Raw genomic sequence first — 55947 nt, 5'->3', positions numbered from 1 at the left:
CGCCCTGGAGACGGTCACCGCGCAGCGCGCGGCCGGCCGGTTCGTCCCGGGCCTGGGCCACCACGTGCACAAGGACGGCGACCCGCGCACGCCGCGGCTGTTCGAGATCGCCGGCGAGGAGGGCCTGGTCGGCCCGCACCTGGCGCTGTTCGCTGCGATCGGCCGGGTGCACCCGCAGGTGCTCGGGAGGACGCTGCCGCTCAACGGCGCCGGCGTCTGCGGCGCCGCGCTGGCCGACCTCGGCCTGCCGCTGGAGCTGCTGCGCGGCTTCGCGCTGCTGGCCCGCACCGCGGGGCTGATCGGCCAGCTCGCCGAGGAGCTGCGCCACCCCGTGGCCAACCGGGTCTTCCTGTCGGTCGACCTGGACAACCGCTCCGTCCCGCCGGACCCCTACGAGCCCGAGACCCTGGGAGGCAGTCATGGCTGAGGTGGCCGCGGTCATCGCGTCGACCCACCACCCCTTCTACTACCGCGCGAGCACCTCGACCGGCGCGGACCGGCCGCCGTTCGCCGACGAGTGGGTGGCCAAGATCGAGCGGTTCCGCGAGACGCTCACCCGGGCCGAGCCCGACGTGCTGGTGATGGTCGGCAGCGACCACTTCCACCAGCTGTGGCTGGACAACATGCCCCAGTTCCTCGTCGGCAAGGCGCCCTTCTTCGACGCCAACTGGTACAACGAGGAACGCGAGTTCGGCCTGCCGCGGATGACGCTGCGCGGCGAGGAGGACCTGGCCGCGCACCTGCTGCGCGACGGCCTCGACCGCGACTTCGACCTGGCCTTCTCCAACGAGCTGCGGATCGACCACAGCATCACGTGCCCGATCATCACGCTGCGCCCGCAGGCCGACCTGCCGATCGTGCCGGTCTACACGAACATCTTCGCCCCGCCGCTGCCCCAGCCCCGGCGCTTCGTGCAGCTGGGGAAGGCGATCCGGGAGATGGTCGAGTCCTGGGAGTCGGACGAGCGGGTGGCGATCATCGGCACCGGCCACCTGTCGCTGGAGCTCGGCGGCCCGCGCCAGTTCGGCGAGCACGGGCCCGACCCGGAGTTCGACCGCAAGGCCGTCGAGTGGATCGCCTCCGGCGACATCGAGGGCTGCCTGGCCGAGGTGTCGCTGGACTCGCTGCACGCCCCGGGCAACGCCACCCACGGCTTCATGGACTTCATGCTGATGATGGGCGCCGCCGGCGAGGGGCAGAAGGCCGACCACGTCGACACCCTCGACCTGTTCCACACCATGGAGGCCTACTTCACCTGGTACCCGAACGGCGTCCCCGGAGAGGTGGCCCCGGCATGAGTCGCTACCTGCTGGACAAGTTCCTCTTCACCGTCGACCGCGACCCCGCCCTCGTCGAGCGCTACCGCGAGGACCCGGCCGGCACGGTCGAGTGGTGGGAGGCCGAGATGGCCAACAAGATCCTCAACTGCACCGACGACGAGCGGTCGACCTGGCTGGAGTTCACCGAGGACGAGCGGCGCGCGCTGCGCGAGCACGACCACGTGACGCTGTTCCAGATGGGCGCCCACCCGTTCCTCACGCTCACGCTGTTCATCGCGATGTTCGAGCGCGACCACGGGCCGCTGGAGTACCAGAAGGCCTACGGCAGGGCGATGGAGCACATCACGCTGCCCTATCCCGACATCAGCACCTGACGTGCGGGCCACCTGACGTGCGCGCCGCCGTCGTCCGCGCGCCCGGGACGCCGCCCGAGCACGCCGAGCACCCCGACCCCACCGCCGGGCCGGGGCACACGCTGGTGCGGGTCACCGCCGCGCCGATCGTGCCGCTGGACCTGCTGTGCGCGTCCGGCACGTCCTACTTCGGCGCGCCGGCGGTGCCGTACGTGCCGGGGGTGCAGGGCGTCGGCGTCGTCGAGGAGTCCGGCCGGCTGCCGGCCGGCACCCGGGTCTGGTTCGCCACGTCGGCCGGCATGGCGCCCGGCGACGGGAGCCTCGCGCAGCGGTGCGCCGTCGACGACGAGGACCTCGTGCCGCTGACCGCCGACCTGCCCGACGCGGCGGTCGCGGCGATCGGCCTGTCCGGCGTGGCCGCGTGGATGTGCCTGGCCTGGCGCGGGCGGCTGCAGCCGGAGGAGACCGTCGTCGTCCTCGGGGCCGGCGGCGCGGTGGGGCAGGTGGCGGTCGGCGCGGCGCGGGTGCTCGGCGCCGGGCGGGTGGTGGCGGTCTGCCGCTCGACCACGGCGCGGGAGCGGGCCCGCGCCGCCGGCGCCGACGCCGTCGTGCCGCTGACCGGCGACGTCGACGCGCTCGCCGCCGCGCTGGCGCAGGCGTGCCCGGGCGGCGCGCACGTCGTCGTCGATCCGGTGTTCGGCGTCGCGGCGACCGCGGCGTCGCGGGCGCTGGCGCCGGGCGGGCGGCTGGTCAACCTGGGCGGGGCGTCCGGCGACGAGGCGGTGTTCTCCTCGGCGGTGCTGCGCGGCCGCTCGGCGGAGGTGCTCGGCTACACCAACAACGCGCTGACCCCGCAGCAGCGCCGCGACGCGCTCGGCGCCGTCCTCGCCGCGGCCGCCACCGGCCGGGTCGCCGTCGCGCACGAGACGGTGCCGCTGGCCGACGTCGGCGGCGCCTGGGCGCGGCAGGCCGCGGGCGACGCGGGCGTCCGGCTGGTCGTCGTCCCCTAGCCGCGGCCCCGGGGGGCGGCGCGCACGTGGATGCGCTCGCCCTGCGGGCCGAAGAGGGCGAGCACCTCGGTGGGCCGGCCGTCGGGGTTGCCCAGCCAGTGCGGGGTGCGGGTGTCGAACTCGGCCACCTCGCCGGGGGTCAGGGCGACGTCGGCGTCGCCGAGCAGCAGCCGCAGCCGACCGGACAGCACGTAGAGCCACTCCCAGCCCTCGTGCGAGCGCTGCTCGCCCGGCTCCCCGCCCCAGCGCGGCGGGAGCACCATCTTGTAGGCCTGCAGCCCGCCCGGGCGGCGGGTGAGCGGGATGAACGTGGCGCCGTGCCGGGTGATCGGCCGGAGCCGCACCCGGGGGTCGCCGGTCTCCGGGGCGTCGACCAGCTCGTCGAGCGGCACCTGGTGGGCGCGGGCCAGCGGCAGCAGCAGCTCGAGCGTGGGCCGGCGCTGCCCGGACTCCAGCCGGGACAGCGTGGACACCGAGATGCCGGTGTCCTCGGACAGCTGGGTCAGCGTCGCGCCGCGCTGCCGGCGCAGCTCGCGCAGCCGCGGGCCCACCGCGTCGAGGACGGCGTCGAGGTCCGCGTCGGGATCGGTCACGTTGCCAGTATGGCAAAGGTGTTTGCCTTTTTCGCGACGGCGGGTGCACCGTGGACGGCATGGACGAGACGTACGACGTGGTGGTCGTCGGCGGGGGAGCGGCGGGCCTGTCCGGCGCCCTCGCCCTGGGGCGGGCGCGGCGCTCGGTCGCCGTCGTCGACGAGGGGACGCCGCGCAACGCGCCGGCGCACGAGATGCACAACTACCTGGGCCGCGACGGCACGCCCCCGGCCGACCTGCTCGCCGCCGGGCGGGCCGAGGTCGCCGGCTACGGCGGGGTGCTGGTGGACGGCACGGTCACCGCGGTCGGCGGGGCGGCCGGCGCCTTCACCGTGGAGCTCGCCTCCGGGCGGGTGCTCGGCGCGCGGCGGCTGCTGGTCACCACCGGCCTGACCGACGAGCTGCCCGACGTCCCGGGCGTGCGGGAGCTGTGGGGCACCGACGTCCTGCACTGCCCGTACTGCCACGGCTGGGAGGTGCGCGACCGGGCGATCGGCGTGGTCGCCACCGGCCCGATGTCGCTGCACCAGGCCCAGCTGTGGCGGCAGTGGAGCGCCGACGTCGTGTTCTTCCTGCACACCGCGCCGGAGCCGGACGACGCCACCGCCGAGGCGCTGGCCGCGCGCGGGATCCGGGTGGTGCGCGGCGAGGTGGCGGCGCTGGAGACCGACGGCGGCCGGCTGACCGGCGTCCGGCTGGCCGACGGTGAGGTGGTGCCGCGCGCCGCCGTCGTCGTGGCCCCGCGGTTCACCGCCCGCTCGGCGGTGCTGACCGGTCTCGGCCTGGAGGCCCAGCCGTTCCGCATGGGCGAGGCGGTCGTCGGGTCGCACGTGCCGGTCGACGCCCGCGGCGCCACCGCGGTGCCCGGCGTGTGGGCGGCCGGCAACGTCGCGGACCCGAGCGCGCAGGTGATCGGCGCCGCGGCCGCCGGGCTGATGGCCGGCGCGCAGGTCAACGCCGACCTGGTCGCCGAGGACACCCGGGCCGCCGTCGACGTGATCCGCGCGATGAGCGACCCGGAGTACGGCGAGCAGTGGTGGGAGGAGCGCTACCGCACGCACGGCTCCGGCGTGTGGAGCGGCCGGGTCAACGACGTCCTGGCCACCGAGGCCGCCGCCCTGCCGCCGGGCCGCGCGCTGGACGCCGGCGCCGGCGAGGGCGGCGACGCCGTCTGGCTGGCCCGCCGCGGCTGGGCGGTGACCGCGCTCGACCTCTCCCGCACCGCGCTCGACCGGGCGGCCGCGGCGGCCGAGGCGGCCGGGGTGCCGCTCGAGACCCGCAAGGCCGACGTCTCCTCGTGGCGGCCCGGTGACGAGCGGTGGGACCTGGTGACCGCGTCGTTCCTGCACTTCCCGCCCGGCACCCGCGACGCCGTGCTGCGGACGCTGGCGTCGGCGGTCGCGCCCGGCGGCACGCTGCTGGTGACCCTGCACGACGGCAGCGACGCCGCCCACGGCATCCAGCGGCCGGGGTCGCCCGACTGGTACGCCACCGGGGAGCAGATGGCCGCGGTGCTGGACCCCGGCGACTGGGAGGTCCAGGTGGCGGAGGCACGGCCGCGGGAGGCGCGCGAGCACGAGCACGGCTCGGCGCACGCCGCCGACGCGGTGCTGCGCGCGCGGCGCCGTCAGCCGGTGACGTCGTCCTCGCTGGTGTAGAGCAGCCGCAGCCGCGCCGGCGGGGTGAACGGCCGCCAGCCGTCGCGGGTCTGGGCCAGGCGGTCGGCCACCAGCCACAGCACCGCCGGGTCGTGGCCCATCCCGAGGTGACTGGCGTGCACGCCGACGTTCTCCGCGCGCGGGCCGGGCGTCTGCCGGCAGGCCCGCCAGTCGACGACGCCGTCCCAGCGCGAGTACACCGCGGTGCTCGGCACCGGCAGCCCGCCGAGGCCGCCCCGCCCGCGCGGCACCGCGTGCAGGTGGCGGTAGCGGGCGTAGGCGCGGGCGCCGGGGCTGTCGTCGGGCGGGCCGCCGGCCAGCCCGAACGGCGAGCCGAGGCTGATCACCTGGCGGACCAGGCGCGGCACCCGCAGCGCCAGCCGCCGGGCGTAGATGCCGCCCAGGCTCTGCCCGACGATGCTCACCGGCCCGGCGTGCTGGTCGGCCAGCCGCTGCACCAGGCGGGGCAGCTCGTCGGTGATCTCCTTGGTGGGGCCCCGGTTGCGGCCGAGCTCCCAGCCGACCACCGGGTAGCCCAGGCCGCGCAGCCAGCGGCGCAGGGTCGCGGTGGAGGCGTCGGAGGCCATCAGGCCGGGCAGCACGAGCACGCCGTGCGGCTCGCCGCGGGGGGCGCCGCGCAGCAGGGGGTAGGTCAGCGCGAGCGCGCCGGCGCTGGCCGCGGCCCGCACGGGCTCGGTGGCGGCGAGCAGGCGGCGGCGGGCTTCCGGGCTGTTCGGGGCGTCGGTCACGGTCTTCCCTCCGACGGCGGTGACGGGTCTGCGACACCGCTACCCGGCCGGGCGCCCGGGACTCGTCTTCCGCGCGCGAAAGGCGGGTCCCGGGCGCCGGTCTCAGCGCTCCTGCAGGTACGCCGCCGCGGTGGCGCGCAGCCGCTCGTGCACGCCGTCGGCGGCGACCGCGCCGGGCAGGTACCGCTTCGCCAGCTTGGCCACCATCGTGTAGTTGGTGTCGACGACGTTGCCCGCCGGCGCCAGCCCCGCCTGGCTGACCAGCTGCAGCGCGTCGAGCCGGTCCCAGCCGGCCAGCTCGGCCGCCCAGGTCACCAGGTCGTGCTGGCTGATCCGGTAGGCGTCCTCCAGCGGCCGGACCGAGCCGGTCGACATGAGGAAGTCGTCGCTCTCCAGCCGCGGCCAGGCGGGCCCGCCGCCCTTGACCAGGTCGACGACGACGACCGTGCGCATCGCCGACTCGACCGCGGTGCCGCAGACCTCGCCCTCGCCCTGCCGGCAGTGCCCGTCGCCGAGGGAGAGCATCCCGCCGGGCACGTTGACGCCGAAGTAGACGGTCGTGCCGGCCCGCACCTCCGGGGTGTCCATGTTCCCGCCGTGCGCGCCGGGCGTGATGCTGGCGAACACCTCGCCCGCGGCCGGCGCGACGCCGATCGTGCCGTGCATCGGGTCGAGCGGGAGCTCCACCTCCGGGCCGCCGCGGCGTGGGCGGAACAGGCAGGTGCCCCGCTCGCGGTCGATCTCGTAGAGCCAGACCAGCTCCTCGAGCGGCTCGTGCAGCATCGCCGTCGAGTGGGTGGTGGTCAGCGCGCCGAAGTGCGGGAAGGTGCTGGACACCGCCCAGTCCCGCGCCGGCGCGACGTCGACCAGGTGCACCGCCAGGGTGTCCCCGGGCTCGGCACCCTCGACGGCGATCGGCCCGCTCACCGGGTTGAGGAACGGGAAGTCGCACACCTGGCTCGGCAGGTCCTCGACGCCGCGCACCTTGCCGCCGTAGCAGTCCTCGGTGGTCAGCTCGACCACCGTGCCCGGCGCCACGGTGAGCAGCGGCTCGCCGCCGCCGAACGAGTAGCGCAGCTGGTCGGGGGTCGGCTCCAGCGAGACGACCTCGAGGGACGCGGTCACAGCTTCTCCTCCGCGCGGATCTCGGGCCGCCGGCCCGTGGCGATCAGGACGATCATCAGCACCACGCCGATGGCCAGCCACACGAAGCCGAGCTCCTGGGCGGCCACCTGGGCGTTGTAGACGACGTAGGCCAGGATGCCGAACCCGACGACCGGCACCACCAGGTGCAGCCACCAGTTGCGGCTCCCCAGCCGGCCGATGAAGTGCCACACGACGGCGACGTGCAGCAGCAGGAACGCCGACAGCGCGCCGAAGTTGACCAGGGTGGACAGCAGCGTGATGCCGTCCTCGCGCTGCTCCATGTAGAGGCCGAGCACGAGGGAGACGACCGCGACGAGGAAGGTGGCGTTGACCGGCACGCGGCGGGTCGGGTGCACCTTGCGGAGGAACCCGGGCAGCTGGCGGTCGCGCGCCATGGCGAACAGCAGCCGCGAGGTCGCCGCCTGGGCGACCAGGGAGTTGGCGAAGCCCCAGGCGACCGCCGTCGCGATCGCCGTCAGCGTGCCCAGCCACGCCCCGCCGGCGACCTCGGCCGCGTCGTAGAACGCCGTCCCGGCCGCGTCGCCCTCGCTGATGAGGGTGTCGGGGTCGGGCACGAGCAGCGCGGCGACCCAGGTCTGGACGATGAACAGCGTCCCGGCCAGCGCGAGCGCCGCGATCATCGCCTTGCCGATGGAGCGGGCCGACTCCCGGTTCTCCTCGGCGAGGGTGGAGATGCCGTCGAAGCCGAGGAAGCTCAGCACCGCGACCGACACCGCGCCGAAGACCAGCTCGAGGGAGAACGTGTCGCTGTTGTAGATCGGCGAGAAGTCGAAGCCGCGGCCCTCGCCGGAGGCCAGCGCGACGACGCCGATGACCAGGAAGATCGCGAGCACGATCAGCTCGGCGACCAGCATGATCTTGTTGACCCGGGCCGTGAACTCGATGCCGAAGTAGTTGACGACGGTGTTGAGGACGACGAAGCCGATCAGCCAGACCCACACCGGGATCGAGGTCACGATCGAGTTCATCGCCACCGCGGCGATGAGGTAGAGCAGCGCCGGGACCAGCACGTAGTCGAGCAGGATCATCCAGCCGGCGATGAAGCCGACCGGCTGGGCGATGCCGCGGCCGGCGTAGGTGTAGACCGAGCCGGCCATCGGGAACGCCCGGGACATCTGCGAGTACGACGCCGCGGTGAACGCCATCGCCAGGCCGCCGATGGCGTAGGCGAGGGCGATCATGCCCCCGCTGGCCTGGAAGACGCTGCCGAAGATGCCGAACGGCGCGATCGGCACCATGAAGACCAGGCCGTAGACGAGCAGGTCGGTGAACGTCAGCGAGCGCTTGAGCTCCTGGCGGTAGCCGAACTCCTCGACGCCGGCGGCTCCGGCTGCCGGGGCCGCGCCGGCACCGGTGGTCCCGGTGGCGTGCGCGGACGGGGTGGTGCGGGGGTCGGTCACGACTCCTCCTCTCGGCCGGCTCGGAGCCGGACGCGGGGAGGGTAGGCCCCATTGCTTCCGATCGGAACCATCGGGGGTCAGCCGCGCGGACCGACCTCGCGGAACACCAGCCCGTCGGCGCGCGCCAGCCGCGGCCGGGGGATCCGCGGCGGCCCCGGGGTGCCGGTCTCCAGCAGCCGCGCGGCGGTGCGGACGCCGGCGTGCACGCCGCGGGCGTAGGCGCAGACCACCGGCGCGCTCGGCCCCACCCGGGCCGCCAGTCGCTCCTGCAGGGCGAGCTGCCCCTCGTCGCCGGCGCCGTCGGCCGCCGCGAACGAGGGCATGCAGGCGTAGAGCTCGCCGGTGCCGTCGCCGCCGACGGCGTACAGGCCGTTCTCCTCGAGCGCGCCGGACAGCCGCACCACGCGGCGGTCGAGCCCGGCGCGGGCGAAGGCGCGGTTGAAGGCGACCAGGTCGCGGCCGACCAGGCTGAGCAGCACGGCGTCGGCGCGGGTGCGGCGGACCAGGTCCAGCGCCGGGCCGGGGTCGGCCGGGCCGAACGGGACGAGCAGCTCGCCGGCGACCTCGGCGCCGAGGTCGTGCAGCACCGACCGAGCGGCGCGGTGCACCGCCTGCGGCCACACGTAGTCGGTGCCCAGCAGCACCCAGCGCCGCGCCCGGCGGTGGCGCACCAGCCAGGTCAGCGCGGCGGCGTGCTGGGCCAGCGGGGAGGCGCCGATCCGCAGCGCCCCGCGGGACCCGCGCCCGCCCTCGTGCGGCGGGGTGAAGACGTAGCCCGCGCGCCCGGCCAGCGCGGCGGCGACCGCGCGGGAGACGTCGCTGGTGGAGAAGCCGACGAGGACGTCGACCGCGCCGGCGGCGTGCAGGGCGGCGACGTCGGCGGCGACCTCGGCGGGCCGGCGCCCGGCGTCGACGGTGACCAGCTCCACCGCGCGGCCGCGGACCCCGCCGGCCTCGGTGACCTCGTCGGCGGCCAGCGCGGCCAGGTCCAGCGCGGACGGCGCGGTCATCGCCAGCGGCCCGGTCAGCGGGACGGCCAGCCCGATCCGGACGACGTCGGGGGAGCGGCCGACGACGGCCGCCTCCCACGCCTCCATCGGAGCGGTCGGTCCGGGCACCTCCTGAGTATGGTGCGGCCATGGCGGTCGAGCAGCAGGCCACGGGCACCGCGGTGCCCGCCGCGCGCCCCACGCCCGCCGCCTCGCTGGTCGAGCTGCTGGCCGTCGTCTCGCGGCGGGTCGCCCGCGGCGTCGGGACGGTGCTCGCCGAGGACGGCGCGACGCTGGAGACCTACCGGCTGATGCGCGCGCTCGCCTCGGGTCCGGGCCGCACGATGAGCGAGCTGTGCGCGGCGCTGTGCGTCCCGGCGCCCACCGCCACCCGGATGGTCGACGGGCTGGTCGACGCCGCGCTGGCCTACCGGCTGCCCGACCCCGAGGACGGCCGCCGCGTGCGGGTGCACCTGTCCGCCCGCGGCCGCACCCGGCTGGACCGGCTCGAGGCACTGGTGTCCGCGCACGAGGCGGCGCTGACCACCGAGCTCGGCCCGGCCCGGGTCGCCGCGCTGGTCGCCGCGCTCTCGGACCTCGCCGACCCGCCCGCCTGAGGAAGGACCTCCCTGCCCCCCACCGTGGAAGGACCCCGTCCTCCCCACCCTTCGCAGGCTCAGGGTGGGACCCGGGACGGGGCCGGCGGCGGGCTTCTGCAGGGAGGCCGCCCGAGGGGCAGCGGGGGCCGTCGTCAGTCGGACGGCGGGAGGATGCGGGGGACGAAGACCTCGTCGATCGGGCGCGGGCCGACGTACTGCCGGCAGGTGCACGGCACCCAGGTGTGACCGGCGAACCGGCCGCGTCGGTCGAAGGTGTCCCGGCGCAGCTCGGCGTAGCAGGTGTTGGTCCCGGTGTCGTGCTGGCTCAGCGTGTGCCCGCAGCCGCACACCGGCGTCGGGTTCGGCGGCGGGCCCGCGGGACGACGGCGCCCGAGCCGGCCGGCCACGAAGCCCGCGGCCAGCAGTGCCGCACCGATGACCAGGCTGACAGGTTCCACCGTCGTCGCTCCTCCGCTCCGCAGACCTCCCGACGGTAACGCCGCGGGCGCGCTCGGGGTGCCGGGTGCGGGCGCGTTCCCGTTTCACCCGGACGGGCGGTTCGATACGAGACCGTCCCGGGCACGTCCAGCTCGTGGACTCACTCGCGGTCGGATTCGCCCGTCCTGACCGCTGGATCCAGGGCACTGCGGCCGCCCAGCGCACCCCGTGGCACGCCGTCCCGTCGGTACGGCCGGCGGCGGAGCGCGACGGCGAGGTGGAGCTGGCCCTCTGCGGGTCGATCGTGCAGATCTGGGGCCACCAGCGGTGGGAGCGCGTCGGTGCGGGGCGCACCGGCTGCCCGGACTGCCGCCGGCTGTCCGGGCTGGCCTGGGAGCAGGCCCTGCTCAGCCGCGCCGGCTGACCGCGGCGGTCAGCGCCGCCGGCCGCTGATCGCCGACAGGCCGGTGATCTCCCGGCCCACGATCAGCGCCTGCACGTGGTCGGTGCCCTCGAAGGTGTAGATCGCTTCGATGTCGGCGTGGTGCCGGGCGATGTGGTGCTCGAGCAGGATCCCGTCGCCGCCGAAGAGGTCCCGCGCGTCGGCCACGATCCGCCGGGCGGTGGCGCAGCAGTGCCGCTTGGCCAGCGACGCCATCGCCGCGGTCATCCGGCCGGCGTCGGCGAGGCTGGACAGCCGCCAGCACATGAGCTGCATGGTGGTGATCTCGGCGAGCATCGTCGCGAGCTTCTCCTGCACCAGCTGGTAGCCCGCGATCGGCTGCCCGAACTGCTCGCGGTGCAGGCAGTGCGCCAGCGCCAGCTCGTAGGCCGCCGTCGCCACGCCCAGCGCGCGCCACGCGACGGTGTACCGGGTGCGGTCGAGGACCGTGGAGACGTCCTTGAACGAGCGGCAGTTGGCCAGCTTGTTCTCGGCCGGCACGCGGACGCCGTCGAGGGTGATCTCGGCCTGCCACACCGCCCGCAGCGCCGTCTTGCCGGTCATCACCCGCGTGCTGAAGCCGGGCGTGCCCTTCTCGACGACGTACCCGCCGACCGCGCCCTCCTCGTCGCGGGCCCAGATGAGCACGTAGTCGGCGATGGTGCCGTTGCCGATCCACTTCTTCTGCCCGTCGAGGACGAAGACGTCGCCGTCGCGGCGGGCGCTGGTCTCCAGGGCGACGGCGTCCGACCCGTGCTGCGGCTCGGTCAGGCCGAAGGCGCCGATCTTCTCCATCCGCGCCATCTCGGGGAGGAAGCGCTCCTTCTGCTCCTCGGAGCCGAGCATCGCGATCGACTGCATCGCGAGGAAGCTGTGCACGCCGTTGAAGGTGCCGACGCTGCCGTCGGCGCGGGCGAGCTCGGCGGCCACCAGGCCGGCGGCGACGGCGCTCATCCCCGGCGAGCCGTAGCCCTGCACCGTACCCCCGGCGATGCCGAGCTCGGCGAACCCGGGGACCAGCTCGAACGGGAACTCCGCGCGTTCCCAGTAGTCGTTGATCCGCGGCGTCACCTCCTTGTCGCACCAGGCGCGCACGCGGTCGCGGATCCCGACCTCCTCGGGGGTGAGCAGCTCCTCGAGGGCGTAGAAGTCGGTGCTCGCGGTCTCAGGCACGGCCCGACGCTACGCGCGGGCAGGGCATGCTGCCGGGCGTGCGGATCGTCGTCGCCCCGGACTCCTTCAAGGGCACGCTGACCGCGGAGGACGCCGCTGACGCCGTCGCCCGCGGCCTGGCCCGGGTGCGCCCGGACGCCGAGGTGCTCGCCCGCCCGGTGGCCGACGGCGGGGAGGGCACGGTGGCCGCCGCCGTGCGCGCCGGGTACCGCCCGGTGACGACGACGGTCGGCGGCCCCGACGGCCGGCCGGTGCGCGCCACCTTCGCCGTCGACGGGACGACGGCGGTGGTCGAGCTCGCCGCCGCGGCCGGGCTCGGGCTGCTGGACCGACCGGCGCCCACGACCGCGACCACCCGCGGCGTGGGCGAGCTGCTGCTCGCCGCGCTCGACGCCGGCGCCCGGCGGGTGGTGCTGGGCCTGGGCGGCAGCGCCACCACCGACGCCGGCGCGGGGCTGCTGCAGGCGCTCGGCGTGCGGCTGCTCGCCGCCGACGGCCGCGACGTCCCGCCCGGTGGCGCGGGGCTCGCGCACCTCGCGCGGATCGACCCCGGCGCCCGCGACCCGCGGCTGCACGGCCTGGAGGTCCGGGTGGCCACCGACGTCGACAACCCGCTCACCGGCCCGTCCGGCGCGGCCGCGGTGTACGGGCCGCAGAAGGGCGCCACGCCGGCGCAGGTGGCGGAGCTCGACGCGGCGCTCGCGCGGTTCGCCGCGGTGGTCCGCCGCGACCTCGGGATCGACCTGGAGGGGCGGCCGGCGATGGGCGCGGCGGGGGGCGCCGCGGCCGGGGTGGCCGCCGTCCTGACCTGCTCGGTCGGGTCGGGCGCGGAGCTGGTCGCCGACCTGGTCGGGCTGGACGAGGCGCTGGCGGGCGCGGACCTCGCGATCACCGGTGAGGGGTCGCTGGACGCGCAGTCGCTGCGCGGCAAGGCGCCCGCGGTGGTCGCCGCCCGGGCCCGGCGGGCCGGGGTCCGGTGCGTGGCGCTGGCCGGGCGGGTGGCGCTGAGCGACGACGAGCTGCGCGGGGCCGGGTTCGCCGCCGCGCACGCGCTCACCGACGTCGAGCCCGACCTCGCCCGGTGCCTCGCGGAGCCCGCGGCCGTCCTCGGGGAGCTCGCCGCCCGGGTCCTGGCTCAGGCGCCGAGCAGCCCCCGCACGTAGGCCGCCTGGCCCACGTGCTGCAGGTCGTCGGACAGCACGCTGACCAGCCGGACGCCGAGGGTGACCGGCGGGTCCCACCGCCGGTCGACGACGCGGTCGAGGTCGTCGTCGGACAGGCCGCCGAGGAACTCCGCGCTGCGGGCGGCGACCGCGTCGGCGTACTCGAGCAGCAGCTCCGCCGAGGGCACCCGGACCGACGCCACCTCCTCGGCGCTCATCCCGTAACCGGTGGCGGCGTCGTCGACGGGCAGGCCGAACCGGCCCGCGAACCCCTGCGCGGTCCACACCTGCTCGGTGCCGGCGACCTCGGCGAGGTGGTCGTCCTGCACCCGCAGCAGGTGCCAGGCCAGCCAGCCGACCGGGTTGGCACGGGGGCCGACGCGCTCGGCCAGCTGGTCGGGGGACAGGCCCTCGACGGCGGCGTGCAGGGTCTCGCCGATCTGCGCGTAGGCGTAGGTGAGCAGGTCACGGGTCCGCATGACCGGCCGCTACCCGTCCCGCTCGCGGGGGACGCCTGCGGGCGCCGGCCGACGGTAGGTTGCGGTGTCCGCCCGGCCGTAGAGGGAGCCAGATCGTTGGTGTTCTTCCTGCAGCGGCTGCTGCGCTCCCTCCGCGTCCGGCTGTCCGGCTGGCGCCTGCCGCTGGCGGTCATCCTGCTGGTGTTCCTCACCAGCTGGGCGGCGATGGCGCTGGTCGAGCCGGCCGCGACCGGGATCGCGGCGCCGGAGAGCTACTGGTGGTACTTCGTCGTCACCGCCGCGACCGTCGGCTACGGCGACCTGTACCCGTCGTCGGTCGGCGGCCGGGTCGTCGGCGCGTACGTCGTCGTCGGCGGGATCGTCACGCTGACGCTGCTGTTCACCGAGCTGGCCACCGCCCTGCAGACCGCGCGGGGCAGGCGACTGAGAGGAGTGGTCGGCCTGGACCTCCGGGACCACGTCGTCGTGCTGGGCTACACGCCGGGGCGGACCGAGCGGATCGTCACCGAGCTGACCGTCGAGCCGGGCACCCGCATCGCGCTGTGCGCCCACGACGACGTCGCGGTCAACCCGATGCCCGAGGAGGCGGCGGTCTCCTTCGTCCGCGGCGACCTCACCCATGCCGACGTCATGGACCGCGCCGGCGTCGCCCGCGCCCGCACGGTGGTCATCGACGGCCGGGACGACAACGAGACCCTGGCGATCGCGGTCGCCGTCGACCACGCCAACCCGCGGGTGCACATGGTCGCCGCGGTCCGCGACCTGGGCCGGCGCGACACCCTCCGCTACGTCAACCCCGGCGTGCAGGTCGTGCAGTGGCACATGCCGTTCCTGCTGTCGGAGGAGGCCGCCGACCCCGGGCTCACCGAGATCTACAACGAGCTCATGACGGCGGGCGGGCACGGCAACACCTACTCGCTGCGGGTGCCGGCCGGTGCGCGGCCGCGGACGTTCGGCGAGTGGCAGACCGCCCTCGGCCGCGACCACGGCGCCACGGTGCTGGCGCTGCGGACCGCCGAGGACCTCCGGGTCAGTCCCGCCTGGGACACCCCGGTGCCGGAGGGCGCGACGCTGTACTACGTCGCGGCGCACCGGCTGGACGTCACGCGGCTGGACCGGTCACCACACGCCGAACGCGGCGGCCACTAGCGCCAGCACCCCGCCGATCGCGGCCAGCACGGCGAGCACCGCGATCAGCACCGGCACGACCACCCAGCGGCGCCGGAACCGCCGCCGGGGCGGTAGCGGGGGCGGGGGCGGCGCCGGCAGGGGAGCGGCGGCGCGGGCGTGCCGCTCGGCGCGCCGCTCCCGGTGCCGGTCGGCCAGGTGGCGCGCCTGGTCCCGGGCGTCGCGGGCGACGGTGCCGAGCACCGAGGCCAGCCCGCGCAGGTCGTCGAGGTCGAAGCGCTCGACCCGGTCCCCGAGGGCGGGGCGCGGACCGGCGGCGCGCGGGCCGCCGGCGGCGGGGGGCCACGCCGGCGCCGGCCCGGCCGGCCCGGCCTGCCCGGACAGGGCGCGCAGGGCGGCCCGCGTCCGCGCGACGTCCCAGCGCCGCGCGGGGTCCTTGGTCAGCAGCCCCTCGAGCACCGGCGCCAGCGGACCGGCCCGCTCGGCCGGCGCGGGGTCCTCGGAGACGACGGCCAGCAGGGTGGCCATCGACTCGGGCCGGTCGAAGGCCCGCCGGCCCTCGACGGCGGTGTAGAGCGTGGCGCCCAGCGACCACAGGTCGACGGCGGGGCCGGGCTCCTCGCCCCGCGCCCGCTCCGGCGCCATGTAGGACGGCGAGCCGATGATCGCCCCGGACGTGGTGATCGACGGCCCGCCCGTGGCGACCGCGATGCCGAAGTCGGTGAGGTGCGCCGAGCAGTCGCGGCCGACGAGCACGTTGGCCGGCTTGACGTCGCGGTGCACGATCCCGGCGGCGTGCGCCGCCTCCAGCGCGGCCAGCACGTCGAGGCCGATGCGGGCCACCGCCGGCCAGGGCAGCGGGCCCTGCCGCTCGACGATCTCCTGGAGGCTGAGCGAGTCGACGAGCTCCATGACCAGCCAGGGCCGGCCGTCCTCCTCGACGACGTCGTAGAGCGTGGTCACGCACGGGTGCACGAGCCGCGCCGCCGCCCTGGCCTCGCGCAGCGTGCGGTCGCGCAGCGTCCCGCGCTCGTCGTCGCTGAGGTGGGCCGGGAAGGTGACCTCCTTGAGCGCCACCGGCCGGCCCAGCACCTGGTCGGTCGCGCTCCAGACCACGCCCATCCCGCCGCGGCCGAGCATCCCGGTGACCGCGTAGCGGCCGGCGACCAGCCGCCCTGCACCCGTGTCGGCGGACATGGGCGGACGGTACGCCCGCGGAGGAGCCGGCGTCCCGCCCTCAGTCGGTCCCGTCCTGCGGCGGCTCCGGCTCGCTCCGCGCCTCGAGGGAGGCCTCGGTCTCCGCGTCCTCCATCTCGAGGGCGATGTCGCGCGGCTGCGGCTGGTCGGGCTGCGACGGCGTCGTCATGACCGCAGCCTGCCCGCCGACGGCGCGGTCCGCCCCCCGGGACGGCGCCGGCCCCCGTCCCGCGGGGACGGGGGCCGGCGGCCGGGAGCTCAGGGGCGCAGCGCGGCCCGGACGACCGGGACGAGCGCGGTGAGCACCAGCGCCTCGCCGAGGACGCTCACCGCGACCGGGAACTCGCCGCTGGCCAGGACGAACCCGGCCAGGTAGGCGGGCGCCGCCCAGACGGTGACGTCGGCTCGGGCGCGGACCAGCGCGACGGCGGCCAGCAGCGTCCCGGCGATCGCCGTGGCCACCAGCGGGCCGAGGACGAGGAACGGCGGGCCCTGCTGCACCGACGTCCAGGTGCCCGCCGCCGACGGGCCCCCCTCACCGGCCAGGACGACGGCGATCAGCCGCATCCCGGCGAACCCGCCGCCGCCGACGCTGCCGGCCGCGAGCAGCGCCGCGGCGACGCCGGACAGCCACGGGGCGCGGCGGCCGCAGGCCAGCGCGATCACCGCGGCGCCGGCGATCCCGGCGACCATCGCGACGAGGTAGACGACCACCGAGGCGACCTGCGCGGCCGGCGACTCGGCCAGGCCGGCCAGCCACGGGCCGGCCTCGTCGCGGGGGAGGCCCTCCGACGTGAGCACGTACTGGGCCGCGAGCGCGACCGGGCCGAGCAGGGCGGCGCCGGCGAGCAGCCGCCGGCGGGGGTGCGGCGCCGGGGCGCCCGCCGGAGAAGGAGCGGGGGCGGCGGCGGTGGTCTCGGGGGTGGTGGTCTCGGGGGCGGTGGTCTCGGGGGCGGTGAGGCCGGAGCCGAGGCGGGTGGTGGTCACGGTGTTCCTCTCGGGGGTCCGGCTCCGTCGGCCGGGCACCGGAACCGTCGCGGCCCGGGCGTCCCGGCCGCATCGGACGGGTGTCCCGACACGGCGCGGTGCCGGAGTCCCTGGGTCCCGGGACAACCGCGCTGCCACCATGTCGCGGTGCCCGCCGCCCGGACCGTCGTCGCCGCCGGCCTCGCCGCGGTGGGGCTGGCCGCCGCGGTCGCCGCGCTCGTCCTCGCCCTGACCCGGGTGCCCGACCCCGACGCCGCCGTCGTCGCGTGGGGGCTGGCCGGTGCCGGCGGCTCGGGCGTGCTCGGCGCGGTGGTCGCCGCGGCCCGGCCGCGGCTGCTCGCCGGCTGGCTGATGCTGCTCGTCGGCCTCTGCAGCGGTGGGGTCGCGCTGGCCACGACCCTCGCCGCGGCCGCCGTCGCCGCCGACCCGTCGTCGCCCTTGACCGCCGGGGCGTTCTGGGTGTCGACCTGGCTGTGGGTGCCGGCCTACGTGCCGGTGGCCGCCCTGCTCCTCCAGGTGCTGCCCGGCGGGCGGCTGCCCGGCCGGGGCTGGCGGGCGGCGGCCGCCGTGGGCGCCGCGGCGGTCGTCCTGGCGCCGGTCGGCTGGGCGCTCACCCCCTACGACCAGCAGGACCGCCCCGTCCCCGCCGCCTACGCGCACCTGACCAACCCGGTGGGCGTGGACGGCGCGTTCGCGCTGGTCGGCGTGTCGCTGGTGCTGCTGCTCGTGGGCACTGCGGCGGGGGTGGCCTCGCTCGTCGTCCGGCTGCGGCGCAGCTCCGGGCAGGCCCGCGAGCAGGTGCTGTGGGTGCTCGCCGGCGCGCTGGGCACCCTGCTGCTGCTCGCCCTGGCGTGGACGGTGCCGACGGCGGAGACCGCGCTGATCGCCGCCGCCCTGCTGCCGCTGCCGGCCGCCGCCGCGTGGGCGCTGACCCGCACGCGGCTGTGGGACCTGGACCCGGCGCTGGGCCGCACCCTGGTCTACCTCTCGCTGACCCTGCTGGCGCTGGTCGTGCACGGGGTCCTGCTCGTCGTGGCCGGCGCCCTGCTCGGCGGCCTCGCCCGGCGCTCGGACCTGCTGGTGTTCGCCCTCGCCGCGGTGCTCGTCCAGCCGGCCCGCGACGTCCTGCAGCGCGGGGTCAACCGGCTGCTCTACGGGCAGGACGCCGACCCGGGCACCGTGGTCGGCGAGCTCGGCCGGCAGGTGGACTCGGCGACGACGCCCGCCCAGGTGCTGCCCGGCGTGGTCGGCGTCCTCGCCCGCACGCTGCGGCTGCCGTCGGTGGCGCTGCGGCTGCCCGGGCGGGCGCCGGTGACCGCCGGGCGCGCGCCCGAGCCGGGGGAGGAGGTGCGCGCCCTGCCGCTGGTGCACCAGGGCCGCGGCGTCGGCGAGCTCGACGTCGTCCTGCCGGCGGGCGGCCTCGGCCCCCGGCTGCGCGGCCTGCTCGACGAGCTGGTCCGGCAGACCGGCCAGGCCGCGCACGCCGTCCTGCTGCAGGAGGAGCTGCAGCGCTCCCGCGAGTCGATCGTCACCTCGCGCGAGGAGGAGCGCCGGCGGCTGCGGCACGACCTGCACGACGACCTCGGCCCGGTGCTCGCGGCGACGGCGATGCAGCTGGAGGCGGCGGCCGAGCTGGTGCCGGTCGACCCGGCCCGGGCGACGGCGATGCTCGACCGGGCCGCGGAGCACCTGCGCGGCACGGTCGCCGACGTCCGGCGGATCGTCGACGACCTGCGCCCGGCCGCGCTCGGCGACCTCGGCCTGGCCGGCGCGGTCCGCGCGCACGCCGCCCGGCTCGCCGACGCCGGCGTCGAGGTGACCGTGCACGTCCCCGACGACCTCGGCCCGCTGCCGGCCGCCGCGGAGGTGGCCGCCTTCCGCATCGCCGGCGAGGCCCTGACCAACGTGGCGCGGCACGCCCGCGCCGGCCGGGCCTCGGTCGTCATCACCCACCGCGACGGCTCCCTGGAGGTCTGTGTGCAGGACGACGGCGTCGGGGTCCGGCCGGGCAGCCGCACCGGGGTGGGCCTGGGCTCGATGCACCAGCGCGCCGCCGAGCTCGGCGGCAGCTGCGAGGTCACCGGCGGCCCGGGGACGACGGTGCGGGCGCTGCTGCCCACGGCGGCCCTGCCGACGGTGTCCTCGTGACCACCGTCCTCGTCGTCGACGACCACCCGCTGTTCCGCGACGGGCTCGTGGCGCTGGTCGGCTCGCTGCCGTGGGCGCAGGTCGTCGCCGAGGCCGGGGACGCCACCGGCGCGGTCGCCGCGGCGCTGGAGCACCGGCCCGACGTCGTGCTCATGGACCTGCACGTGCCCGGCGGCAACGGCCTGGACGCCACCGCGCGGATCACCGAGGCGCTGCCGGACACCGCCGTCCTGGTGCTGACGATGGTGGAGAACGAGGACGCCGTCGCCGCGGCGCTGCGGGCCGGCGCCCGCGGCTACCTGGTCAAGGGCGCGTCGCGGGCGCAGATCGCGCGGGCGATCGAGGCGGTCGCCGACGGCGAGACGATCCTCGGCCGCGGCGTCGGCTCGGCGCTGGCGCACCTGCGGCCGCGCGGCGACGCGCTGTCGGCGTTCCCGACCCTCACCGACCGGGAGCGGGAGGTGCTGGGGCTGCTCGCCGGCGGGCTGTCCAACGGCGAGATCGCCCGGCGGCTGTTCCTGTCGGACAAGACCGTGCGCAACGTGGTCTCCGCCGTCTTCGCCAAGCTGGAGGTGGGCAGCCGGGCCGAGGCCGTGGCGCGCGCCCGCGACGCCGGGCTGGGCGGGGCGGCGCCGGGGCTGGGAGCGTGACCGGCGCCACCTAGACTCCGGCGCCGATGAGCATCACCCGCCTGCTGGTGGCCAACCGCGGCGAGGTCGCCGTGCGGGTGTTCCGCAGCGCCGCCGCCCTGGGCCTGTCCACCGTCGCCGTCGCGCCGGAGGACGACGCCGGGAGCCTGCACGCCCGCCGCGCCGACCAGGTCGTCCGCCTGCCCGGGACCGGGCCGGCGGCCTACCTGGACGTCGGCGCCGTCGTCGGGGCCGCCGTCCGCGCCGGCGCCGACGGGCTGCACCCCGGCTGGGGCTTCCTCGCCGAGAGCCCCGACCTCGCCCGCGCCTGCGCGGACGCCGGGATCGCGTTCGTCGGCCCGGACGCCGCCGCGCTCGCCCTGCTCGGTGACAAGACCGCCGCCCGCGCCCGCGCCGGCGAGCTGGGCCTGCCGGTGCTGGCCGCCACCGACGGCGACACCGACCTCGCCGCCGCGACCGCCTTCCTCGCGGGCCTCGGCGACGGCGGCGCGGTGATGGTCAAGGCGGTGGCCGGGGGCGGCGGCCGCGGGATGCGCCCGGTGCGCGACCCCGCCGACCTGCCCGCCGCGCTGGAGCGGGCCCGCTCGGAGGCGCGGGCGGCGTTCGGCGACGGCGCGGTCTACGTCGAGCGGCTGCTGACCGGCGCCCGGCACGTCGAGGTGCAGGTGGCCGGCGACGGCGCGGCCGGGGTGGCGCTCGGCGACCGCGACTGCTCGCTGCAGCGGCGGCGGCAGAAGCTGGTCGAGGTCGCCCCCGCGCCGGGGCTCGACGACGGCCTGCGCGCCCGGCTGGCCGCGCACGCCACCGCGCTGTGCGGGTCGCTGGCCTACCGCGGGCTGGCGACCGTCGAGTTCCTCGTCCGCGGCGACGAGGTGGCCTTCCTCGAGGTCAACCCGCGGCTGCAGGTCGAGCACACCGTGACCGAGGAGGTCACCGGGCTGGACCTGGTCGAGGTCGGCATCCGGCTGGCCGAGGGCGCGACGCTCGCGGACCTGGGCCTGGCCACGCCGCCGGCGTCCCGCGGGGCCGCCGTGCAGGCGCGGGTCAACGCCGAGACGCTGCTGCCCGACGGGACCGTGCACCCCGGCGCCGGGCGGCTGGAGCGGTTCGTGCCGCCGACCGGGCGCGGCGTGCGGGTGGACACCGGCGTGGTCGCCGGCGACGAGGTCGGCCCGCGCTACGACTCGCTGCTGGCCAAGGTGGTCGTCGCCGACCGGGACCTGCCGCGGGCGCTGGCCGGCTGCCGCCGGGCGCTGGCCGAGCTCGACGTCGCCGGGGTGCCGGTCAACGCGGACCTGCTCGCGGTGCTGCTCGACCTCCCCGAGGTGGCCGACGGCCGCGCGACCACCGACCTCGTCGACGCGCGCCTGGCCGGGCTGGTGCCCGACCGCCCGGCCGAGGTCGCGGCGGCCGTCGACGGCGTGCTGCCGGTGACCGCGCCGCTGTCGGGCGCGGTGGTCGAGCTGGCCGCCGCCGAGGGCGACGCCGTCGCCGCCGGGGCGACGCTGCTGGTGCTCGAGGCGATGAAGATGGAGCACGTCGTGGCCGCGCCGGCCGCCGGCGTGGTCACCGGACTGGCCGTGCGGGTCGGCGACGTCGTCACGGCGGGAACGGTGCTCGGCGGGGTCGTCCCCGGCGAGGCCGGCGACGCCGGGGGCGGACCGTCCTCCGAGGACCCCGGTGCGATCCGCCCGGAGCTCGCCGAGCTGCAGGAGCGGCGCGCCGCCACCCTCGACGACGCCCGGCCCGAGGCGGTCGCCCGCCGCCACGAGGCCGGGCGGATGACCGCGCGGGAGACGGTGGCCGCGCTGGTCGACGAGGGCACCTTCGTCGAGTACGGCCAGCTCGGCCTCGCCGCCCAGCGCGCGCGGCGGACGCTGGCCGAGCTGGTGGCGCGGACGCCGGCCGACGGCATGGTCACCGGCATCGGGGAGGTCGGCGGGGTGCCGTGCGCGGTCCTCGTCTACGACTACACCGTGCTGGCCGGCACCCAGGGCCGCACCAACCACCGCAAGACCGACCGGCTGCTCGAGGTCGCCACCGAGCGCGGGCTGCCCGTGGTGCTGGTCGCCGAGGGCGGCGGCGGGCGGCCCGGCGACACCGACGGCGGCGGCTTCTCCCGGCTCGACGTCCCGACCTTCACCACGATGGCGCGGCTGGCCGGGCGGGTGCCCACGGTCGCCGTCGTCTCCGGGTACTGCTTCGCCGGCAACGCCGCGCTGGTCGGCTGCTGCGACGTCGTCATCGCCACCGAGGACAGCAGCATCGGGATGGGTGGCCCGGCGATGATCGAGGCCGGCGGTCTGGGCGTCGTCGCGCCGGAGGACGTCGGGCCGACGGCGGTGCAGGCGGCCAACGGCGTCGTCGACGTCGTGGTGCCGAACGACGCCGCGGCCGTGGCCGCCGCGCGGCAGGCGGTCGGGCTGCTGACCGGGCGGGTCGTGCCGGCGGAGGCCGCCGACCAGCGGCCGCTGCGGACGGCGCTGCCGGCCAACCGGGTGCGCAGCTACGACGTGCGTCCGGTGGTCGCCACGCTCGCCGACCCCGGCAGCGTGCTGGAGCTGCGGCCGTCGTTCGGGCGGGGGATCGTCACCGCGCTGGCCCGCCTGGACGGGCGGCCGGTGGGGTTCGTGGCCAACGACCCGCGGCACCTCGGCGGGGCGATCGACGGCGAGTCGGCGGACAAGGCCGCGGCGTTCCTGCGGCTGTGCTCCTCGGCCGGGCTGCCGGTGGTCTCGCTGGTGGACACCCCCGGCTTCATGGTCGGCCCGGAGTCCGAGCGCACCGGCACCGTGCGCCGCTTCGGCGGGCTGTACGTGGCCGGGGCGCAGCTCGGCGTCCCGCTGCTGGCGGTGGTGCTGCGCAAGGCGTACGGGCTGGGCGCGATGGCGATGCTCGGCGGTGACCTGCAGGTCCCGCTGCTCACGCTGGCCTGGCCGACCGGCGAGTTCGGACCGATGAGCCTGGAGGGCGCGGTGCGGCTCGGGTACCGGCGGGAGCTGGAGGCCCTGCCGCCCGCGGAGCGCGACGCCCGGTTCGCCGAGCTGGTCGCCGCGTCCTACGCGCAGGGCAAGGCGCTCAACGTGGCGTCGGCGTTCGAGGTGGACGACGTCGTCGACCCCGCGGACACCCGCGACGTGCTGGTCCGCGCCCTGGCCGGGCTCGCCTGAGCGGGCGGCCGGCGGCGCCCGGGGCTACGGTCCGGCCATGCCGCAGTTCCGCCTGACCACCGGGGACGGCGCCGTCCTGCAGGAGTGGGACGCCGCCGACGCGACCGCCGCCGAGACCGAGGCCGTGGACGTCGTCGCCCGGCACCGCGCGGACGACCCGCCCGGTGCCGCGGAGTACGTGCTCGTCGACGACGCCGGTGGCGACGTGGCGCGCTGGGGCGCGAACGCGCCCTGAGCTCAGCCCTCCCCGAGGCGGCGCTGCAGCACCTCGTGCTCGCGCCGCAGCACGACCTGGGTGACCAGGTCGCGGACCGCGCCCTCGGCCTGGCGGCCGATGAAGGGCGCGTCGACCTTGGCGTCGCCGGTGACCGTGGCGCGGGTGCCGCCGCCGGATGCGGGGGTCAGCCGGCGCTCGCAGGTGACCCGCGCCTCGCGGCCCATGATCTCGGCGCGCAGGTCGAGGGCGCCGCGGAAGCCGCCGTCGCCGTCGGGCTGCCAGGTGGTGGTCTCGGTGACCGGGACCGTGCTGCCCACGAAGCGGGCGAAGACCGGCGGGATGCCCGTCGTCGGCGCCGACAGCCGCACCCGGGTGGTGGTGCCCGTCCCGTTCGCCTGGCTCGAGACCTCGTGCACGTCGGCGTCCAGGGCCTGGGCGACCTCGCGCAGGAAGACCTCGTCGGTGAGCTCGGCGAACACGCGGTCGGGGGCGGCGGTGTAGTTCGTGGTGGCGTCGATGGGCACGCCCCATCCTCGGCCGTGGCCGCGCGGGCCGCCCGGCGGGGTCAGACTGCCGCCGTGGGCGAGGTGGTGATCCGGCCGGCGGGTCCCGCGGACGCCGCCGCCGTCGCGGGGGTGCACGCGCGGGCCGGGCGGGCGGCGTGGTCGGCGTTCCTCGGCGACGTCCTGGCCGAGCCGGACGTGCCCCTCTGGCGGGAGCGGGTCCCCGCGGACGGGTTCCTGGTGGCCGAGCGGGACGGCGTCGTCGTCGGCTTCGGGCGGGCCGACGTCGCGACCGGTGAGGTCGCGCTGCTCTACGTGGACCCCGACGAGCAGGGCAGGGGAACCGGGCGGGCGCTGCTGGCGGCCGTCCTGGACCTGTTGCGGAGGGCCGGGTGGGTCCGGGCCCGGCTGCGCACCGAGGAGCGGAACGCCGGCCCGCGCGCCTTCTACGAGCGGGCCGGGTGGCGGCCGACGGGCGAGGTGCTCGAGCGGGAGTGGGCCGGCCGGCGGCTGCGCGAGGTCTGGTACGTCCGGGACCTGCACGATCGACACCGACCGTGACGCACTGTTACGCCCCTGTTGCTTCTGGTCGCTGAGTGTTTACCGCGGCTAGTTACCTGCCCTAGGTTCCCCCCACCCGGCGCCGCCGGGTGGGGGACGGATCCGTCCTCCTGGACCTGACGGGGGTCCGGTCGGGAGACCGGACTCGTGAGGGGACAGATGCGCACCAGCATCCGCAGGACGACGGCCGGGTCGGCGATCGCCGCTCTCGCCGTGGTCGGTCTGGCATCACCGGCGATGGCCAGCCACGAGGACGAGACCGCCGCTTCCGGCAGTGCCGGGGACGAGCGGATCGTCGTCCCGATCAACGACTCCGAGGCCGGCGGCACCTACTTCCAGCCCTTCGTGAAGGCGTACGACAACACGACCGAGGACGGCACCCCGGTCTACGTCTACGTCCCGGAGGGTGCGCTGGACGCCGACCCGACCGGCGTGCACAGCCTCGACCCGACGTTCGATCCCAACCCGGACGACGCGTTCGTCCCCTGCGACGAGGAGCCCGGCGACTACCGGATCAGCCAGGAGCAGGTGACCCGGCTCGGCGACGAGCTGGCCGACCAGATCGTCGCCGTCGACGAGGCCCACTTCGGCGAGATGGAGGCGGCCGACCCGGCCGACCCGTCCAGCGACTCGCTGGTCACGCTGGTCTACAACGTGCAGGACGAGCAGTACTACGACTGCTCGGTCACCTCGTACACCGCCGGCTACTTCGCGCCCGACTACATCGACAGCGTCGGCATGAACGTGATCGTGCTCGACGCCTTCGACTGGGCGAACCGGATCGGTGAGGACCCGAACGCCGAGCCGTGGTCCGACGGCGACCCGTCCAACGACCGCCCCGAGCTGTACGAGGGCGTGATCGCGCACGAGCTCGAGCACCTGCTGCACAACTACGCCGACCCCGGCGAGCTGTCGTGGGTCGACGAGGGCCTGGCCGACACCGCGGCCTTCCTCAACGGCTACGACATGACCGGCAGCCACCTGACCTACCAGCAGGTGTTCCACCGGGAGACCTCGCTGACCCGCTGGGCCGGCGGCCTGGAGAACTACGGCGCCGCGTTCAGCTACTTCGCCTACCTGTGGGAGCAGGCCGGCGGCAACGGCGGCGGGAACCTCACCCCGGACACGGTCTACCAGGACCAGGCCGGCGACCGGCTGATCAAGCTCGTCTTCAACGAGCAGGGCAACGGCATGGCCGGCGTCCAGGCCGCGATCGACCAGTTCAACGCCACCAACGGCACCGCTCCGGACCTGCGCTCGGCTGCCGAGCTGTTCCAGGACTGGGTCGTGACGATGAAGCTGGACGACGAGGACTCCGCTCGCTTCGACCTGGAGAACTTCGACCTCGGTCCGGACTCCGGCAACTGGACGATCGACCTCGCCAACTCGGAGTTCTACGACGACCGGGGCAACTACCAGGGCGCCCAGCCCCGGTCGAAGTGGGACCGGCTGCCGAACCGGCCCGCGGGCGACGCGCTGCCCTTCGGCGCCTCGTACGAGACGTTCCGCAACCCCGGCCCGCGGGTGGCCCTCGAGTTCACCGGTGACGGCACCACGCAGGTCGCGCCGCGCGAGGGCGACACCCACTGGTGGGGCGGCTACGCCAGCCAGTCCGACACGGTCCTCGACGTCGACACCCCGGTCTCGGGTGGCCAGACCGTCAGCTTCTGGAACTGGCACTTCATCGAGGAGGGCTGGGACTACGGCTTCGTCGAGGCGCTCGTGGGCGGCGAGTGGGTGACCGTGCCGGTCACCGACGCGAGCGGTGCGCCGGTGTCGTCGAACGACGACCCGCACGGCGGCAACACCGAGGGCAACGGCATCACCGGCACCTCCGGCGGCGAGTACTTCGTCGACGAGCCCGAGTACGTGCAGTACTCGGCCGTGCTGCCGGCCGGCGCCACCGACGTCCGCTTCCGGTACTCGACCGACGCCGCCTACCTCGACACCGGCTGGTTCATCGACACGGTGAGCGTGAACGGCGCCCCGGCGACGCTCAGCTCGGCGGACTGGATCGAGACCACCGGGACCCAGGACAACGTCTGGACCGTCCAGGTGATCGCTGCCTGCGACCTCACCCCCGGCGTCACGACGCCCGGTGAGTTCCAGGACGGCGCCGGCAACGTCGTGTACCGGTTCACCGGTGACCGGATCACGACGCCGACGCTGGACACCCGGTGCGCCAACGGTGCGCCGAGCGACTTCACCGTCGCGGTGTCGAACCTGCCGACCGGGGACCTCGACGTCCTCGACGCGTCGTACGACTACTCGGTGGTCCGCAGGAACCGCTGACCCGAGCGGCCCCGAGAACGGCGGAGGCCCCCACCCGGTCCGGGTGGGGGCCTCCGTCCGTGTCGGGCGGTCCGGTGTCCGGTGGGGCCGTCGTCAGCCGGCCGGGGCCGGCTCGGGGACGGGCGTCTCCGCCGAGGTGCACTCCGGCGCCGGCGGCTCGGTGGACCCGGTCGCCGCGGGGTCGGTCGTCGCTGCGGCGGCGGTCGTCGCTGCAGGGTCTTCCGTGGCCGCGGGATCGGCCGGCGCCGCGGGGTCCTCGCACGCCGGCTCAGCCGGCGGCTCCTCGGCGGGCGGCTCCTCGGCGGGCGGCTGCTCCGCCGGGGGCTGCTCGGCGGGGGGCTGCTCGGCTGCTGGTTCCTCGGCGGGGGGCTGCTCGGCGGGCGGTTGCTCGGCGGGCGGCGGCTGCTCGGCGGGCGGCTGCTCGGCCGGGGGCTGATCGGCCGGGGGCTGATCGGCCGGGGGCTGCTCGGCGGGGGGCTGCTCGGCGGGCGGTTGCTCGGCGGGCGGCTGCTCCGCCGGGGGCTGCTCGGCGGGGGGCTGCTCGGCGGGCGGCGGCTGGTCGGCCGGGGGTTGCTCGGCGGGCGGCTGGTCGGCCTGTGCTGCGGGTGCGTCCGGTGTCGCGGGTGCGGGCGGCGTCTGGACGGGTGGTTCCTCGGCCGGCGGGCCGGGGATCGGCGACGGCGAGTCCGTCGGCGCCTGGGGGGCCGGAGCCGGGTCGGTGGGCACCCGGTCGGCGGGGGCCGGGGCGGCCGGGGCGTTCGCCGGCGGCTGCCGGTCATCCGTGGACGGCACGTCCGGGAAGGCGCGCAAGGGGAAGAGGTCCGCGAGGGAGGACACGGCGGAGGTGGAGTCGTCCGGCGCGGGCCGGGTGGCGGCCGCGGGGGTCCAGCCGCCCTCGAACCCGGGGGCGGTGACGCCGATGTCCGGCAGCACCAGTGGGCCGGCCTCGGTCGCGCTCCCGCCGGCGCGGGCGCCGCCGTGGGCAGCGTCCGCGCCGGCCGGCGGCGCGTCCGATCCCGAGGTGGCGACCGGCGGCCCGGACACCGCGGCCATCGTCGCCGCGATCGCGAGCGCGCACGCACTCGCCCCGAGACCCGGGATGAACCGGGCGGACCGGACTCCGCGTCGCTTCTTGTCCATGGGCTCTTCCCCCCTGAGCTGTCGGACGGCTCCCCATCGTGACCTGGGCGGTTCCGGGCGTCTACGGACGCGCCGCCGCTCCCAGCTGCTGTTCACCTACGAGCTGCACGTACGCCTCAGCAGGCACCTCCAGCACCCCGCCCACTGCTCTCCCGAGACGGTCGGTCCCGAGGAGGCGTTCGTCAGGCCCGCCCGTGGCCCGGGTCGGGTCCCGTCAGGTCGGCGTACTCGACGGCCTTGACGTAGATCGGCAGGAAGTCCTCGAAGAAGGCGTCCCAGTGGCGGTCGATGACGGCCAGCGGGACCTGGACCGACCTCCCGGACAGCTCGGCTCCCGCGAGACGGCTCAGGCGCGCCGCCAGGTCGTCGGCCACGTCGTCGAACCCGCGGCGGCGGAAGCGCCGGAGGTCCACCTCGACGTCTCCCAGGGTGGGCTGGAACCGGCAGACGTACACGCCGTCCCCGGTGCAGAGCTTCAGCCCCCTGTCCGTCGGCTCGGTCGTCCAGCCGTGGGCGTCGACCCATCGGACGAGCCGACCGGCGAAGGCCCGCACCTCGGGCGGGGCGGTGGTGAGAACGTCCTCGTAGGCCACCGCCGCAGTCTGCCGTCCGGAGTCGGCGGTCGGGCTGTCCGGCAGCAGCCGTTCCCCCGATGGAGTCCGCCCTCCGGCTCGCCTCGGGACGCGGGCTCGGTCATCCGGACCGGACGGGCTCCCGGTCCGCCGCCGGGAGATACGGTGCCGCGCTCCGCCGCCGCGACCCCCGGGGGACGGCTGCCGTACAGCACACCGGCCACCACCAGGACGCCGCAGGCCAGTTCGACCAGCGGCGACCGCTCGCCGAAGAACAGCCACGCCGAGCCCATCCCGACGACGGGCACCAGCATCGAGAACGGCGCCACGGTGCCCGAGGGGTGCCGGCTCATCAGGGCCGTCCAGATGCCGGAGCCGAGCAGCGTGGCGACCACGACGGTGAAGAGCAGGCCGGCCAGCGCGAGCAGCCCCGTCGTCGTCCCGAGCGTCGTCAGCGACGTGCCGATGCGGGCCGGGCCCTCGGTCGCCATCGACAGCGCGAGCATCGGCAGCGGCGGCACGGCGGTCATCCAGAGCATCAGCCGGAACGGCCGGGCCGGGCGCGCCTGGCGGTTGCACAGGTTGCCCAGCGCCCAGCCCAGGCCGCCGCCCAGCGTCAGCAGCACCGGCAGCAGCGTGGCGCCGCCGTCCAGCCCGGCCCGGTGGACGGCGATGCCGGCCAGGCCGACGACGGCGAGCCCCACCCCGGCCGCCTGCCGCCCGGTCAGCCGCTCGCCGAGCAGCAACCCGGCCAGCACGACCGTGAACGGCGCCGAGGACTGCAGCACCAGCGAGGCGAGGCCGGTCGGCATGCCGGTGTCCATCGCGACGTAGAGGAAGACGAACTGCAGGACGCCGAAGCCGGCGCCGTACCCGAGCACCCACCGCCACGGGACACCGGGCCGCGGCACGAGCAGCACCGTCGGGACGGCGACCAGCGCGAACCGCAGCGCCACGAGGAAGAACGGCGGGAACTGCTCGAGCGACAGGTGGATCGCCGGGAAGTTCAGTCCCCAGACGACGGCCACGAGGAGGGCGAGCAGGCGGTCGCGGGTCGGCACGACGTCGAGCGTGCGCCCCGTGACCTTGCAGCACCAGCGAGAGTTCCTCACACGACGATGTAGCGTCGCTGCATGGACGTCCGCGCGCTGGAGACCCTCCGCGCGGTGCGCACGCAGGGCGGCGTCACCGCCGCGGCCGCCGTCCTGCACCTGACGCCCTCGGCGGTGTCGCAGCAGCTGGCCGTCCTCTCGCGGGAGGCCGGGGTGCCGCTCACCGAGCGGGTCGGGCGCGGGCTGCGGCTGACCGCGGCGGGGGAGGCGCTGGCCGAGGCGGCGGTCGACGTCGCGGTCGCCGTCGAGCGGGCGCGGGCCGCCTGCGCCGCCTTCCTCGAGCGCCCCGAGGGCACGGTGCGGGTGTCGGCCTTCCAGAGCGGCGCCCAGCTGCTGCTGCCGCCGCTGCTCACCCGGGTGCGCGAGCTCGGCGGGATCACCGTCGAGTGCTCGGACGAGGACGTCGTGCTCGACGAGTTCCCCGCGCTCACCGACCGGGTCGACGTCGTCGTCGCCCACCGGCCCGACGGCGCGCAGTGGCCCGCCGCCGGACTGCGCGTCGTCCCGCTGCTGCGCGAGCCGCTCGACGTCGCCGTGCCCCGCGACCACCCGCTGGCCGGCCGGTCGCGGGTGCGCCCCGGGGACCTGGTGGACGAGGACTGGATCGCCGTCCGCGAGGGCTTCCCGGTCGCCACGGTGCTGGCCGCCGTCGCCGCAGGGTCGGGCACCGCGCCGCGGATCACCCACCGGATCAACGACTTCTCCGTCGTCGAGGCGCTGGTGGCCGCCGGGCACGGGATCTCGCTGCTGCCGCGGTTCACCCGCGGCGGCCACCCCGGCGTGCGGCTGCTGCCGCTGGTGGGGGTGCGGGCCGGGCGGCAGGTCGATGCGCTGCTGCGGCCGGACACCGCTGAGCGGCTGGTCGTGCGCCGGGTGCTCGACGCGCTCGTGCACGTCGCCGCGGAGGCCGCGGGCGGGTGAGGCCGGTCAGCGCCGGTTCCGGCGGGCGATCTCGGCGCTGAGCACCGTCGCGAACGCCGTCCAGGCCGCGTAGGGGAGCAGGGCCCGGCCCGCGGCACGGTCCACCCGGCCGGTGCGCCGGGTGAGGTCGGCCGTCGACGCCGCCAGCAGCGCCGCCTCTCCCGCCGCCAGCGGCGGCCGGTGCGCGCGGAAGAAGGCCCACGTCCAGCCCGCGTTCAGCACGAGGTTGCCGGCCAGGGCCCGGGCGTCCGCCGGGTCGCCCCGCTCCAGGAGGCGCCCGCCGGCGAACGCCAGCAGCACGTACAGCGCCGTCCACGCGATCCCGAACACCGGGCCGGGCGGCTGCCAGCAGGGCCTGTCGAGCCCGCGGTACCAGGACGAGCCGACGTCGGTCCCGGCCGAGCCGACCAGGGCGGTCAGCCCGACGGCGGCCGAGGAGGTCAGCAGGGGACGTCGCACGGGCTCAGCCTGCGCCGCGGTCGGCGGACCCGCCCGCCGAGTTCAGGGCTTCCAGCGGTGCAGGCCGGTCACCCGGCGGACGGCGGCGGCCGCCACCCGGTACGGCACCTTGTCCAGCACCGCGGCCAGCTTCGCGTCCGGCCCGACGGTCACCCGGAACCGCGGGCGGTCGGCGTCGAGCGCCCGGGCGACGGCGCGGGCCACCTCGCGGGGGTCGCGCGAGCGGGGGAGGTGCTCCTGCTCGACGAACCGCTCCACGGTCTGCAGCAGGCCGCGGTAGGGGCTGCCGGGCGGGGTGATGCGCGGCGTCGTCGCCCAGATCGCGGTGTCGTAGTTCCCCGGCTCGACCAGCACCACCCGGACGCCGAACGGCTCGACCTCGTAGGCCAGCGACTCCGCCCAGCCCTCGAGCGCCCACTTCGACGCGCAGTACAGCGACAGCCCGGGGTTGCCGTAGCGGGCGGAGTCGCTGGAGACGAGGACCAGCCGCCCCGCCCGCTGCCGCCGCATGACCGGCAGCACCAGCTGGGTGAGCCGGAGGGCGCCGAGCAGGTTGGTGTCGAGGACCCGGCGCCACTCGTCCTCGTCGGTGTCCTCGAACGCGCCCCCGCTCGCGGTGCCGGCGTTGTTCACCAGCGCGTCGAGCCGGCCGCCGGTGAGCCGCAGGGTCTCCTCCACCGCCCGCCGGGAGGACTCCGCGTCGGTCACGTCCAGCTGGACGACGTCGAGCGGCTCCAGCCCCGCCTCCCGGGTGCGGGCGTCGAGCGCGGCCCGCCGGCCGGGGTCGCGCATCGAGGCCACGACGTGCCGGCCGCGGCGGGCCAGCTCGACGGCGGTCTCGAGGCCGAGGCCGGAGGAGCACCCGGTGACCAGGACGGTGCGCTGCTCGTTGTCCACGGCGACCGCATCGGCAGTCCGGCCGGCCGACCGGACTGCCGCGGCTCAGACGCGGTGGGCCGCCGGGCTGCTCGTGTCCCGCGGTCGCGGCCCAGCTGGCCAGGAGCCTGAGGGCGTCCTCGGACGGGGTGCCGGGCTCGGCGGTGTAGACGGTCATCCGCAGGTCCGCGGAGTCCTCGGCCGGCAGGTCGAACGTGTGGTAGCCCAGGTCGAGCGTGCCGACGACGGGGTGGCGGAACTGCTTGGCGCCGTTGTGGTGGATGCGGACGTCGTGCGCCGCCCAGCGGACCCGGAACTCCTCGCTGACCGTGGACAGCTCCCCGACGAGCTCGCGCAGCTGCGCGTCGAACGGACGGCGGCCGGCCTCCCCGCGCAGCAGCGCGACGGTGGTGTTGGCGGCGAGCTCCCAGTCCGCGTAGTAGTCGCGGGCCTGCGGGGCGAGGAACTGGAACCGGGCGAAGTTCGCCGGCCGTCGCGGGTCGTCGAACAGCGGTGAGTGCAGCGCCCAGCCCAGGGCGTTGGTCGCGAGGACGTCGAGGCGGCCGTTGGCGACGAGGGCCGCCGAGCCCGTCATCGAGTCCAGCATCCACTGCACCCGCGGCGGGATGGCGGCCCGCATCCGGCGCTGCGGCGCGTGGGCCGGCCGGGCGGCGGCGCGCGCCAGGTTGAACAGGTGGGTCCGCTCGGCCTCGGTCAGCTGCAGCGCCCGGGCGACGGCCTCCAGCACGTCCTCCGACACCCCGGCGATGTGACCCTTCTCCAGCCGCGTGTACCAGTCGGTGCTCACCCCGGCGAGGACGGCGACCTCCTCGCGGCGCAGCCCGGGCACCCGCCGGCGCCCGCCGCCCGGCAGCAGGCCGGCCCGCTCCGGGCTGATCCGGCCGCGCCGGCTCACCAGGAAGTCGCGGATGTCGGCGCGGTTGTCCACGCCTGTCGACGGTACGGCGGCCCGCCGGGGCAGGGGGGTCGCGGCAGCACCCCCCACGAACCCGACCCCCCGCGCGTGCGCCGGAGGGGGTTCCGTGGAGGCCACACCGCGACCGAGGAGGAGCACCACCGTGCGAGGAGCCGTCCTGTACGCCCCCGGCGACGTCCGCGTCGAGGACCGTCCGGACCCGAGGATCGAGCAGCCCACCGACGCCGTCATCCGGCTCACCGCCGCCTGCGTGTGCGGCTCGGACCTGTGGCCCTACCGCGGCGCCGAGGCGGTGGACGGCCCGTCGCCGATGGGGCACGAGTACGTCGGCGTCGTCGAGGAGGTCGGCAGCGAGGTCCGCACCGTGCGGCCCGGGCAGTTCGTCGTCGGCTCCTTCTTCGCCTCCGACAACACCTGCGAGATCTGCCGGGCCGGCTACCAGACGCACTGCGTCGACCGGCAGCCCGGCGCCCCCACCGGCGCGCAGGCCCAGTACGCGCGGATCCCCCTGGCCGACGGCACGCTCGTCGCCACCCCGGACACCCCGTCCGACGACCTGGTCCCCGGCCTGCTCGCCGCCTCCGACGTGCTGGGTACCGGCTGGTTCGCCGCCGTCGCGGCGGAGGCCGGGCCGGGGAAGACGGTGGCCGTCGTCGGCGACGGCGCGGTCGGCCTGCTCGGTGTCCTGGCCGCCCGGCAGCTCGGGGCGGAGCGGGTCGTCGTCTTCAGCCGGCACGAGGACCGGCAGCGGCTGGCCCGCGAGTTCGGCGCCACCGACGTCCTCACCACCCGCGGCGACGAGGGCGTCGCCGAGCTCAGGGAGCTCACCGGCGGCCTGGGCGCGCACTCGGTGATCGAGGCGGTGGGCACCCAGGAGTCGATGATGCAGGCCGTCCGCGCCACCCGCGCCGGCGGCCACGTCGGGTACGTCGGCGTCTCGCACGACGTCTCGCTGCCCGGCCAGGAGCTGTTCTCCTCCGGCGTCCACCTGCACGGCGGCCCCGCCCCGGTGCGCCGCTTCCTGCCCGAGCTGATCGACCTGATCTGCACCCGGGCCATCGACCCCGGGAGGGTCTTCGACCTCGAGCTCCCGCTGGAGCAGGCCGCCGAGGGCTACCGCGCCATGGACGAGCGCCGCGCGATCAAGGCGCTGCTGCGCCCCTGAGAGCGAGACCCCGGGCAGACCACCCGCGGCGCGATCCCCGCCGCCCCCGCCGTCGGCCGACGGCGACCACCCACCCCGAACGGAGAGCACACCCGCATGCGCGTCAACGCCTACGCCGCCCCCGCCGCCGGCCGCCCGCTGGCCCCCACCACGATCGAGCGCCGCGACGTCGGCCCCCGAGACGTCCTCGTCGAGATCCGGTACGCCGGCATCTGCCACTCCGACATCCACACCGTCAACGGCGACTGGGGGCCGCAGCCGTTCCCCGTCGTCCCCGGCCACGAGATCGTCGGCGTCGTCGCCGAGGTCGGCGCCGACGTCACCCGGCACCGGGTCGGCGACCTCGTCGGTGTCGGCTGCATGGTGAACTCCTGCGGGGAGTGCGCCGCCTGCCGCAACGGCGACGAGCAGTACTGCCTGGCCGGCATGGTCGCCACCTACGCCGGCACCGATCGCGACGGCACCATCACCCAGGGCGGCTACTCCACCCACGTCGTCGTGGACGCCGGCTTCGTCCTGCGGGTGCCCGACGGCATCGACCCGGCGGCCGCCGCGCCGCTGCTGTGCGCCGGCATCACCACGTGGTCGCCGCTGCGCCGCTGGGGCGCCGGGCCGGGCCGGCGGGTCGCCGTCGTCGGGCTCGGCGGGCTGGGCCACGTGGCCGTCAAGCTCGCCGCCGCGCTCGGCGCCGAGGTCACGGTGCTGTCCCGGTCGCTGAAGAAGCAGGAGGACGGCCTCCGGCTCGGCGCCGAGGCATACCTCGCCACCGGCGACCCGGACACGTTCACGCAGCTGGCCGGCCGGTTCGACCTGGTCGTCAACACCGTCAGCGCGCCGATCGACGTCGACGCGTACCTGTCGCTGCTGGCCGTGGACGGCGCGCTGGTCAACGTCGGGGCGCCCGCCGAGCCGCTGAGCCTGCACGCCATGTCGCTGATCGGCGGCCGGCGCACCTACGCCGGCTCGATGATCGGCGGCATCGCCGAGACCCAGGAGATGCTCGACTTCTGCGGCGAGCACGGGATCGGCGCCGAGGTCGAGGTCATCCCCGCCGACCGGGTGAACGACGCCTACGAGCGGGTGCTCGCCTCCGACGTGCGTTACCGGTTCGTCATCGACACCGCCACCCTCCGCTGACCGCCGGCGCGGGCCCCGCCTCCGGGGCCCGCGCCGCCGTCAGCGACTCGTGAGGACGACGAGCCGCTGGGTCGCCCGGGTCATCGCGACGTACCGGTCGACCGCCCCCTCGACGCCCTCGCCGAACCGGTCGGGGTCGACGAGGACGACCAGGTCGAACTCCAGCCCCTTCGCCAGCACCGGCGTCAGCGACCGGACGCGGGGCGTCGCCGGGAACGCCGGGGCGCCGATGACGCAGGCGGTGCCCTCGGCGTGCTCGGCCAGCCAGCCGTCCACGACCGCCCGCAGGTCCGCGGTGGACCCGTGCGCGACGGGGACGCCGGTGCTGCGGATCGACGTCGGCACGTTGGCGTCGGGGATCGCGGCCCGGATGACCGGCGCGGCCTCGGCCATGACCTCCTCGGGCGTGCGGTAGTTGATCGTCAGCGAGGACACGCGCACGTCGGCGAGGCCGATCCGCCCGAGCCGCTCCTCCCACGACTCGGTGAACCCGTGCCGGGCCTGCGCGCGGTCCCCGACGACGGTGAGGCTGCGGGACGGGCAGCGGCGCAGCAGCACCTGCCACTCCGCGTCGGTCAGCTCCTGTGCCTCGTCGACGACGACGTGCGCGAACGGGCCGGCGAGCACGTCCGGGTCGGCCTGGGGGAGCGCGGCCTCGTCGACCAGGGCGTCGCGGAGGTCCTGGTGGCGCAGGCTGGTCATCAGCAGCAGCTCGGAGTCGTCGGCCGCGACGAGCTCGTCGATGACGCCGGCCATCCGCTCGCGCTCGGCGGCGACGACGGCGTCGTGCCGGCGCCGCCGCCGCTCCACCTCCGGGTCGCCGATCCGCAGGCGCGCCGCGTCGAGCAGCGGCAGGTCCGACACGGTCCACGCCCGGGGGTCCGCGCGCTGCAGCGCCCGGACGTCGTCGGCGCCGAGCCAGGGGGCGCACCGGCGCAGGTAGGCCGGCACCGACCACAGGTCCCCGACGACGTCGGCGGCCTCCAGCAGCGGCCACGCGCGGTCGAACGCCGCGCGCAGGTCGCCGTCGCGCCGCACCGCCCGCCGCACCTCTTCCGGCTCGGCGTCCTCGTCGTCGTGCGCGTCGACCACGATGGAGACCAGCGCCTCCCACGCCTGCCCGCGCGCCTCGTTGTGCGGGGTGCCGGGGTCGGGCGCCTCGAACGCCTCGGCCCAGTCGTCGGGGCCCAGCCGCACGTCCGCCCACGGGGTCGTGACCGTCACGCCGCGGCGGGGCGGCTCCTCGTGGAAGCGCACCGCCGCCTCGACCACCTCGGCCATCCGCACGGACGCCTTCAGCGCGGCGACGTGCGGGTCGTCCTCGACCCCGGCCGTCGCGCCCTCGGGCACCAGGTCCCGCAGCGTGCAGGTCCGCACGCCCTCCTCGCCCAGGCGGGGCAGCACGTCGGACACGTAGGCCAGGTAGGGCTCGTGCGGGCCGACGAACAGCACCCCGCCCCGGTGGTGCCCGAGGCGCGGGTCGGAGTAGAGGAGGTACGCGGTGCGGTGCAGGGCGACGACGGTCTTGCCCGTCCCCGGGCCGCCGTCGACGACGAGCGCGCCGCGGGAGCCCGCGCGGATGATCGCGTCCTGGTCGGCCTGGATGGTGCCGAGCACGTCCCGCATCCGGTCCGACCGGTCGCTGCCGAGGCTGGCGATGAACGCGGACTGCTCGTCGAGCGCGGCGTGCCCCCGGAGCCCGTCGGGGGTGAACACCTCGTCCCAGTAGTCGGTGATCCGGCCGCGGGTCCAGCGGTACCGGCGGCGGCTGGCCAGCCCCATCGGGTCGGCGTGGGTGGCGCCGAAGAACGGCTCGGCGGCCGGCGAGCGCCAGTCGACCAGCAGTCGGCGGCCCGCGCCGTCGGTGAGGCCGAGCCGCCCGACGTAGACCGGCTCGCCGCCGTCCGCGGGCACCATCCGCCCGAGGCACAGGTCCAGGCCGAAGCGGCGGAGGGTCCGCAGCCGCGCGGTGAGCCGGTGCACCTCCAGGTCCCGGTCCAGTGCCGCCTGGCCGTGCCCGCCGGGGGACCGGCGCTCGGCGTCGAGGCGGTCGGTCAGCTCGGCGACGGTCTGCTCGAGGCTCGCCGCGACGGCGGTGAGGTGCGCGACGTCGTCGGCGACCAGCGCGGGGTCGGCCTTGGGCGCGAGGTCGTCGGGGAGGGCGAACACGGCGGTGCTGAGGGGGCTCACGGCGGGCGAGTGTGGGCCCCGCCCCGGGTCTTGCCGCAAGCCCCGGGGGGCGCTATACGTTGAGGTGGGAGGAGCGGGAGCCCCCGTCTCAGGTGCCCTCGCGCGGTGTCATCCCCATCCGGGCCAGCACGATCGTCTCCGCGATCTGCACGAGGCCGTAGAGCACCAGCGACACCGCGGTCACGACCACGACCGCCGACCAGACCAGCGAGAACTGCACCTGCGCGTACGCGGTCTGGATCGCCGAGCCGATGCCGTCGCCGGTGGCCAGCCACTCGACCAGCAGCGCCCCGGTGAGCGCGCCGGGCACGGAGACGCGGACGGCGGCGAAGAACGCCGGCAGCGACGCGGGCAGCGCCACCTTCCGCAGCGCGGTCAGCGGGCCGCCGCCGTAGACGTGCACGACGTCGAGCACCTGCGGGGACGCCGACCGCAGCCCGAACGCGATCGTCACCAGCGCGGGGAACAGCACGACGATCCCGGCGACCACCGCGACGGTGGCGACGTCGCGGCCGAACACCAGGATGATCAGCGGCGTCATCGCGACCAGCGGCACCGAGCGGAGCAGCATCGCGATCGGCATGAGCGCGTGCTCCACGCCCCGCGACAGCCGGAACGCCGTCGCGCCGAGCAGCGCCACCACCAGGCCGGTGACGAAGCCGACCAGGGCGTGCCCCAGGCTCGTGCCCAGCCGGTCGAGCAGCAGCGCCCGGTGCTCGCCGGCGTCGTCGTCGGTGACCAGGTACGTCCACACGTCCAGCGGGCCCTTGGCGACGTAGGACGAGATGCCGAACAGCTCGATCACGCCGACCCACAGCACCCCGACGACGACCAGCGTCCCCACGAAGGCGAGCACCGAGCGCCCCAGCGCGCGCAGCACCGCCCGGGCGGCCTGCCGCCGGACCTCCCGGTACCGGGCCGCGGCGGCGGACGGCGCGGTCGCCGACCGCGGCGGGTCGAGCGTCTGCGCCATCAGGCCTGCCGTCCTCTCGACCACGGGGTCACGAACCGGGCGACGAGCCCGAGCAGGCCGAAGCCGACGATCGCCACCGCGCCGGAGGCCAGCGCGATGCCCCACACCCGCGCCGCGTTCAGGCCCTGCTGCGCGGCGGTCATCGCCGGCCCGATGCCGACGTCGACCTTCCCGAAGTACTCGCCGAGGACCGCGCCGAGGAAGCAGGCCGGCACCGCGATCTGCAGCGCGGTGAGGACGCCCGGCAGCGCGGCGACCAGCCGGACCTTGCGCAGCTGGGTGAGCGCCCCGCCGCCGTACACCGCGACCACGTCGAGCGCGGCCCGGTCGGCGGCGCGCAGGCCCAGCAGCGTGCCGACGACGGTGGTGAAGAAGCAGCTCAGCGCCGCGAGGAACACCGCCGTCCCGGACGCCTCGCCGACGTCCGGGGCGCCGGCGATGATCAGCACCAGCGGGCCGATGGCGACGATCGGCACGCAGTAGGTGACGGTGGCCAGCTGCACGACGACGCCCTCGGTCCGCGGCACCACCAGGACGACGGCGGCCAGCAGCAGCGCCAGCCCGTTGCCCCACAGGAAGCCCTGTGCCCCCTCCTCCAGCGTCACCCCGAGGTTGCGGCCGTAGAACGACCAGCCGTCGGCGGCCCACTGGGCCACCACCTCGGGCGGCGTGGGGATCGCGTCGACCGAGCCCGCGCCGACGTCGGACAGCACCGTGACGGCGGCCAGCCACCACAGCGCGACGACCAGCGCCGACCCGAGCGCGCCGACCGCCCAGGACGGCAGCCGGACGGTGCTCACCCGCCGTCCCCGTCCGTCCCCGCGCCGGTGCCGAACAGCAGCTCCGACGCCCGGTCGACGTAGGCGTGGAACTCCGGCGTCCGCTGCATCTCCGGCGTCCGCGGGCGGGGGAGGTCGACGTCGATGACCTCCCGCACGCGGCCGGGCCGCGGGCTCATGACCGCCACCTGGTCGGAGAGGAACACCGCCTCGGTGATGCCGTGGGTGACCATCAGCGTGGTCGCCGGCTTCTCGGTCCAGATCCGCAGCAGCTCGAGGTTGAGCCGCTGGCGGGTCATGTCGTCCAGGGCGCCGAACGGCTCGTCGAGCAGCAGCACCGACGGCCTGAGGACCAGCGCCCGCGCGATCGACACGCGCTGGCGCATGCCGCCGGACAGCTGGGCGGGCCTCGCCTTCTCGAAGCCCTCGAGCCCGACGAGCGCGACGAGCTCGCGCACGTACGCGTCGTCGACCCGCACCCCGGCCACCTCGAAGGGCAGCCGGATGTTGGACAGCACGCTGCGCCAGGGCAGCAGCGCGGCGTCCTGGAAGGCGATGCCGAGCTCGTGCCCGCGGCGCAGCTCCTGCGGGCTCCGCCCGTCGACCCGGATCGAGCCGCCGGTCGGCTGCTCCAGGCCGGCCAGCACCCGCAGGATCGTGGACTTGCCGCAGCCCGACGGCCCGAGCAGGGACAGGAAGCTGCCGCGGTCGGTGTGCAGGTCCACCGCGGACAGGGCCTCGACCCGGCGTCGGCCCATCGCGAAGGTCTTGGACAGGCCGGTGATCTGCACGCCGGTGCCCAGGGCGGCGCCCCGGGCACCGGACGTGGTGGTCGTCTCGGTCACCGGCTCATCAGGGCTGGTAGTCCTTGAGCTCCGGGTTCTCCTCGTAGACCTCCTCGAGGAGCGACAGGTCGAACAGCTCGTCGGCCTCGATCTCGACGCCGGCGCCGGCCAGCGACTCGACGGTCTCCTGCTGCAGCTCGTCGGTGATCGTGAACAGGCCGTTGGCCTCGGTGTCCTCGGTGGTGATGAGCTCGTCGTTGGCGGTGTGCGCCGACTGCACCTCGTTCTCGCGGACCAGGCCGAGGTCGGCGCCGTAGCTCTCCAGGCAGACGTCGACGGCGGCCTCGGGGTCGGCCAGGACGTCGGTCCAGCCCCGGATCTCGGCGACGAGGAACGCCTTGAGCCTCTCGCGGTCCTCGGCGAGCGCCTGCTCCGTGACGGTGAACGTCTCGGCGACGAAGGGCAGCCCGTTGTCGGCGAAGGGCAGGTTGGTGACGGCCAGGCCCTGGCTCGCCACGGTGATCGACTCGTTGGTCAGGTAGGCGACGAAGCCGTCGACCTCGCCGTTGACCAGGACCGAGGGGTCGTACTGCACCGGGACGACGGTGACCTGGCCCGGGTCGATGCCGTTGGCGGCCAGCAGCGCCTGGAAGAGGCTGGCGTTGGAGTCCTGGACGCCGATCCGCTTGCCGATCATGTCCTGCGGCGTCGCGATGTCCCCGCCGTCGGCCAGCGACAGGATCGTGAACGGGTTCTTCTGGTACGTCGTCCCGATGATCCGGACCGGGGCGTCCTCGTTGGCGACGGCGGTGCCGACCGAGACGGCGTCGCTGAGCGCGACGTCGACCGAGCCCTGCACCAGCTCGGCGACGCCGGTGGAGGGGCCGGCGACGAGGTCGACCGAGGAGAAGCCGGCGTCGTCGTAGTAGCCGTCGGTGTCGGCCACGTACTCACCGAGGAACTCGGCGTTCTTGATCCAGGACAGCTGGACGGACAGCTCGCCGAAGCCGTCCTCGCCGGAGCCCTCCGGTCCGCCGGGGTCGTCGGACCCGCCGCAGGCGCCCAGGGCGAGGGCCAGGCCCACGGCGGACGTCGCCGCGGCGGCCCGCCGGAGGGGGGAGCGGGTGGGGGACGGGAAGGTCATCGGGGTCCTCGCTCGGGTCGGCTGCGCGGTCAGCGGCGCCCGACCCTCGCCGACGTTCGTTTCCGCCCGAGGCGCGTCGTGTCACCGCCGGGTTACCGCCGGTCCCACGCCCCGTGAGGAACCCCACGCCGCTCCGTCAGCCGACGGACTCCGTCATCCGGTCCAGCACCTCCAGCCACGCCCGGCGGACGTGCACGGGCTGGTCGGCGACCAGGGAGCCCAGGTGCGCGGGGGTGAGCCGGCCGGGGTCGACGACGGTGTCGAAGGCGAGGCGGAAGACGAGGTCGCTGATCTGGTCGCTCGCGAGGCCCGCGTCGGTCAACGGCTGCAGGACCCACCGCGGGTCCGCCGGCATCGTGCTCACGGACGGTCTTCGTGCGCGGGCCGCGTCCCGGATGCACCCGCTGACGAGTTCCCGTCCCGCGGTCGGTGGAGCAGGACGGCGCGCTGGAGCAGACCGTCCCCATGGGGGCGACGACGTACCGGCTGATGTCCGGCTCCGCCGGCGAGATCCCCGACGACCCCGGTCCCGCCGGCCTGACGGCGATCCCGGAGGTGGTGTTCTCGTCCACGCTGCGGGCGCCGCTGTCGTGGGCGAACACCGGGCTGGTCGACGGCGACGCCGTCGCCGCCGTGCGGGAGGTGGAGCAGCGCGACGGCCGCGGCCCGGCACCGCATCCCGGCGACACGCTCGGGCCCGGCGGCTCGACGCCCACGCGGGCCGAGGGACCGAGGGACACGGACGGCCTGGACATACATACCCCCCAGGGGTATCGTCCAGCGCGACGTACCCGAGGGCCGAGGAGGGGCGATGACCACGGACCTGCAGACGGTGGTGCTCGAGGTCGCCGGCGTGCAGTGGGCGTCGGAGAAGGCGACCGTGGAGGGCGTACTGGGCCGGCGCCCCGGCGTGGTGGGCGTCGAGGCCAACCCCGTGGCCCAGACCGCGACGGTGACGTACGACCCCGCACGGACCTCGGTGGCCGACCTCGCCGGGTGGGTCCGTGACTGCGGCTACCACTGCGCCGGGCAGTCGGTGCCCCGCCACGTGTGCGACCCCGCCGCGGAGCCGCGCGCGCACGACGGCCAGGCAGCCCACGCCGGGCACGAGATGGGCTCCGGCGGACACGGCGGGATGACGCCCCAGGACGCGATGGGCCACGGCGGCCACCACGCCGGCATGTCGATGGACGACATGGCCCGGGACATGCGCAACCGGTTCCTGGTGGCCGCGGTCCTGTCGGTGCCGATCCTGCTGTGGTCGCCGATCGGCCGGGAGGTCCTCGGCTTCACCGCGCCCGCGCCGTTCGGCCTGCGCGACGACGTCTTCTCGCTGGTCCTGTCGCTGCCGGTGGTCCTCTGGTCGGCCTGGGTCTTCTTCGACGGCGCCTGGCGGGCGCTGCGCGCCCGGACGCTGGACATGATGGTGCTGGTCGCCGTCGCGGTGGGCGCGGGCTGGCTGTACAGCCTGGTCATCACGCTGACGGGCGGCGGGGAGGTCTTCTACGAGGCCGCCACCGTGCTCACCGCGTTCGTGCTGCTCGGGCACTGGTTCGAGATGCGCGCCCGCGGCGGGGCCAACGACGCGATCCGCGCCCTGCTGGAACTCGCGCCGCCGCGCGCGGTCGTGCTGCGTGACGGGCAGCCGGTGGAGGTGCCCACCGCCGAGGTCGTCGTCGGCGACCTGCTGCTGGTCCGTCCCGGCGCCAAGGTCCCCGTCGACGGGAGGGTCGAGGACGGCGACTCGGAGGTCGACGAGTCGATGGTCACCGGCGAGAGCCTGCCGGTGCCCAAGTCACCCGGCGACGAGGTCGTCGGCGCCTCGGTCAACACCACCGGCACGCTGCGGGCGCGGGCGACGAGGGTCGGTTCCGACACCGCGCTGGCGCAGATCGTGCAGATGGTGCAGGAGGCGCAGAACTCGAAGGCGCCCGGCCAGCGGCTGGCCGACCGGGCCGCGTTCTGGCTCGTCCTCGTCGCGCTGGTCGGCGGTGGCCTCACCCTGGCCGTGTGGCTGCTGGCCGGGGCCTCGTTCGCCACGGCGATGCTGTTCGCGATCACCGTCGTCGTGATCACCTGCCCGGACGCGCTCGGCCTGGCCACCCCGACGGCGATCATGGTCGGCACCGGCCTGGGCGCCCGGCGCGGCGTGCTGTTCAAGAACGCCACCGCGCTGGAGACCGCCGCCCGGATCGACACCGTGGTGATGGACAAGACCGGCACCCTCACGAAGGGGGAGCCGGAGGTCACCGACGTCGTCGTCGACGGGATGGAGCCCGACGACGTCCTGGCGCTGGCCGCCGCCGTCGAGCGGGAGTCCGAGCACCCGCTGGCCACCGCCGTGGCCCGGCACGCCGACAGCCTCGGCGTGCCGGCCCTGACCGCCACCGGCTTCCGCAACGTCCCCGGCCACGGGGCGTCCGCGGAGGTCGCCGGACGCCGGGTGCTGGTCGGCAACGTCAGGCTGATGGCCGACGAGGGCGTCGACCTCGGGACGCTCGGCGAGCGCCGGGACGAGTTGGCCGGCAGCGGGCGCACCGCCGTCCTGGTCGCCGTCGACGGCCGCGCCGCGGGTGTGATCGCCCTGGCCGACGCCCCGCGGGACACCTCGGCCGCCGCGGTGGCCGCGCTGCACGACACCGGGGTCGAGGTCGTGGTGCTCAGCGGCGACAACGAGGCCACCGCCCGGCGCATCGCCGGCCGGCTCGGCATCGACACCGTCGTCGCCGACGTCCTGCCCGGCGACAAGGCCGCGAAGATCACCGAGCTGCAGCGGGCCGGCAAGCGGGTCGCGATGGTCGGCGACGGGGTCAACGACGCCCCGGCGCTGGCGCAGGCCGACCTCGGCATCGCCATCGGCGCCGGCACCGACGTCGCCATCGAGACCGCCGACGTCGTGCTCATGCGCTCCGACCCGCTCGACGTCCCGACCGCGCTGACCATCGGCCGCGGCACCCTGCGGAAGATGCGGCAGAACCTGGGCTGGGCCGTCGGCTACAACGCCGTCGCGCTGCCGATCGCCGCCGGCGTGTTCGAGCCGGCCTTCGGCCTGGTGCTGCGGCCGGAGATCGCCGCGCTGTCGATGTCGGGCTCGTCGTTCCTCGTCGCGGTCAACGCGCTGCTGCTCAAGCGCCTGCGGCTGCCCGCCGGCCCGGCCGAGCCCGCGGCGACGGCTCCCGCGCCCGAGCCGGAGCCGGTGTCCCGCTGAGGCGACACGGAGTCCTCCCGGCGGACCCGCCGGGGAGGACTCCGTGTCGCCCACCACCAGGGGGCCGTGGAGACGGCCGAGCCCGAGATCGCCGACGGGCAGGACTCCGACGCGACCGCCTGGCGGCGTCGATCCGCGGCGGCCGGACCGCCCGGATCGCCGAGAGGCAGCAGTCGCCGGCCGAGCTCGACGGCCGGCCCGCGCCGCGGCGGGGCGGGCCGTCCACCCGCCCCGCCGCGGCGGTCCTCGCCTGCGGCGCGCCTCAGGAGTCCCGGCCGTCGGGCACGGCTCTCGCCCTGCCCGCGCCGGGTCCCCCGGGAGGCGTGCGCCCGGTCGGTTCAGCCGCCGAGCCGGGACCTGAGCAGCTGCTTGCCCCGCTCAGCGCCCTTGCGGCTGTCCGCCTGCGCCTTGCGGAAGAGCTCGGCGAGTTCGCCGTCGCCGTCGCGGTCGGCGTCCTGGATGTAGGTCTCCAGCCGCAGCGCGTTGCTCAGGCACTGCTCGGTGAACCAGATGAGGTTGTAGTCCTTGTCCTGAGTGCCGGTGACCTGCCCGGCCTCCTGGCCGCTGGTGGTGGTCATGTCCGCTCCCTCCACTCGGGTGAGGGGTCCGGTCTACTCGTCGGCCACCGTCGCGTCCACGGGGTGCGTCCTCGGTGTTCCCCGTCCGCGCGGGCACCGGCCGGGCGGCGGCGGGAGCGGTCGTGGACGCGCGGACGTCCGGCCCGACAGACTGACCCGGCGAGCGCCGACGAGGGGAGCAGTCGATGGCCGGCCGTTACGAGTACAAGGTCGAGGAGCTCCGCGAGGGCATGATCGGCGGCAAGATGTCCGGCGACAAGCTCGAGAGGGTGCTCAACGAGCACGCCCGCGAGGGCTGGCAGCTCAAGGCGATCACCTCCGTCGACGTGAAGGGCCGCATCGGGCCCGGCAGCGTCGAGGGCATCCTGGTGACCTTCGAGCGCCCCGTCGGCTGATCACCCCGACGACGCGCTGACCTGCGGGTCCGTACGTGGGGCGGGTGGGGCTCGAACCCACGACCCAGGGATTATGAGTCCCATGCTCTGACCGGCTGAGCTACCGCCCCTGAACTGCATCTTCCCTGCTCAGCGCCCTATTCGCCCGGCAGGCAAGGGACAGTGGGACGCGTTTTGCCACGAGAAGCGTGTGGCATAGGTGTGTCATTCACCCGCTCGCGGAGTGCCGCGGTGGGGTCGTGCCACGCCGTGCCACCGCTGATTGTGGCAAACGCGGGGCGGACACGGTGGGTGGTGAGCTGGAGCAGCGGCCGGCGCTGGCGCGGTGGCGGTACGCGGTGTACGGGCCGGTCTGCCTCGTCGCGTGGCGGCGCAGACGTCCCGTCACGGACCCGCTAGGCCATCTGCAGCGGCGTCCACACCGGCATGGCTTCCGCGGTGCCGTGCATGGCGCGGGAGTCGACTCCGGCGGCTACAGCAGCGTGGCGTCCTCTGAAGCGCCGGGTGCATCAGCCGCGACCGTCTTGACCCACACGCCGAGTGACTGGGCGGCCAGGGGCAGCCCGCCGACAATCCGCTGGTGTCGTGACCGGTCACCGCGCCGGCGCAGCGCGCCGCGGTCAGGTGGCGGGGGAGACGCGGTGGAGACCGTCGCGATGCGTGCGGCGGCCGAGAGCGAGGACGGCGAGGGCGACGACGGAGACCACCGGCACCCACCGCAGCGCAGCGGCCAGGCCGAGTCGGTCGGCCAGCGCGCCGGTGATCACCGGGCCGGCAGCCAGGCCAATCAGGTTGTTCGCCATCGCGAGCACGCCCAGCGCGCTGGCCCGGACCGACGCGGGAGTCAGCTCCGCCACAAGGGCACCGGCCGGACCGGAGGTGCCGGCGGCGAAGAAGGCCCCGGCGCCGATCAGGGCCAGCTGCACCGGCTCGACGGGCAGGGAGAAGCCGACGCCGAGGAGGACCAGTGAGGCTGCGACGAAGCTGACCGCGGTCGTCCAGCGGCGCGCCGGTCGGGTGCGGGCGAGCCGGTCGCTCAGCAGCCCGCAACCGATCATGCCGACGCCCATCAGCAGCAGCAGGGCTGCGGCGAGCGCGGCGGCGGTACCGGCCTGTAGCGCGTAGGCGCGGTGGAGGTAGCTGGGCAGCCATGCGATGAGGGAGCCGGCGACGAACAGCTGCAGCCCGTTGCCGAGGTAGGCGCACAGCACCGCCGGCGGGGACAGCACCGCGGACAGCCGCGCCGGCGTCCGCGCGCCCGGCGGACCGTAGGCCGCGTCGGGCTGGGCGTGGCGGGTGAGCCGGTCGTCGGTGACCAGCTGCCGGAACGCCACCAGCAGCACCAGGCCGAGCACGGCCATCGCCGCGACGGCCGGGCGCCAGCCGAACCGGTCGGCAAGCGCCCCGCCGCAGAAGATCCCGAGCACGGCGCCGAACGAGCCGCCGGCGGTGAACGCCCCGGACAGCGTGGCCCGTCGGTGTGCGGGGAAGACCGCCAGCACGATGGCCAGGCCGACGCTGCCGTAAGCGGCCTCGCCCACGCCGACGAGCACGCGGGCGCCGAGCAGCTGCCCGTAGCCGGCGGCCATCGCGGAGCCCAGCGTGGCCAGGCTCCACAGCCCGGCCATCAGCAGGACGGCGCGGCGGCGGCCGTACCGGTCGGCCAGAAGCGACAGCGGCACGGTCAGCACCGCGACGGTGAGCGCGACGACGCTGCTCAGCGCCCCGAGCTCGGTGTCGCTCAGCGCCCACTCGGCCTTGAGCGCCGGGAACACCGCCACGAGGACCTGCCGGCACATGAAGTCCGACAGCAGCAGCGCGAACGCCAGCGCGAAGACGACCCCGGGGAACCCCGACCGGGCCGCCCCAGGGACCGGCGGGTCGGGGACGGCGTCAGCCACGGTCGCCGACCCCGTCCTCCAGCGGCGGGCCCGGCGCCGGGCGGCACTGCGCGCGCCGGCGCCACTCGGTCGCGGTGGCGCCGAACTGCCCGCGGAACCAGACCGAGAACGCGCTGGGAGCGGCGAATCCCAGCAGGTGTGCGATCCGGGTCAGCGAGTAGGCGTCGTTGGCCAGGTACCGCTCGGCCCACCGGATGCGGGTGGCGTGCACGATCGTCGAGAAGGTCTCACCCTCCTCGGCCAGGTGCCGCCGCAGCGTGCGCGGCGGGATGTTGAGCGAGCGGCTGACGTGCACCAGCGAGCAGCGGCCGGTCGGCAACAGCACCTCGACCATCGAACGGACCTGCTCGGTGGGACTGGTCGGCCGCGGGGCGGGCACGGTCTCCAGTAGCCGGCGGGCGTACGCCCGCATCCCCGGATCGGCGGTCACCGTCGGCAGCCCCAGGTCACGCGCCGGGAAGGCCACCCCGGTGAACGGCTCGTCGAACCGCAATCCCGGGCCGAACACCTGGTGGAACAGCGTGGGATCGGCCGGTGGGCCGTGGGCGAAGACCACCGACAGCGGCTGCCAGTCCGCCCGCACCAGGCTGCGGACGACGCCGACCAGGACGGCCGTGGTGCCGTCGAGGAACTGGCGGACGGGGACCGGCGCGCCGAAGTTCAACCACACCTGCACCGTCGCCAGCCCGTCGGCCTCGAGCAGCCGCAGGTCCAGCACGCCGTTGTAGGCGTGCTCGTAGCGGATGAGCAGGTCCAACGCGCTGCGCAGGTCCGGCTCCTCGCGCAGCACCACGCTGAGCGGGCCCAGGGCCGACAGCCGCCGGTAGCCCGCCATCCGCACGCCGAGGTCCTCGCAGCCGGATGCTGTCGCCGAGCGCTCCAGCAGCCGGGCCACCGGCGCCGCAGGGACCCACCGGTCCTGTTCGGCCAGCGCGCCGAGGTCCAGCCCCTCTGCGGCCATCAACCGCGCCGGGTCCAGGCCGACGGAGCGGGCTACCTCCGGGTAGCCGGTCAGCGCCGCGTAGCGGACGAGGCGCTCCATGCCGGCTCCCTCCGCTGGTGGCCCGCATCCGCAAGTAAAGCGGCCTCATCGGGAAAGCGGGCCTACCTGCGACTTCCTACCGTGGCGACACCCGGAGCTGCGCCGCCTGAACAGGTCGCCGGTCCCCGGGGTGCTGCAGAGGATCCGTCGCACCGGACCGGGAGCGGCCGGCCCCGGCGCGACCGTGGGGAACGGAGCGCAGCCATGCACGACCCGCCCGCGGCCGCACCCGACGTCGCCCGTTCCGACGGACGGCCGATCCTTTCCGCCCGCGAACTCGACGCGCTGCACCTGCTCGCCCAGGGCCGATCGACCGCCCAGATCGCCGCAGCCATGTCGATCTCCGTGAATACCGCCCGCACTCGCATCCACCGCCTCCGCGCCAAGCTGGACGTCACTGACCGGCAGCAGGTGGTGCCGCGAGCCCGAGACCTCGGGCTGCTCTGACCGAGCCCACCCGAGGACCGTGACACCGGCCATCGACGGAGGGTGCCCGGACTCGCGGCCCTCCGCGGCTACGCCTACGTCGCTGGCCGTACCGCCGACGGTGTCGCCGGCGATCTGGTCGAGCCCGCCTGCCGACCGATCAGTTGCGTGAGGACGCCGACAGCGACCGCTGACCGCACCGGGTTGAGCTACGGCACCGGCCGGACAACACGGCGGGTGACCATCCGGCCGCCACGGTTCGGGCGATACGTCCCCCGCTGCGCCCAGCGCCGGTCAGCGGGAGAACTGGGCGTCGAGACCGGTCTGCTGCAGCACGCGGTCGACACAGCGCGCCGAGCGGCGCAGCAGCACCGGGCGCCCGCCGCCGGCGGCTTGGGCCCAGCGGAGCATCAGGGCCAGGCCGGCGGAGCTGATGAAGGTGACCGCGCCGGCGTCGATGGCCGCCACCGGCGTCGGCTGGTGGTCGGGGTCGGCGGTGAAGCGGCCGACGACGGCGGCGTCGACCTCACCGGTCAGGTGCAGCACGAGCCCGTCGGGTTCGCGCTGCAGCGTCACCGCGCCGGGCAGGTGCAGCGGATGGGACGCGGGCTGGGCAGTCACCGGGCCGGTGTGCCCGGTGTGCGGCGGTTTCCGGCCGCGGGTGGCGGCGCGGTCGAGTCAGCCGGCGGCGGTGTCCACCGGGTCGGCAGGGGTCACGTGAGCCCAGACGTGCTTGCGGCCGTCGCGGGCGATCCAGCCGTGAGAGGTGCTCAGACGCGCGACCGGGTGCAGCCCGAGGCCGCCGTCGGCGGCGTCCCGGCCCACGGCCGGCACCGGTGGCCGGTCGCCGGCGGCGTCGCTGACCTCGACGGGACGGGCCCCGTGCACGTGTCGAGCCCCGTGGTGCGCGGAGCCGGGCTACAGCAGTCCCCGCGCCCGGCGCGGCGACCGCGTCGTCCCGGCCGGTTGCCGCGAGCTTGCGGATGAGCGTGCGTACGTGGCCGCGGACGGTGTTGGTCGACAGCACGAGACCGGCCGCGATCTGCCTGGTCGACTGCGCGTCGCCCAGCCGTTGGAGCACCGGGAACTCGCGGGGACTCAACCGCGGCGGCGCCGCATCTGCCGTCGACTCGACCATCGGGCTCTCCTCGCCCACCGTCGCGGCCACCGGCGGTGCCCAGCGCCCGCGAGCCTGGACCGGCCCGAGACCGGCCCAGGGAGAACCATGCTCGCCCGCCGAGTTGCGCGCCACGGGTTCCGGCGCGCCAGGGTGCCGCAGCGCCGGCCGCACCCGGCCCAGGACCACCGCGCCCGGCCGTGCCTGCGCCGGTCCCTGGATTCGGTCCCCAGGTCGTCGCCGACCGGTTCCATTCGGGCCTGTTGTGGGTACGAACAAGGGCCCTGCCCGGTGCTCGGCAGAGAGCGTCCGTTCGCGGGGTTCGGGGTACGTCACCGGGCAGGGCTTGGCCTCCTGGTGTGCCGAGAAGCCGCCTCGTGGTGAGTTCGTTGGCCGCAGTCAGATGGCAGCTTCTTGGCCGTTATCTGCCGTCCCTTCGTTCGCGGTCCGCCGTGGCCGCCGCTTGGTCCCGGCTGTCCTGCTCGCGGTCGGCGCGGGCGGCCTCGCGATCCTGTTGCGCCGCGAGCCGGTCCTGCTCGGCCGCGCGGCGGTCGGCCGTGTCGGCCGCTCGGTCGCCCGCGGCCCGTGCCCGGTCGTCCTCGATCCATCCGCGGTAGCTCGCCTCGACCTCGATGTCGATGGCCTCCTGCTCCTCGCCCTCTCCAGGAGGCCTACCGCCGGCCGGCGCGGCCGGCTGGCCCGTCCACCGCCTGTGTTCGGCACGACGCTCGTCAGCGGCCGCCTCCCGGCACTCGGCGGCCACGGCCCGCTCCGCGGCCTGCCGGTCCCGCTCGGCGGCCACCTCGTCGCGCAGTTGGGCCGCCGTCTCGCGGCGCACGGCCGCTGCGCGCCGGCGGTCGCCGGCTCGCTCCCGCCGCCGGGCCGCATCGTCCAGGGCCCGGTCGGCCGCGGTCCGCCGCTGCCCGGTGCCCGCCGCGTCCGTGGGATCGGGCGTCGGGTCGATCGGCCAGCGCTCCGCCCGCAGCCGCTCGTGCTCGACGGCCCGCAGCGCCGCCGCCTCGCTCAGCAGCCTTGCGCGTCCTCGAGGCGGCCCTCCTGCAGAGCCCGTTCGGCGAGGGTGAGCGGGTGGCGGCGACACCGCTCTCGGTGGCGGCGATCGCCTCGGCGCCCCGGCCCAGTCGCTCCTGCGGCCGCCGGACGTCCTGCCGGAGCCGCTCGGCGGCCTGCTCGGCGCGACGGCGCTGCTGCTCCCGGCGGTCCTGCCCGTCCGGCCCGCGCTGGTCGGCGGCACGCCCTCCCCGGCGGCGGGCAGGGCCTCCCGGGCGGCACCGGCGGCTTCCCCGGCACGCCGCCCGAGTTCTACGACGGCACCGTCCCCGGCGACGGGACCACCGCCGACAGCGCCTGACCCGCGCGCGGGCGGGCCCGGCCGGGGGAGTCAGCCCCGGCCGGGCCCGTCGCCGAAGCCGTCGATCCCGCCGGGCCCGTCGCCGAACCCGCCCGGACCGCCGCCGAACCCGTCCGGCCCCCCGCCGAGGCCCTCCGCCAGGCCGTGCAGCACCAGTGAGCCGAACGCCACGAGCACCAGCAGGGTCACCAGGCCCACGAGCGCGATCCGCACCGCCGCGGGACGGCCGGCGCGCGCCCCGGCCACGGTGGTCCGCACCTGCTCCCAGGCCATGAGCCCCAGGGGCCGCCAGCCCGGCGCCGCCACCCGCGGCGGGGCCGCCACCGGCGGGAGGTCGGCGGTCAGCGGCGCGAGGTCGCGGACGTGCACGGCGGCCCAGGCGGCCGCCATCCGGTCCCCGCCCTCGTCGGGGGTGAGCGCCCCCCGGGCGATGCCGTCCTGCAGGCGGTGCACCGTCGCGAGCCGGTCGGCGTCGGTCGCGCGCACCGGCGGCGCCTGCGGTGCGGCGCCCGGCCGCGCCGTGCCGTTCACGGCGGCCGTGTACCGCGCCCGGCCGTCGAACGGCGTCGTCGGTCCTGGGATCGGGGTCCCGTCCATGTCGTTCCTCCCCACGAGAGCCGGTCCGGCCGGCCAGCCTGCCCGCGGTTCCTGTGACGGACCTGTGAGCCCGGACACCGCGGGACATGCCACGGAGGCAGGAGTGACACGGGGTGTCAATCCGGGCACGCATGGTGAGACACGCAGGTCGTCGGGGTAGGAGAACGGTTGAGAGCGCAAGCGGACACGCGGGGGCCGTTATGTCCCCGTGACCTCACCCGTCCCATCCGTAGTACCTTCGCCCGCGGTCCTGCCGGGCCGCTGCGCCTCGGACCGACGGGGACCCCGGCCGGACTCCGCCTGACCGTCCCGGCACGCGCCGGACGCGGGGACCGCACGGAGGTCCCCGGCTCGGTCGCGCCCGCGGACGCCACACGCGGGCAGGTCGCCGTCCCGGACGGGCCCGACCGGCAGGCGGCCGCGAGAAAGGGAGAGCCGCCCTCTTGGCGACCGTGCACCACCGGACCGCCCGCCCCGCCTCCCGCCGGCTGCGCCGCGCCGTGCTCGCCGCCGGGGCCGCCGCGCTCCTGCTGGCGGCGCCCGTCCCGGCGATGGCGGACCCCGACGACGACGTCGCCGCGGCCGAGGCCGCCGAGGCCGCCCTCGTCGCCGAGGTGAGCCGGATCCAGGGCGCGGTCACCGCCGCCGAGGAGCAGCTCCAGCGGATGACCGTCGAGGCCGAGGCCGCCGCGGACGCCGCGCTGGTCGCGCAGGCCGAGCTCGCCGCCGCCCAGGAGGCCGCCACCGTGGCCGCCGCCGAGCTGCAGGCGGCGCGGGACGCCGTCGCGCAGGCGCAGGACGAGGTCGTCGAGCTCGGCCGCGAGGCCTACATGGGCAGCGGGGGAGACCTCGGCGGCACCGCCTCGGTGCTGCTGGACAGCCAGGGCCCCCGCGAGGTCCTCGAGCGCGCCGCCACCCTCGACCTGCTCGGCTCCCAGCGCGCCGAGACCCTCCAGCAGTACGAGCTGCTCGAGACCCAGGAGGAGGAGGCCGACGCCGCCGCCCGCGCCGCCGTCCAGGAGCGCGACGCCGCCGCCGCGGCCGCCGCGGAGGCCCAGGCCGCCGCCGACGCCCGGCTGGCCCAGGCGCAGGGCGACTACGACGCCCTGGCCGGCGAGAAGGCTCGCCTGGACGAGCAGCTGCGCGCGGCCGAGGTCGAGCTGCTGCGGCTGCGCGGCATCGCCGAGGCCGAGGCCGCCTGGGAGGCCCAGCAGGCCGCCGAGCAGCAGGCCGCCGTGAACGTCCAGTCCACCGCCGGTGGCGGCATCGCCCCGACCACCGGCCGCGTGACCTCCTGCTACGGCCCGCGCTGGGGGACCATGCACCAGGGCGTCGACATCGCCGCCCCGATCGGCACCCCGGTGTTCGCCCCGGAGGGCGGCGTCGTCCTGCAGGCGGGGCCCGCCAGCGGCTTCGGCCAGGCCGTCTACGTCCAGCACGACGACGGCTCGATCACCCTCTACGGCCACGTCAACCGGTTCTTCGTCTCGGCCGGGCAGGTCGTGAGCGCCGGCCAGCAGATCGCCGAGGTCGGCAACAAGGGCCAGTCCACCGGTCCGCACCTGCACTTCGAGGTGCACGAGGGCGGGCTGTACGCCAGCCGGGTCAACCCGATGCCGTGGCTGCAGGCGCACGGCATCTCGCTGGGCGGCGCCTGCTAGCGGCGCCCCCGGAACCGGCCGAGCAGGTCGCCGGCGCCCCCGACGGTCCGCGCCGCCAGCGCCAGGATCGGCCCGCCGGGGATGCCCGGCGCCGACTCGACGATCGGGGCCAGCCGCATCAGCTCCGGCAGGTCCCGCACCCGCAGCCGGCGCCGCACCAGCGCCGCGGCCGGGTTGGTCCGCCCCGACGCCGCCTCCAGCAGCACGTCGGCCGCGGCCTCGACGACGGCGCCGCGCGGACGCGCGCCGCCCACCCGCCGGACCGTCCAGCCCGGCGGGTCGGCCGCGAAGACCCACCCGCCGCCGGGGGTGACCAGGGCGGCGCCGCCGGTGATGCCCGAGGAGGCGGCCAGCGCGCCGGTGACGTCGGCCAGCGCGGCCAGCCCGGCGTCCAGGGCCGGCGCCGGGACCGGGGGAGCGCCCAGCGGCACCAGGTCCAGGCCGTGCACCGCGAGCTCGTAGGCCTGGCCGAGGACCACCGACAGCATCGGCAGCCGCCCCACCGTGGAGACGGCGGGCGCGGTGTCCAGCTCCTCGGGCTCCTCGGCCAGGTAGCGCTCGGTCGCCTCGCGGTTGCGGCGCAGCGCGGCGAGGACCTCCTCCCGCGAGGCGTCGCGGTGGGCGGCGGTCACCCGGGCGTTGGTCGCGTCGACGTCGGCCGGCGTCCCGGTGCCGCCGGCCCGGGCGGAGGCCGCCAGGTCGGCCAGGGCGGCGTGGTCGGGCCAGCAGCCCAGGTGCACGCACACCTCGTGCGCCCGCCAGCCCGGCAGCCGCGTCGGCCGCGCCAGGTCCACCGCGGCCGCCTGCTCGAGGAAGGCGTCCCAGGCGCCGAGCACCATCGGCCCCACCACGTCCCGGCCGGCGTCGGCCATCCCGTGCGTCGCGTCGTCCCGTCCCATGCCCGGGCCCCTACCCACCCCGCCGGGGGAGCGGCACGTACGTCCGGGTGGAGAACGGAACGGATCCGGCCGAGAACCCGACCGTGGACGGGACGGGAGTGCGACGCGCCGGGGCGGGGACCCCGCGCCGGCCGCGGCGTCCCGCGCCCGCCTGGCTCGGCGCGGGCCTGTACCGGCCGCTGGCCGAGGACGACGAGCGCGCCCACTTCTGGGTCCGGCACGTGCACACCGGCGTGCTGCTCAGCGAGATCGCCGGCTGGGCCTGCCTGGTCTACACCCTGACCACCCCGACGCCCGGTCACCGGCACCCCGTGCTGCTGACGCTGGCCGGCTCGGTCGTCGTCCTGACGCCCCTGCTGCTCCTGCTGCCGCTGCACCGGATCGTCCGCGACCTGCGCGGCCCGCTGCTGTTCTACGCCTGGACGGCGGCGGTGACGGCCATCGTCGCCACCGCCGCGCGCCTGGACGGCGGCACCGACAGCCCGCTGTCGGCGGTGTTCTTCCTGGTCCTCGTCTACATGGCGGTCGCCTACCCGCCGGCCGGCGTGGTGCTCACCGGGACGCTCATGACCACCGCGTACGCGACCCTGGTCGCCGGCCCGCCGGACGCGCACTCCTTGCTGGTGGCCACCGTGCTCGGGACGGTCACGCTGATCTGCACGCTGTCCTCGGCCAACCAGTGGGCGGCCCACGACCGGCAGGTGCTGCTGCTGCGCACCCAGGAGGCGCTGGCCACCACCGACCCGCTCACCGGCGTCCCCAACCGCCGGGTCTTCCTCGACCGCGTCGGCCGCGCCGTGCGCCTCGCCGGCCGGGGCGAGCGGGCGGTGGTCTGCATCGTCGACCTGGACGGCTTCAAGGCGGTCAACGACCAGCGGGGCCACGCCGCCGGTGACGAGGTCCTCCGCTCGGTCGCCGCCGCGCTGGGGCGGGTGGTCCGCGAGACCGACACCGTCGCCCGGCTCGGCGGCGACGAGTTCGCCGTCCTCGCCGGCTCCCTCCTGCCCGCCGACGACGTCCTGCTCGCCGACCGCCTGCGGGCCGCCGTCGCGGAGGTCGGCGCCGGCTTCGGGGTGACCGGCAGCGTGGGCTGCGCCCTCGTCCACCCCGGCGACGACGTCGCGGGCGTGCTGCACCACGCCGACGAGGCCATGTACCGGGCCAAGGCGGCCGGCGGGGACCGGGTCGCCGATCTCGCAGGGTGACCGACACCCCCGCGCAGTTCTCACCGAGCGTGACCGGCGGTCGACGGAGTTCCGTATGCGACACAGGGCCCCGCAACGGCCCGTGACGGGTGCCACGGTGTACCGTCAGGGCGGTCCGCCCCCGGGTTGGACGCCGCGCCGGTGGTCGTGGTATGGCGCTGACCTGCACTTCCGTGACGCGCGGGGCGGGTGTGGTCACATCCGGAACAGTCGCTGCATCCGCACTGGCGCGACCGGCACCTCATCGTGCACACTGTCACCGGAAGCCCTGGTCCGCCGCCGTTGACCACAGCCTGTCACCGAATCGATCGTCCGTTGGGGAAGACGAGACCGATCGAGTCGATGGAGGTGCCTCGTGCAGCGACGGTCTACCCAGGGTGTCGTCTTCGTGCACTCCTGCCCGAAGGCGCTCTGCCAGCACGTCGAGTGGGCGCTCGAACGCGTCATCGGCGCGCCGGTCTCCCTGTCGTGGGCCGACCAGCCCGCGGCGCACGGTGCCTACCGTGCCGAGGTCGCCTGGACCGGCTCACCCGGGACGGGCGCCAAGCTGGTCGCCGCGCTGCGCGCGTGGCCGATGCTGCGCTTCGAGGTGACCGAGGAGGCCAGCCACGGCAACGACGGCGAGCGGATGTCCTACGTGCCCGGCCACGGCGTCTTCCGCGCACCCACGAGCGCCAACGGCGACATCGTGGTGACCGAGCAGCAGCTGCGCACGCTCGCCGCGACCGCCACCTCGGCGGAGGCGTTCCGCCACGGCGTCGACCAGCTCCTGGGCGCGGCCTGGGACGCCGACCTCGAGGTCTACCGCTACGCCGGCGACGGCAGCCAGACCACCTGGCTGCACCAGGTCGTCTGAGCGTCCGGGGCGAAGGCGCAGGTCACGATCAGGGCACACGACGTGAGGCACCCCGCCTCCTCGTCGTAGGCTGCAGACCAGGTCGTCCGGACGCCGTCGGGGAAGCGGCGTCCGGACGGCCTTCACACGAGGGGCCCGCCACCGCTGCAGCGGTGGC

The 55947-nt window shown here is 76.2% G+C and carries 55 protein-coding genes, 1 tRNA gene and 2 pseudogenes (1 of these 58 only partly in view); 24 read left to right on the top strand and 34 right to left on the bottom strand.

Translation table 11 applies throughout. The features are described from left to right. The 4 genes in view from ACI79B_RS13410 to ACI79B_RS13395 are tightly spaced (at most 17 nt apart) and all read left to right on the top strand, a layout consistent with a single transcriptional unit that may run on beyond the window. Positions 1-427, top strand: the 3' portion of a protein-coding gene (locus ACI79B_RS13410) for a citryl-CoA lyase (protein ID WP_456928522.1). 395 nt of this gene lie to the left of the window's left edge; only the last 427 of its 822 coding nucleotides appear in the window; the start codon falls outside the window, past its left edge; the stop codon is at positions 425-427. Beyond that, positions 420-1298: a DODA-type extradiol aromatic ring-opening family dioxygenase gene (locus ACI79B_RS13405; RefSeq protein ID WP_456928523.1), complete on the top strand. Its 879-nt coding sequence runs from the start codon at positions 420-422 to the stop codon at positions 1296-1298. The genes ACI79B_RS13410 and ACI79B_RS13405 overlap by 8 nt, the downstream gene beginning before the upstream one ends. Then, positions 1295-1654 (top strand): hypothetical protein, encoded by a 360-nt coding sequence (locus tag ACI79B_RS13400; protein ID WP_456928524.1) that lies wholly within the window; start codon positions 1295-1297, stop codon positions 1652-1654. The genes ACI79B_RS13405 and ACI79B_RS13400 overlap by 4 nt, the downstream gene beginning before the upstream one ends. 17 nt (positions 1655-1671) lie before the next feature. Beyond that, on the top strand, positions 1672-2643 hold the full coding sequence (locus tag ACI79B_RS13395; RefSeq protein WP_456928525.1) for a quinone oxidoreductase family protein: 972 nt from the start codon (positions 1672-1674) through the stop codon (positions 2641-2643). Here ACI79B_RS13395 and ACI79B_RS13390 read toward each other — a convergent pair. Then, positions 2640-3236: a helix-turn-helix domain-containing protein gene (locus tag ACI79B_RS13390; protein WP_456928526.1), complete on the bottom strand. Its 597-nt coding sequence runs from the start codon at positions 3234-3236 to the stop codon at positions 2640-2642. The two genes, ACI79B_RS13395 and ACI79B_RS13390, sit on opposite strands and share 4 nt — an antisense overlap. Before the next feature lie 59 nt (positions 3237-3295). Here ACI79B_RS13390 and ACI79B_RS13385 point away from each other — a divergent pair, with 59 nt between their 5' ends. Then, a complete protein-coding gene (locus ACI79B_RS13385; RefSeq protein WP_456928527.1) occupies positions 3296-4894 on the top strand; it encodes an FAD-dependent oxidoreductase in 1599 nt (532 codons plus the stop codon). On the opposite strand, the gene ACI79B_RS13380 is transcribed toward ACI79B_RS13385, so the two are convergent. From ACI79B_RS13380 to ACI79B_RS13365, 4 genes are all read right to left on the bottom strand, one after another. Beyond that, positions 4864-5643 (bottom strand): esterase/lipase family protein, encoded by a 780-nt coding sequence (locus tag ACI79B_RS13380; RefSeq protein WP_456928528.1) that lies wholly within the window; start codon positions 5641-5643, stop codon positions 4864-4866. The genes ACI79B_RS13385 and ACI79B_RS13380 overlap by 31 nt on opposite strands. 102 nt (positions 5644-5745) lie before the next feature. Further along, entirely contained in the window at positions 5746-6768 is a 1023-nt protein-coding gene (locus ACI79B_RS13375) for an acetamidase/formamidase family protein (RefSeq protein WP_456928529.1), read from the bottom strand. After that, the gene (locus ACI79B_RS13370; RefSeq protein ID WP_456928530.1) at positions 6765-8210 is read right to left on the bottom strand and encodes an APC family permease; all 1446 of its coding nucleotides are present in this window, start codon (positions 8208-8210) and stop codon (positions 6765-6767) included. Before ACI79B_RS13370 ends, ACI79B_RS13375 begins: the two co-directional genes overlap by 4 nt. 77 nt (positions 8211-8287) lie before the next feature. Then, entirely contained in the window at positions 8288-9328 is a 1041-nt protein-coding gene (locus ACI79B_RS13365) for an ABC transporter substrate-binding protein (protein ID WP_456928531.1), read from the bottom strand. Positions 9329-9348: 20 nt separating this feature from the next. Here ACI79B_RS13365 and ACI79B_RS13360 point away from each other — a divergent pair, with 20 nt between their 5' ends. After that, positions 9349-9816: a MarR family winged helix-turn-helix transcriptional regulator gene (locus ACI79B_RS13360; RefSeq protein ID WP_456928532.1), complete on the top strand. Its 468-nt coding sequence runs from the start codon at positions 9349-9351 to the stop codon at positions 9814-9816. Between the two features lie 134 nt (positions 9817-9950). Here ACI79B_RS13360 and ACI79B_RS13355 read toward each other — a convergent pair whose 3' ends face one another. Next, positions 9951-10256, bottom strand: a complete 306-nt coding sequence (locus tag ACI79B_RS13355; protein ID WP_456928533.1) for a hypothetical protein — start codon at positions 10254-10256, stop codon at positions 9951-9953. Positions 10257-10390: 134 nt separating this feature from the next. Here ACI79B_RS13355 and ACI79B_RS13350 point away from each other — a divergent pair, with 134 nt between their 5' ends. After that, positions 10391-10660 carry a hypothetical protein gene (locus ACI79B_RS13350; RefSeq protein WP_456928534.1) on the top strand — a complete coding sequence of 90 codons (270 nt, stop codon included), beginning with the start codon at positions 10391-10393 and terminating at the stop codon, positions 10658-10660. Between the two features lie 9 nt (positions 10661-10669). On the opposite strand, the gene ACI79B_RS13345 is transcribed toward ACI79B_RS13350, so the two are convergent. Beyond that, positions 10670-11851, bottom strand: a complete 1182-nt coding sequence (locus ACI79B_RS13345) for an acyl-CoA dehydrogenase family protein (protein WP_456928535.1) — start codon at positions 11849-11851, stop codon at positions 10670-10672. A gap of 38 nt (positions 11852-11889) precedes the next feature. Between ACI79B_RS13345 and ACI79B_RS13340 the strand changes: the two genes are divergently transcribed. Then, positions 11890-13014 carry a glycerate kinase gene (locus ACI79B_RS13340; RefSeq protein ID WP_456928536.1) on the top strand — a complete coding sequence of 375 codons (1125 nt, stop codon included), beginning with the start codon at positions 11890-11892 and terminating at the stop codon, positions 13012-13014. Here ACI79B_RS13340 and ACI79B_RS13335 read toward each other — a convergent pair. Next, positions 12987-13493, bottom strand: a complete 507-nt coding sequence (locus ACI79B_RS13335; RefSeq protein ID WP_456928537.1) for a mycothiol transferase — start codon at positions 13491-13493, stop codon at positions 12987-12989. The genes ACI79B_RS13340 and ACI79B_RS13335 overlap by 28 nt on opposite strands. Before the next feature lie 99 nt (positions 13494-13592). On the opposite strand from ACI79B_RS13335, the gene ACI79B_RS13330 reads away from it, so the two are divergent. After that, positions 13593-14642 carry an NAD-binding protein gene (locus ACI79B_RS13330; protein ID WP_456928559.1) on the top strand — a complete coding sequence of 350 codons (1050 nt, stop codon included), beginning with the start codon at positions 13593-13595 and terminating at the stop codon, positions 14640-14642. Here ACI79B_RS13330 and ACI79B_RS13325 read toward each other — a convergent pair. The 3 genes from ACI79B_RS13325 to ACI79B_RS13315 form a co-directional block, all read right to left on the bottom strand. Continuing rightward, complete coding sequence (locus ACI79B_RS13325) at positions 14613-15818, bottom strand: serine/threonine-protein kinase (protein WP_456928538.1); 1206 nt, start codon at positions 15816-15818, stop codon at positions 14613-14615. The two genes, ACI79B_RS13330 and ACI79B_RS13325, sit on opposite strands and share 30 nt — an antisense overlap. A 40-nt stretch (positions 15819-15858) precedes the next feature. Further along, positions 15859-15987: a hypothetical protein gene (locus ACI79B_RS13320; RefSeq protein ID WP_456928539.1), complete on the bottom strand. Its 129-nt coding sequence runs from the start codon at positions 15985-15987 to the stop codon at positions 15859-15861. Positions 15988-16076: 89 nt separating this feature from the next. After that, positions 16077-16805, bottom strand: coding sequence for a hypothetical protein (locus ACI79B_RS13315; protein WP_456928540.1), 729 nt, complete (start codon positions 16803-16805; stop codon positions 16077-16079). Positions 16806-16952: 147 nt separating this feature from the next. On the opposite strand from ACI79B_RS13315, the gene ACI79B_RS13310 reads away from it, so the two are divergent. The 4 genes from ACI79B_RS13310 to ACI79B_RS13295 are packed head-to-tail and all read left to right on the top strand — an operon-like array spanning position 16953 to position 23008. Continuing rightward, complete coding sequence (locus ACI79B_RS13310) at positions 16953-18953, top strand: sensor histidine kinase (RefSeq protein ID WP_456928541.1); 2001 nt, start codon at positions 16953-16955, stop codon at positions 18951-18953. After that, positions 18950-19603 (top strand): response regulator, encoded by a 654-nt coding sequence (locus ACI79B_RS13305; RefSeq protein WP_456928542.1) that lies wholly within the window; start codon positions 18950-18952, stop codon positions 19601-19603. The genes ACI79B_RS13310 and ACI79B_RS13305 overlap by 4 nt, the downstream gene beginning before the upstream one ends. A gap of 26 nt (positions 19604-19629) precedes the next feature. Beyond that, complete coding sequence (locus ACI79B_RS13300) at positions 19630-22773, top strand: carboxyl transferase domain-containing protein (RefSeq protein WP_456928543.1); 3144 nt, start codon at positions 19630-19632, stop codon at positions 22771-22773. Between the two features lie 37 nt (positions 22774-22810). Next, positions 22811-23008 (top strand): hypothetical protein, encoded by a 198-nt coding sequence (locus ACI79B_RS13295; protein ID WP_456928544.1) that lies wholly within the window; start codon positions 22811-22813, stop codon positions 23006-23008. 2 nt (positions 23009-23010) lie between these two features. Here ACI79B_RS13295 and ACI79B_RS13290 read toward each other — a convergent pair whose 3' ends face one another. After that, positions 23011-23514, bottom strand: coding sequence for a DUF2505 domain-containing protein (locus ACI79B_RS13290; RefSeq protein ID WP_456928545.1), 504 nt, complete (start codon positions 23512-23514; stop codon positions 23011-23013). Positions 23515-23568: 54 nt separating this feature from the next. Here ACI79B_RS13290 and ACI79B_RS13285 point away from each other — a divergent pair, with 54 nt between their 5' ends. Beyond that, positions 23569-24054, top strand: a complete 486-nt coding sequence (locus ACI79B_RS13285) for an N-acetyltransferase family protein (protein ID WP_456928546.1) — start codon at positions 23569-23571, stop codon at positions 24052-24054. 159 nt (positions 24055-24213) lie between these two features. Beyond that, positions 24214-26346 (top strand): hypothetical protein, encoded by a 2133-nt coding sequence (locus tag ACI79B_RS13280; RefSeq protein ID WP_456928547.1) that lies wholly within the window; start codon positions 24214-24216, stop codon positions 26344-26346. Positions 26347-26439: 93 nt separating this feature from the next. Here the strand turns inward: ACI79B_RS13280 and ACI79B_RS13275 are convergent, their stop codons facing one another. The 3 genes from ACI79B_RS13275 to ACI79B_RS13265 form a co-directional block, all read right to left on the bottom strand. Continuing rightward, positions 26440-27486: a hypothetical protein gene (locus ACI79B_RS13275; protein ID WP_456928548.1), complete on the bottom strand. Its 1047-nt coding sequence runs from the start codon at positions 27484-27486 to the stop codon at positions 26440-26442. Positions 27487-27668: 182 nt separating this feature from the next. Further along, positions 27669-27941 (bottom strand): hypothetical protein, encoded by a 273-nt coding sequence (locus ACI79B_RS13270; RefSeq protein WP_456928549.1) that lies wholly within the window; start codon positions 27939-27941, stop codon positions 27669-27671. Positions 27942-27961: 20 nt separating this feature from the next. Beyond that, positions 27962-29119: an EamA family transporter gene (locus tag ACI79B_RS13265; protein WP_456928550.1), complete on the bottom strand. Its 1158-nt coding sequence runs from the start codon at positions 29117-29119 to the stop codon at positions 27962-27964. Between the two features lie 72 nt (positions 29120-29191). On the opposite strand from ACI79B_RS13265, the gene ACI79B_RS13260 reads away from it, so the two are divergent. Continuing rightward, the gene (locus tag ACI79B_RS13260; protein WP_456928551.1) at positions 29192-30091 is read left to right on the top strand and encodes a LysR family transcriptional regulator; all 900 of its coding nucleotides are present in this window, start codon (positions 29192-29194) and stop codon (positions 30089-30091) included. Positions 30092-30097: 6 nt separating this feature from the next. Here ACI79B_RS13260 and ACI79B_RS13255 read toward each other — a convergent pair whose 3' ends face one another. The 3 genes and pseudogenes from ACI79B_RS13255 to ACI79B_RS13245 all read right to left on the bottom strand — a co-directional run. Next, positions 30098-30550 carry a TspO/MBR family protein gene (locus tag ACI79B_RS13255; RefSeq protein ID WP_456928552.1) on the bottom strand — a complete coding sequence of 151 codons (453 nt, stop codon included), beginning with the start codon at positions 30548-30550 and terminating at the stop codon, positions 30098-30100. A gap of 42 nt (positions 30551-30592) precedes the next feature. After that, positions 30593-31447, bottom strand: a complete 855-nt coding sequence (locus ACI79B_RS13250; protein WP_456928553.1) for an SDR family oxidoreductase — start codon at positions 31445-31447, stop codon at positions 30593-30595. 160 nt (positions 31448-31607) lie between these two features. Continuing rightward, a pseudogene (locus ACI79B_RS13245) lies at positions 31608-32594 on the bottom strand (helix-turn-helix transcriptional regulator); the annotation flags it as partial. On the opposite strand from ACI79B_RS13245, the gene ACI79B_RS13240 reads away from it, so the two are divergent. Both ACI79B_RS13240 and ACI79B_RS13235 read left to right on the top strand, forming a co-directional pair. After that, a complete protein-coding gene (locus ACI79B_RS13240) occupies positions 32506-33528 on the top strand; it encodes a zinc-dependent alcohol dehydrogenase family protein (protein ID WP_456928554.1) in 1023 nt (340 codons plus the stop codon). The pseudogene ACI79B_RS13245 and the gene ACI79B_RS13240 overlap by 89 nt on opposite strands. Before the next feature lie 96 nt (positions 33529-33624). Then, positions 33625-34665: an NAD(P)-dependent alcohol dehydrogenase gene (locus ACI79B_RS13235; protein WP_456928555.1), complete on the top strand. Its 1041-nt coding sequence runs from the start codon at positions 33625-33627 to the stop codon at positions 34663-34665. 39 nt (positions 34666-34704) lie between these two features. Here the strand turns inward: ACI79B_RS13235 and helR are convergent, their stop codons facing one another. The 6 genes from helR to ACI79B_RS13205 all read right to left on the bottom strand — a co-directional run bounded on the left by helR (position 34705) and on the right by ACI79B_RS13205 (position 40900). After that, positions 34705-36855 (bottom strand): RNA polymerase recycling motor ATPase HelR, encoded by a 2151-nt coding sequence (gene helR / locus ACI79B_RS13230; protein ID WP_456930425.1) that lies wholly within the window; start codon positions 36853-36855, stop codon positions 34705-34707. Positions 36856-36943: 88 nt separating this feature from the next. Continuing rightward, positions 36944-37828, bottom strand: coding sequence for an ABC transporter permease (locus ACI79B_RS13225; RefSeq protein WP_456930424.1), 885 nt, complete (start codon positions 37826-37828; stop codon positions 36944-36946). Further along, positions 37828-38628, bottom strand: a complete 801-nt coding sequence (locus tag ACI79B_RS13220; RefSeq protein ID WP_456930423.1) for an ABC transporter permease — start codon at positions 38626-38628, stop codon at positions 37828-37830. Before ACI79B_RS13220 ends, ACI79B_RS13225 begins: the two co-directional genes overlap by 1 nt. Next, positions 38625-39452 carry an ABC transporter ATP-binding protein gene (locus tag ACI79B_RS13215; RefSeq protein ID WP_456930422.1) on the bottom strand — a complete coding sequence of 276 codons (828 nt, stop codon included), beginning with the start codon at positions 39450-39452 and terminating at the stop codon, positions 38625-38627. The genes ACI79B_RS13220 and ACI79B_RS13215 overlap by 4 nt, the downstream gene beginning before the upstream one ends. Before the next feature lie 7 nt (positions 39453-39459). Further along, entirely contained in the window at positions 39460-40536 is a 1077-nt protein-coding gene (locus ACI79B_RS13210; protein WP_456930421.1) for an ABC transporter substrate-binding protein, read from the bottom strand. 136 nt (positions 40537-40672) lie between these two features. Next, positions 40673-40900 (bottom strand): hypothetical protein, encoded by a 228-nt coding sequence (locus ACI79B_RS13205; RefSeq protein ID WP_456930420.1) that lies wholly within the window; start codon positions 40898-40900, stop codon positions 40673-40675. Positions 40901-41347: 447 nt separating this feature from the next. Between ACI79B_RS13205 and ACI79B_RS13200 the strand changes: the two genes are divergently transcribed. Further along, complete coding sequence (locus ACI79B_RS13200) at positions 41348-43744, top strand: heavy metal translocating P-type ATPase (RefSeq protein ID WP_456930419.1); 2397 nt, start codon at positions 41348-41350, stop codon at positions 43742-43744. A gap of 338 nt (positions 43745-44082) precedes the next feature. Here ACI79B_RS13200 and ACI79B_RS13195 read toward each other — a convergent pair whose 3' ends face one another. Next, on the bottom strand, positions 44083-44322 hold the full coding sequence (locus tag ACI79B_RS13195) for a hypothetical protein (RefSeq protein WP_387984865.1): 240 nt from the start codon (positions 44320-44322) through the stop codon (positions 44083-44085). Positions 44323-44507: 185 nt separating this feature from the next. On the opposite strand from ACI79B_RS13195, the gene ACI79B_RS13190 reads away from it, so the two are divergent. Beyond that, positions 44508-44717 (top strand): DUF4177 domain-containing protein, encoded by a 210-nt coding sequence (locus tag ACI79B_RS13190; RefSeq protein ID WP_456930418.1) that lies wholly within the window; start codon positions 44508-44510, stop codon positions 44715-44717. A gap of 36 nt (positions 44718-44753) precedes the next feature. Here ACI79B_RS13190 and ACI79B_RS13185 read toward each other — a convergent pair. The 3 genes from ACI79B_RS13185 to ACI79B_RS13175 form a co-directional block, all read right to left on the bottom strand. After that, positions 44754-44827: transfer RNA gene (locus tag ACI79B_RS13185), tRNA-Ile, on the bottom strand. A 510-nt stretch (positions 44828-45337) separates the two neighbouring features. Further along, positions 45338-46618 (bottom strand): MFS transporter, encoded by a 1281-nt coding sequence (locus tag ACI79B_RS13180; protein ID WP_456930417.1) that lies wholly within the window; start codon positions 46616-46618, stop codon positions 45338-45340. Further along, positions 46611-47660, bottom strand: coding sequence for an AraC family transcriptional regulator (locus ACI79B_RS13175; protein WP_456930416.1), 1050 nt, complete (start codon positions 47658-47660; stop codon positions 46611-46613). Before ACI79B_RS13175 ends, ACI79B_RS13180 begins: the two co-directional genes overlap by 8 nt. A 204-nt stretch (positions 47661-47864) precedes the next feature. On the opposite strand from ACI79B_RS13175, the gene ACI79B_RS13170 reads away from it, so the two are divergent. Further along, positions 47865-48107 carry a response regulator transcription factor gene (locus tag ACI79B_RS13170; RefSeq protein ID WP_456930415.1) on the top strand — a complete coding sequence of 81 codons (243 nt, stop codon included), beginning with the start codon at positions 47865-47867 and terminating at the stop codon, positions 48105-48107. A 273-nt stretch (positions 48108-48380) separates the two neighbouring features. Here the strand turns inward: ACI79B_RS13170 and ACI79B_RS13165 are convergent, their stop codons facing one another. From ACI79B_RS13165 to ACI79B_RS13145, 5 genes and pseudogenes are all read right to left on the bottom strand, one after another. After that, positions 48381-48707, bottom strand: a complete 327-nt coding sequence (locus tag ACI79B_RS13165; protein ID WP_456930414.1) for an STAS domain-containing protein — start codon at positions 48705-48707, stop codon at positions 48381-48383. A 57-nt stretch (positions 48708-48764) separates the two neighbouring features. After that, positions 48765-48974, bottom strand: a complete 210-nt coding sequence (locus tag ACI79B_RS13160) for a hypothetical protein (protein ID WP_456930427.1) — start codon at positions 48972-48974, stop codon at positions 48765-48767. Positions 48975-49044: 70 nt separating this feature from the next. Next, positions 49045-49224 (bottom strand): annotated as a pseudogene (locus tag ACI79B_RS13155) (LuxR C-terminal-related transcriptional regulator); the annotation flags it as partial. A 400-nt stretch (positions 49225-49624) separates the two neighbouring features. After that, the gene (locus ACI79B_RS13150; RefSeq protein ID WP_456930413.1) at positions 49625-50041 is read right to left on the bottom strand and encodes a hypothetical protein; all 417 of its coding nucleotides are present in this window, start codon (positions 50039-50041) and stop codon (positions 49625-49627) included. A 561-nt stretch (positions 50042-50602) separates the two neighbouring features. Beyond that, positions 50603-51169 (bottom strand): DUF1707 SHOCT-like domain-containing protein, encoded by a 567-nt coding sequence (locus tag ACI79B_RS13145; RefSeq protein WP_456930412.1) that lies wholly within the window; start codon positions 51167-51169, stop codon positions 50603-50605. 452 nt (positions 51170-51621) lie between these two features. Here ACI79B_RS13145 and ACI79B_RS13140 point away from each other — a divergent pair, with 452 nt between their 5' ends. Next, positions 51622-52830, top strand: a complete 1209-nt coding sequence (locus ACI79B_RS13140) for a M23 family metallopeptidase (protein ID WP_456930426.1) — start codon at positions 51622-51624, stop codon at positions 52828-52830. Here the strand turns inward: ACI79B_RS13140 and ACI79B_RS13135 are convergent. After that, positions 52827-53729: a maleylpyruvate isomerase N-terminal domain-containing protein gene (locus tag ACI79B_RS13135; RefSeq protein WP_456930411.1), complete on the bottom strand. Its 903-nt coding sequence runs from the start codon at positions 53727-53729 to the stop codon at positions 52827-52829. The genes ACI79B_RS13140 and ACI79B_RS13135 overlap by 4 nt on opposite strands. Before the next feature lie 83 nt (positions 53730-53812). Between ACI79B_RS13135 and ACI79B_RS13130 the strand changes: the two genes are divergently transcribed. Both ACI79B_RS13130 and ACI79B_RS13125 read left to right on the top strand, forming a co-directional pair. Beyond that, a complete protein-coding gene (locus tag ACI79B_RS13130; RefSeq protein WP_456930410.1) occupies positions 53813-54934 on the top strand; it encodes a diguanylate cyclase domain-containing protein in 1122 nt (373 codons plus the stop codon). Between the two features lie 355 nt (positions 54935-55289). Continuing rightward, on the top strand, positions 55290-55790 hold the full coding sequence (locus ACI79B_RS13125) for a DUF3145 domain-containing protein (RefSeq protein WP_456930409.1): 501 nt from the start codon (positions 55290-55292) through the stop codon (positions 55788-55790). The last annotated feature ends 157 nt before the right edge of the window (positions 55791-55947 follow it).

Source organism: Geodermatophilus sp. SYSU D00879 (assembly GCF_054050375.1).
This window is presented reverse-complemented; position numbering and strand designations above follow the sequence as displayed.

Excerpts from the sequence above, each read along its gene's own strand:
- ACI79B_RS13405 (WP_456928523.1), top strand. The coding sequence starts at position 420 with ATGGCTGAGGTGGCCGCGGTCATCGCGTCGACCCACCACCCCTTCTAC.
- ACI79B_RS13400 (WP_456928524.1), top strand. The coding sequence starts at position 1,295 with ATGAGTCGCTACCTGCTGGACAAGTTCCTCTTCACCGTCGACCGCGAC.
- ACI79B_RS13385 (WP_456928527.1), top strand. The coding sequence starts at position 3,296 with ATGGACGAGACGTACGACGTGGTGGTCGTCGGCGGGGGAGCGGCGGGC.
- ACI79B_RS13360 (WP_456928532.1), top strand. The coding sequence starts at position 9,349 with ATGGCGGTCGAGCAGCAGGCCACGGGCACCGCGGTGCCCGCCGCGCGC.
- ACI79B_RS13335 (WP_456928537.1), bottom strand. The coding sequence starts at position 13,493 with ATGCGGACCCGTGACCTGCTCACCTACGCCTACGCGCAGATCGGCGAG.
- ACI79B_RS13325 (WP_456928538.1), bottom strand. The coding sequence starts at position 15,818 with ATGTCCGCCGACACGGGTGCAGGGCGGCTGGTCGCCGGCCGCTACGCG.
- ACI79B_RS13320 (WP_456928539.1), bottom strand. The coding sequence starts at position 15,987 with ATGACGACGCCGTCGCAGCCCGACCAGCCGCAGCCGCGCGACATCGCC.
- ACI79B_RS13300 (WP_456928543.1), top strand. The coding sequence starts at position 19,630 with ATGAGCATCACCCGCCTGCTGGTGGCCAACCGCGGCGAGGTCGCCGTG.
- ACI79B_RS13295 (WP_456928544.1), top strand. The coding sequence starts at position 22,811 with ATGCCGCAGTTCCGCCTGACCACCGGGGACGGCGCCGTCCTGCAGGAG.
- ACI79B_RS13280 (WP_456928547.1), top strand. The coding sequence starts at position 24,214 with ATGCGCACCAGCATCCGCAGGACGACGGCCGGGTCGGCGATCGCCGCT.
- ACI79B_RS13275 (WP_456928548.1), bottom strand. The coding sequence starts at position 27,486 with ATGGACAAGAAGCGACGCGGAGTCCGGTCCGCCCGGTTCATCCCGGGT.
- ACI79B_RS13260 (WP_456928551.1), top strand. The coding sequence starts at position 29,192 with ATGGACGTCCGCGCGCTGGAGACCCTCCGCGCGGTGCGCACGCAGGGC.
- ACI79B_RS13235 (WP_456928555.1), top strand. The coding sequence starts at position 33,625 with ATGCGCGTCAACGCCTACGCCGCCCCCGCCGCCGGCCGCCCGCTGGCC.
- ACI79B_RS13225 (WP_456930424.1), bottom strand. The coding sequence starts at position 37,828 with ATGGCGCAGACGCTCGACCCGCCGCGGTCGGCGACCGCGCCGTCCGCC.
- ACI79B_RS13210 (WP_456930421.1), bottom strand. The coding sequence starts at position 40,536 with ATGACCTTCCCGTCCCCCACCCGCTCCCCCCTCCGGCGGGCCGCCGCG.
- ACI79B_RS13200 (WP_456930419.1), top strand. The coding sequence starts at position 41,348 with ATGACCACGGACCTGCAGACGGTGGTGCTCGAGGTCGCCGGCGTGCAG.
- ACI79B_RS13195 (WP_387984865.1), bottom strand. The coding sequence starts at position 44,322 with ATGACCACCACCAGCGGCCAGGAGGCCGGGCAGGTCACCGGCACTCAG.
- ACI79B_RS13190 (WP_456930418.1), top strand. The coding sequence starts at position 44,508 with ATGGCCGGCCGTTACGAGTACAAGGTCGAGGAGCTCCGCGAGGGCATG.
- ACI79B_RS13175 (WP_456930416.1), bottom strand. The coding sequence starts at position 47,660 with ATGGAGCGCCTCGTCCGCTACGCGGCGCTGACCGGCTACCCGGAGGTA.
- ACI79B_RS13170 (WP_456930415.1), top strand. The coding sequence starts at position 47,865 with ATGCACGACCCGCCCGCGGCCGCACCCGACGTCGCCCGTTCCGACGGA.
- ACI79B_RS13145 (WP_456930412.1), bottom strand. The coding sequence starts at position 51,169 with ATGGACGGGACCCCGATCCCAGGACCGACGACGCCGTTCGACGGCCGG.
- ACI79B_RS13135 (WP_456930411.1), bottom strand. The coding sequence starts at position 53,729 with ATGGGACGGGACGACGCGACGCACGGGATGGCCGACGCCGGCCGGGAC.